Origin of the sequence: Pseudomonas sp. PvP100, from assembly GCF_017833055.1 — a bacterium.
Lineage (GTDB): Bacteria > Pseudomonadota > Gammaproteobacteria > Pseudomonadales > Pseudomonadaceae > Aquipseudomonas > Aquipseudomonas syringae.
Genome location: NZ_JAFIBO010000001.1, coordinates 5,960,433 through 6,008,248, shown reverse-complemented (window position 1 = coordinate 6,008,248; position 47,816 = coordinate 5,960,433). Strand labels below are relative to the sequence as shown.

Genomic DNA, 47,816 nt, shown 5'->3' with positions numbered 1-47,816 from the left:
TGACTGCCTCATCAGCCCGGCTTCCTGCAGTACATCGCGAATCTTCTTTTCAACGAGCGCCTCAAATCGTTTCATCGAGTTGACCTGATTGGCGAACGCTGTTCTCAGAAAAGGCTCGTTGGTCCAGCTTTGTACCAGGCCAGTACGAGCCTGAACCAAGGCTGCACGACGTCGGAACAGGCTCAGAAGCTGCCGATAAAGCGGGCTCGCAGGTATCCAGGGCCGCAACTCATCAAGTTCGTTTTTCAGGTATCGGGCCAACAAACGAGCATCTTGGGCATCGGTTTTGGCGCGTATGTTGACGCCTTTACGGTAATGACTGAGCTGATAGCCATCCACCATATAAACGTCACAGCCTGCTTCGTGGGCGGCATCCGCGAGCAGGACGTGATAGACGTTAGTGGCTTCGATGGCGATGGCGCAGCTGCTCGCCAAGGCCTTCAGCCATTGGGTGATGGCGACTTTGGTATTGGGGATTGCCTCAAGTCGATCATATTGATCGTGGTAGATCACCAGCTCATTCTTGGCGACATCTACACCGATGATCGGTTTTTCCAGAGTAACCCGCATTGCCATAACGCCTCCTCGGGGATAAGGTTTACAGACTTGAAGGGGCCACCCAGAGGCGCAGGCTTGTTTCTATCGTAGGTTGTGAGCCTTAAGCATTCTTTATCGGCGCTTGGGTGAAAGGAGGAGGGGTGAAATCTCCTACGGGTCTGTACTGCGCGAACAGTCAGAAGCGAACTAAGTCCCTCCTCCTCCCTTCAAGTCTTACCATACAAGCGAACTTGTTCGCGAAAGCGCTATTCCTGACGCAGGAAATGCATCGACTGCACCGCCCTCTTCGCGAACAAGTTCGCCTCTACAAAAGCTCGCGGATAACCTGCAGGAGCGAACTTGTTCGCGAAAGCGCTATTTCTGACGCAGGAAATGCATCGACTGCACCGCCCTCTTCGCGAACAAGTTCGCCTCTACAAAAGCTCGCGGATAACCTGTAGGAGCGAACTTGTTCGCGAAAGCGCTATTCCTGACGCAGGAAATGCATCGACTGCACCGCCCTCTTCGCGAACAAGTTCGCTCCTACAAAAGCTCGCGGATAACCTGTAGGAGCGAACTTGTTCGCGAAAGCGCTATTCCTGACGCAGGAAATGCATCGACTGCACCGCCCTTTTCGCGAACAAGTTCGCTCCTACAAAAGCTCGCGGATAACCTGCAGGAGAACTTGTTCGCGAAAGCGCTATTCCTGACGCAGGAAATGCATCGACTGCACCGCCCTCTTCGCGAACAAGTTCGCCTCTACAAAAGCTCACGGATAACCTGCAGGAGCGAACTTGTTCGCGAAAGCGCCATTCCTGACGCAGGAAATGCATCGACTGCACCGCCCTCTTCGCGAACAAGTTCGCTCCTACAAAAGCTCGCGGATAACCTGTAGGAGCGAACTTGTTCGCGAAAGCGCTATTCCTGACGCAGGAAATGCATCGACTGCACCGCCCTCTTCGCGAACAAGTTCGCTTCTACAAAAGCTCGCGGATAACCTGCAGGAGCGAACTTGTTCGCGAAAGCGCTATTCCTGACGCAGGAAATGCATCGACTGCACCACCCTCTTCGCGAACAAGTTCGCTCCTACAAAAGCTCGCGGATAATCTGCAGGAGCGAACTTGTTCGCGAAAGCGCCATTCCTGACGCAGGAAATGCATCGACTCCTTCGCGAACAAGTTCGCGGCTACAAGGCCATCGGAACATCAGCGTGCTTCGCCCACTGTCCACATCAGGCCGCTGGCTCGGGCGCGCTCGTCACAGAGGCCGAGCACCACACGGCGCTCGTCGTTGCTCATGCGGCTCCAGCGGGTGATTTCGGTGACGGTTCGCTGGCAACCGGTGCATATATCCTGCTCATCCAGTGCACAAATACTTACACATGGGGAACGGACCGGTTTTTCGATCGGGGTATCAGTGCTCATCACTCTTCCTGCACCGCCAGGTCACGGGCGTAACGCTGGGCAATGTGTACGTAATGGGCTGCGCTGGCTTCCAGCATCTTCTTCTGCACGTCGGTGAGTTCGCGCACCACTTTACCCGGTGTGCCCATGACCAGCGAGCCATCAGGAATGACCTTGTTTTCCCCGATCAGCGAATTGGCGCCGATGATGCAGTATTTGCCGATCTTCGCCCCGTTGAGGATGACCGCATTGATACCGATCAGGCTGTAATCATCAACGCTGCAGCCATGCAGCATGGCGTTGTGGCCGATGGTCACGCCTTTGCCGATACTCAGCGGCGACCCCATGTCGGTGTGCATGACTGTACCGTCCTGCACATTACTGTTTTCACCAATGTGAATCAGCTCGTTGTCGCCCCGCAATACCGCGTTGAACCACACACTTGCGCCGGCCTCGAGCCTGACATTGCCGATCAGCGTTGCATTGGGAGCCACCCAGCTCTGCGGATCGGTCTGGACACGGGATTCTCCCAGGCGAAATTTCATGCAGCCTCCTCGGGCGGGTCGTACTCATGGGGACGAACTATAAACAGTGACGGTTAAGGTGCCAGCGGCTCAGATCGTCGACCGTTCGGGCGGATGATGCAGGCTGATTCTGGTGTCGTACAGCACGTTGACCAGCTCGACGATCATGATCGCGGTAAGCCCCCAGATCTTGTATTCACCGTAACGGTAACTGGGCACGTACCAGCTGCGACCCTCGTAATCGATGCGGTGAGTATGCTCGCGCGTGTCCTGACGAAAGAATTCCAGCGGCACGCTGAATACTGCAGCGATCTCGCCGTCATTGGGCTGGTATTCGACGAAGTCAGGTATCACCCCCACGTAAGGCGTGACCTTGATACCGTGCTTGGAGATCAGTGGACTCAATGGCCCGATCACCTCGACCAGCCCGGGAGGCAGGCCGATTTCCTCCTCGGCTTCGCGCAACGCAGTGAAAATCAGATCGGGGTCGCCGGGGTCGCGCCGGCCACCCGGAAACGCCACCTCACCGCCATGCGTCGACAGGCCACTGGCGCGCAGGGTCAGAATCAGCTCGGGTTGCTCGCTGCGGGTAATCGGCACCAGAACAGCCGCCTCGGGGAATTGTCGATCCGAGTCGAGGGTTTCTGGCGTGTGCCTGACTACACGGCGAAGTAGCTCATCCAGCATGGGAAATCTCGATCTGTTGCCTGTCTGGCATCATGCACCAAAGCAACGCTGCGCCCAAGCCCTTGTAGGACAACTCCTGTCACACAGAGGGTTGCCGAGCCGCTGCACGACAGGCCAAGATAGCGACTGCGTTCACTATCGACTGATCCCATGAAATTTTGCAGCCAGTGCGGCAACCCTGTTATCCAGCGCATTCCCGAAGGCGACAGCCGTTTGCGCTATGTCTGCGAGCATTGCCACACCGTTCATTACCAGAACCCGAACATCGTTGCGGGCTGTCTGGTGACGCTGGGCGGCAAAGTGCTGCTGTGTCGCAGGGCCATCGAGCCGCGTCTGGGTTTCTGGACGCTGCCGGCGGGTTTCATGGAAAACGGCGAAACCATCGAACAGGCTGCACGGCGCGAAACCATGGAGGAAGCCTGCGCCACCCTGAGCGAACTGCATCTGTACACCTTGATCGACGTGCCGCATATCAATCAGGTGCATGTGTTCTATCGTGGAGAGATGGCGAATGAGGCATTCGCCGCAGGCATCGAGAGCCTGGAGGTGCAGTTATTCGACGAAGCAGACATTCCATGGTCGGACCTGGCTTTCATGACAGTCGGGCGTACCCTAGAATACTTCTTCGCGGATCGGCGTCGCCAGGCCTACCCGGTTCACACCAGCGCCCTTCCCCCGTCACGTCCGTTGCTGCACACCTGAACGCCAGGGTCGCACACAACATCGGCGCTTTTTGTCAAAGAAGTATCTTCAGGGAAATTGTAATGCGCTGGTTGCTCGCCCTCTTTTGCATGTCGTTCATGCCGCTTTCGCAGGCCGCGTTTACTCAAACCATCGTGCCCAAGGGCAGCGAACAGAAAATCATCAATAACAAGGTCATCAATACCGAGAGTATCGCCAGCAAGCCGATCGATAAGGTGCTGGTGCTCAAGTCAGCGCGCCAATTGCAGTTGATCAGCGGTGGTGAGGCCTTGAAGACCTACCGAATCTCGCTGGGCAAGAACCCCAAGGGCACCAAGCTGCAGGAAGGCGACCAGCGCACGCCGGAAGGTTTCTACTGGCTCGACTGGCGCAAACCCAGCAATAACTACAACCTGTCGATGCACATTTCCTACCCGAATGTCTCGGACTCGGCACGCGCACGCTCCGAGGGCGTGAAACCGGGCAGCATGATCATGCTTCATGGCACACCGGTGGATGAAGAGTATCCGGAATGGTATTTCCACACGCTGGACTGGACCAACGGCTGCATTGCGCTGAAGAACAACGACATGCGGGAAATATGGGATCTGGTGAAAGACGGGACGATGATCGAAATTCGACCTTGAATGTGCGGCGTTGCGCATTCGCGAGCAAGCTCGCTCCCACAAGATTTATGTACAAGTCTGAGTGCGTAGCATTGGCACGATAGTTACAGGATGATTATCGTCCCCACGCTCCAGCGTGGTGACGCATTTCCGGACGCTCTGCGTCCAGCTTCAGAACTCTGCCAGCCGCCAGACTTCATAAGCAGGCGTTTCGTAAGGATGGCTCTGCTTGAGCGCCACCACCACGTGCTGAATCAGCTCGTCAGCGACAACAAGCTCAACCTTCCACTCTTCCACCGACTCGACCACACCGCCCTGCCCGATAAATGGCTGACTGCCATCCAGCGGGCGGAACTGACCCTGGCCGAGCACTTGCCACGAGCAGTGATCGTAAGCGCCGATTCGCCCTGCACCAGCAGCGAATATGGCGTTCTTGACCTCGTCCACATGGCTCGGTGGAACGAAGAAGGCGAGCTTGTACACGCGCCTTAGTTAACCCAGGCCCGCGCGTTGCGGAACATGCGCATCCAGGCAGCGTCCTCGTTCCAGTCCTCGGGACGCCACGAGTTCTGCACGGCACGGAATACACGCTCCGGGTGCGGCATCATGATGGTCACACGACCGTCGAGGGTGGTCATGCCGCCGATACCGCGTGGCGAGCCATTCGGGTTGGCCGGGTAGGTTTCAGTGACCTTGCCGTGGTTATCGACAAAGCGCAGTGCCACGGTGCCGGACACGTCCGCCTCGAGCAGTGCGTCGTCATTGCGGAACTCCGCGTGCCCTTCGCCATGCGCGATGGCGATCGGCATGCGCGAACCGGCCATGCCCTGCAGGAAAATCGACGCCGACTCCTGAACCTGAACCATGGCCACGCGCGCTTCGAACTGCTCGGAGCGGTTACGCACGAAATGCGGCCAGAACTCGCTGCCCGGAATCAGCTCGTGCAGGTTGGACAGCATCTGGCAACCGTTGCACACGCCAAGCGTGAAGCTGTCGGAGCGCTCGAAGAAGCCCTGGAATGCATCACGCGCGCGGCTGTTGAACAATGCCGACTTGGCCCAGCCTTCGCCGGCGCCCAGTACGTCACCGTAAGAGAAGCCACCGCAGGCGACCATACCCTTGAAGTCGTTCAGGTCGACACGACCAGCAAGGATATCGCTCATGTGCACGTCGATTGCGTTGAAGCCGGCACGATCAAAGGCTGCCGCCATCTCGACCTGACCGTTGACACCCTGCTCGCGCAGAACGGCAACCTGAGGACGAACACCCGTCTTGATGTACGGCGCGGCGATATCTTCATTGACGTCGAAGCCCAGCTTGACGGTCAGGCCCGGGTTGTCTTCTTCCAGCAGCGCATCGAATTCCTGATCCGCGCATTCGGCGTTGTCACGCAGGCGCTGGATCTGATAGCTGGTCTCGGCCCACTGACGTTGCAACAGACGGCGCTGGCCACTGAATACCGGCTCGCCATGGAAGCTGATCGACACTTCATCGTTGTTGATCGGCTGACCGATCACTGCCACGCAGTCTTCCAGACCAGCCGCGCTGAATTGCGCCAGCACCAGTGGAGTAGCGTCCTGACGTACCTGGATGACCGCGCCCAGTTCTTCGTTGAAGAGGATCGCGCTCAGTTCGGAGACGTTGTCGGCAACACCGTCGAGGTGCAGGTTCAGACCGCAGTGACCGGCGAAAGCCATTTCCAGCGTGCTGACCAGCAGACCACCGTCGGAACGGTCGTGATAGGACAGGATATGACCGTCGGAATTGAGGCCCTGAATCACCGCGAAGAAGGCCTTGAGGTCTTCAGCGTCGTCGACGTCCGGAGCGACGCGGCCGAGCTTGCCGTGAGTCTGCGCAAGAATCGAGGCGCCCATGCGGTTCTGGCCACGCCCCAGATCTATCAGGATCAGGTCGGTGATGCCCTTGTCCATGCGCAGCTCGGGCGTCAGGGTCTGACGGATGTCGACCACTGGCGCAAAGCCCGTCACGATCAATGACAGCGGCGAGGTCACGCTCTTTTCGGTGCCCTCGTCGCTCCAGCGGGTCTTCATGGACATCGAGTCCTTGCCCACTGGAATGGTGATCCCCAGTTCCGGACACAGCTCCATGCCGACCGCTTTCACGGTGTCATAAAGACGCGCGTCTTCTCCAGGGTGACCAGCCGCCGACATCCAGTTGGCCGACAGTTTGATGTCAGAAAGCTTTTCAATACGCGAGGCCGCGATGTTGGTCAGCGTTTCGCCGATCGCCATACGGCCCGAAGCCGGAGCATCCAGCAACGCCAGCGGAGTCCGCTCGCCCATCGCCATGGCTTCGCCGGTGTTGACGTCGAAGCTGGTGGCGGTGACGGCGCAGTCAGCCACAGGCACCTGCCATGGACCGACCATCTGATCGCGAGCAACCAGGCCGGTAATGCTGCGGTCACCGATGGTGATCAGGAAGCTTTTGCTGGCGACGGCCGGGTGGCGCAATACGCGCTGCACACTTTCTTCGATGTCCAGCGTGCTCGGGTCGAAATCATCGCCGATCTCTTCTTCTCTGGCGACCGAGCGGTGCATGCGCGGCGCCTTGCCCAGCAGGACTTCCAGCGGCATGTCTACCGGACTGTTACCGAAATGACTGTCGGTGACGGTCAGTTGCGGCTCTGCAGTGGCTTCGCCGACAACCGCAAACGGGCAGCGCTCGCGCTCGCAGATAGCCTTGAAGCGCTCGAAGTCTTCGACGCCCACGGCCAGCACGTAACGTTCCTGGGATTCGTTGCTCCAGATTTCCAGCGGGGCCATGCCCGGCTCGTCATTCGGTACGTTACGCAGTTCGAAACGTCCGCCGCGGTCGCCATCGTTGACCAGTTCGGGGAAGGCGTTGGACAGACCACCGGCACCCACGTCGTGGATGAAGCTGATCGGGTTACGGTCGCCCAACTGCCAGCAGCGGTCGATGACTTCCTGGCAACGACGCTCCATCTCGGGGTTTTCACGCTGAACCGAAGCGAAATCCAGGTCTGCAGAACTGGTGCCGGTCGCCATTGAGGAAGCCGCCCCGCCACCCAGGCCGATCAGCATCGCCGGGCCACCCAACACGATCAGCTTGGAACCTACAGTGATCTCGCCCTTCTGGACGTGATCTTCGCGGATATTGCCCATACCGCCCGCCAGCATGATCGGCTTGTGGTAACCACGAACCTCGTCACCGTGCGGCGTAGTGATGGACTGCTCGAAGGTACGGAAATAGCCGGTCAGCGCCGGGCGACCGAATTCGTTGTTGAACGCCGCGCCACCCAGCGGGCCTTCAATCATGATGTCCAGCGCAGTCACGATGCGCTCGGGCTTGCCGTACGGCACTTCCCAAGGCTGTACGAAACCGGGGATCTGCAGGTTGGAGACGGTGAAACCGGTCAGCCCCGCCTTGGGCTTGGCACCGCGACCGGTCGCACCTTCGTCGCGAATCTCGCCGCCGGAGCCAGTCGCCGCGCCAGGAAACGGCGCAATGGCGGTCGGGTGGTTGTGGGTCTCGACCTTCATCAGAATATGCACCGGCTCCTGAACCGCGCCGTACTGACGGGTTTCAGGGTCCGGGAAGAAGCGACCGGCGACGTTGCCGACGATCACCGAAGCGTTGTCCTTGTAAGCGGACAGCACGCCTTCGCTGTGCATCTGGTAGGTGTTCTTGATCATGCCGAACAGGCTTTTTTCCTGGCTCTGGCCGTCGATGTCCCAACTGGCGTTGAAAATCTTGTGGCGGCAGTGCTCGGAGTTCGCCTGGGCAAACATCATCAGCTCGATGTCGTGCGGGTTGCGCCCCAGACCATTGAAGCTGGTGATCAGGTAATCGATTTCATCTTCGGCGAGAGCCAGGCCCAGCTCGACGTTGGCTTTTTCCAGCGCCGCGCGGCCGCCACCCAGAATGTCCACCGCGGTCAGCGGCTTGGGCTGGGCGTGGCTGAACAGGTTGGCAGCCTGCTCGAGGTCGCCCAATACCAGTTGCGTCATGCGGTCGTGCAGGCTGTCGGCGATTACCTGAGCCTCGGTCTCGTTGAACTGGCCTTCTACATAGAAGGCAATCCCGCGCTCGAGGCGCTGGATTTTGCTCAGGCCGCAATTGCGAGCGATGTCGCTGGCCTTGCTCGACCAGGGTGAAATGGTGCCAAAACGCGGCAACACCAGAAACAGACGGCCGCTCGGCTCTTGAACCGGCACGCTGGGGCCGTATTTCAGGAGACGGTCGAGAACCTGCTGTTCTTCGCTGGTCAGAACGTCGTTGACGTCAGCGAAGTGAGCGAATTCGGCGTACAAGCCACTGACAGCTGAAACTTTTTGTTTCAGTTGTTCTAGTAATTTGCTGTGGCGGAAAGCAGAAAGGGCAGGAGCACCGCGCAGGATCAACATCTTCGGGACAGCCTCGAGAAGGGGGTGTGCTTTGAGGCCGCATATTCTAGCCTAAACCGGGCATTTGATCACCCAAAACGGCGGCATCCGCTGCGCCCGAATGTCGCCCCAGGCAAAAAAACTCCGGAAATGCCGGTAAAAGCCCCTCGCCTATCAGACGCAAGCTTCACTGTCGAGATATGGCGCCCGGTGCGCTTTGCGTATACTGCACCGATGTTCTTCAAACCAGACTTCCGCCCACGTTGCGCCAAATGGCTCATCGCAACCGGACTCTTCCTGATGCTCGGCGCCTGTGTGGAAAAACCCACCACACTGGAGCGAGTCAAGGAGGACGGCGTACTGCGGGTGATCACTCGCAACAGCCCGGCGACTTATTTCCAGGATCGCAACGGTGAAACCGGCTTCGAATACGAGCTGGTCAAGCGTTTTGCCAAGGACCTGGGCGTCGAATTGAAGATAGAAACGGCTGACAATCTCGACGATCTTTTCGACCAGATGAACAAACCAGGCGGTCCGGTACTCGGTGCCGCCGGCCTGATCGAGACACCAAAGCGCAAATCGCAGGCGCGTTTCTCGCATTCTTATCTGGAAGTCACCCCTCAGGTGGTCTATCGCAACGGCCAGTCGCGGCCGACCGATCCCGGCGATCTGGTGGGCAAGCGCATCATGGTGCTCAAAGGCAGCGCGCATGCCGAGCAACTGGCGGCGCTGAAGGCGCAGAATCCCCGCATTGAATATGAAGAATCTGACGCGGTCGAGGTCGTTGATCTCCTGCGCATGGTCGACGAAGGCCAGCTCGACCTGACCCTGGTCGACTCCAATGAGCTGGCAATGAACCAGGTCTACTTCCAGAACGTGCGCGTCGCCTTCGACCTGGGCGAAGCGCGCGCGCAGCGCTGGGCCGTCGCGCCGGGTGAAGACAACAGCCTGCTCAACGAAATCAACGCCTACCTCGACAAGGTCGAAAAGAACGGCACGCTGCAACGCCTGAAAGACCGCTACTACGGTCACGTCGATGTACTCGGTTATGTGGGTGCCTACACCTTTGCCCAGCACCTTCAGGAACGCCTGCCCAAATACGAAAAACACTTCCAGACATCGGCCAAGAAAGAACAGGTCGACTGGAGACTGCTGGCCGCCATTGGCTATCAGGAATCGATGTGGCAGCCAACCGTGACCTCGAAAACCGGCGTGCGCGGCCTGATGATGCTCACCCAGAACACCGCGCAAGCCATGGGTGTATCCAACCGGCTGGACGCGCGCCAGAGCATTCAGGGCGGGGCAAAGTACTTTGCCTACATAAAGGATCAACTGGACGACTCAATTAAAGAGCCGGATCGCACTTGGCTAGCTCTCGCTTCCTACAACATTGGCAGCGGTCACCTGGAAGATGCGCGCAAATTGGCCCAGAACGAGGGGCTGAATCCTGATAAATGGCTCGACGTGAAAAAAATGCTGCCGCGTCTGGCACAGAAGAAGTGGTACAGCAAAACGCGTTACGGCTATGCCCGAGGCGGTGAGCCGGTGCATTTCGTGGCCAACATTCGCCGTTATTACGACATTCTGACCTGGGTGACGCAGCCCCAGCTTGAAGGCAGTCAGGTCGCCGACGGCAACCTGCATGTTCCTGGCGTCGACAAGACCCAACCGCCCGTCCCGCCAGCCTCTCCCGTCCCCTCGTCCAGCAATAGCACGGACGAATCTGCGCTCTAAACGTTGCCTTGGCCTTTGCCAGCGTCCTTAGCTGCCCGTCGCATCCTGAAAAACTCGCTCAACATCGTCCCGCACTCCTCGCCCAGCACTCCGCCTTCGAACAGCACGCGGTGATTGAGAAATGCCTGACTGAAAAACTGCCCTTGGCTCTGCACGATGCCCGCCTTGGGTTCGAGCGCTCCGTAGACCACACGCGCCACCCGTGAGTGCACGATCAGCCCCGCACACATGCTGCACGGCTCCAGCGTCACGTAGAGCGTGCTGCCTGGCAGGCGATAATTGTCCAGCGCCTTGGCGGCGTCACGAATCGCGACCATTTCGGCATGCGCGCTGGGGTCGCTGCCGCTGATCGGGCAGTTGTAACCACGACCGATGATCTCGCCGTTCTGCACCACCACTGCCCCGACTGGCACTTCACCCAACAGCGCGCCTTGCGAGGCGAGCGCCAGCGCCTCGCGCATGAAGTACTGATCATTGCTGCGGTCGATGATCTGCGGTTGCCGCATCATGCCACCTCGATGGCGGCCATCAAGCCGGTTTCCATGTGATCGATCACGTGGCAATGGAACATCCATACACCGGGGTTATCCGCCACCAGCGCCACTCGCGCCCGCTCGTTACGACCCAGCAAGAAGGTGTCGGTAAAGTACGGGATGATCTTGCGCCGATTGGAGGCGATCACCTTGAAACTCATGCCGTGCAAATGAATCGGGTGCTGATACTGAGTCATGTTCTTCAGTTCGAAGATATAGCTCTTGCCCAGCTTCAACCTGGCGATAGGCCGATCGGCGCAGGTCTTGTCGGTAATGTCCCACGCTTCGCCATTGATCTGCCACAGGCTCGGCGGCTTGCCATTGTCGGTGTTGACCGACATCGAGCCCACCCACTCGAAGTTGAAATTGATCTTCTCGGCGTTTTCCATATCAGGCTCGGCCACCGGATTGGCCGGCAGCTCGGGCGGCCACTGGCCAGGTGCGTCATTATTGGCGACCGAGCGGAACGTACCCAGGCGCACCGGGCCGTTACGCAGCGAGATCTCCTCGCCCGCCGGCGGAGCCTTGATTGCCAGACAGATGCGCATGCCCGGCCCCAGCCAGTATTCGTCGCCGAAGGGACGCGGTTTCACCGGGTTGCCATCCAGCGCATAGATCTGCGCCTCGGCGTCCGGCAGGTTGAGTCGATAGGTCACGGTATTGTCGAGATTGAGCAAGCGCACGCGAGTGATCTGCCCGGCAGGCAACTCAATCACCGCCTGCGCAATGCCGTTCAACGTTGAAAGCCGCCCCGCCGTGCCCTCACGCGCCGCTTCGCGCAGCACGCTGAACTCGGTGAACGCACCCACTTCGTCCACATGCCAGCTTTTCAGACTGACCGTGCGCTCATGGGCAAAACCGGTCGGCTCGCGTTCTTCGACAATCAGCGGCCCGACCAGACCGCGGCCCAGCTCTTCACTGCTGCTGACGTGCGGGTGATACCAGTAGCTACCGGCGTCCGGCACACGGAATTTGTAATCGAAGTATTCACCCGGCTTGACCGGCAACTGCGACACATACGGCACGCCATCCATTTCCAGCGGCAAGCGAATGCCATGCCAGTGAATGGTCGTCTCGACCGGCAACTGATTGATGAAACGCAGCCGCAGCCACTCACCCTGCCGCACGCGCAACTCCGTGCCCGGCGCAGAACCGCCGAAGGCCCAGGCAGGCGTCTTGTGGCCAGGCACCAACTCCACATCCAGCGGCGCGGCGATCAGCACAAAGTCCGTACCAGCTTCAGACTCGCGACGCCCCATCCAGTAACGCGAAGCACCACCCGCGCCTAGGCCGACTACGGCCAGACCGGCGATGCCTGTAAGGATTTGACGACGGGTAAAGGACATGAACGGCACAACCTCGAAAACGACGACTGAGCGCATCTGCGAGCAAATGCGAGGGGCGAATACGATACACCTGCATTTGCGTAAAGATAAGGGTGGATACCACAAGGCGTAAAAAAGCCGGGCAAGGCAGTGACGCCCGCTCCGGCTTTTTGCATCAATCAACCGCTATGCCTGGCTCACCCGCTCAAGCCATTCGATATAGGCCGGCTCTGTATCAGGCGGAAGATTGGCGCGGTAGTCCTCCAGCTCTGCCTGCATGCCGAACACTTTCCATACCAACGGTGCAAGGCGCCATGCCGGGCTGTTTGCCCGTTCCAGTTCGCTCAGCACTTGCAGGCATCGTTGCTGGTGCTCGGCCACTGTCTCCGACTTGTAACCGAGCGCCTTTCCCAGCCCTGAGATGTACATCAGTTTTGCGGTTTCCATCTCAGGCCACTGGAGCGCCATATTCAGGGGCCATTCGAGCATGGCCCGCTCACCCCACATTGACGACTTGGGCAAATGGTCGTTCGCAAGCAACGTCAGCATGAATGATTGGCCCAACTGGGTCAGATACACCGGCAAAACCTCGGCTGCAGGCTGCTGGTAAAACACATCCAGCGGCTGCTCACGCTTGAGTCCGATACCGGCCAGCAAGCGCTGTTGAAGATCAAGTACCAGCGCACCAAGTTCTGCCTTGCCTGCACTACCGTTTTCAACGGTTTGCCGGGTGCGGGTCGCACAATTCCATAGGCTCAGTGAAATCCGCCACTGGGCCTGATCGCCCTCACCCGAACAACCCACTTCGCCCGTCACGAAATACTTCGTCGTTGGCGGGACGATATCGAACAGTGTGTTGCCGTCGACCTCAACCCCCGAAACAACCGGCCCCGCACCCTCCGCGACCTGAACATAACAATTGGCTACATAGTCGTTCCAGTAGTGAACCGACTCCGCCATGTAAAGAGGAATGGCACGCGTATAGCGCCCGACATCATCCTCGCGCTGCGATTCGGCAGGCTCTGCTTTCTCCATGATTTTGGACAAGGCGAAGAAACCGATTTCTGGCGCACCTTCCGGTTTTTGCGCGAAGAGCCAGTCAGCATTGCGCAAACCGTAGTGCCAGACCGGCTTGTTCAGCGCCAAGGTACTGATCGTCACGCTGGCAGGATCAATCGGAATGCCTTTGTCTTCCGGCCTGCGCACGTCCTCGAAAGCACGCGCAAACTGGTCAAGGTGACTTTTGATTGGCGCAAAGCCGAGTGCATACAAGCGAGTAAGCAACGCCTCGCCTTCATCCACCCTGCCCAATTCCTGATAGGCACGCAGCAAGTTGAGACCTGCCGTCGAATCATGTTTGTGCTCATCATAAGCAGGCCCGACAAGCTCGATGATCAGCGGAATGTGGCCATTGTTGCCCAAGTCACCCGATATCATCTGCAAGGCACTGCGGTCGAAATGACCGCCCGCCAGTACCTCTTCATACAACACACGCGCCTGCGCGACGTTCTGCTGCTGCAGGTAATGCCGCGCCATCCACAACTGCGCACGCCAACTGCCCGGCAACGCCGCTACAGTGCGTAGAGCATCGAGATAGGCGGCCTCACCGCCCCGTTCCTGCTGGATGCTCAGCCACCACAACAGGCCGTTTTCCTGATTCGGATCGGCCTCAACCGCCTGCCAAAGCGTTGCCTCTGCAACTGATTGATCACCACGCTCGGCAAACACCTTGGCCAGATTGGTCAGAATGATTCCCGACACGCCGACTTTAGCCAGCCCTTCGCGCAGCGTGGCTTCTGCAGCATCGAGCCGGGCGTTATGCATCAGCACGATGCCGTTCACCACATAACTGCGCTCGGGATTAGCGTCGATCTCGACCAGTCGTTCGGCGGCAGGCATCAGGTCAGTCGCAAATCCATCGTTGAGCCCCGAAACAATGAGGTTGTAAAGCTCGTCAGCATCACCCCACTGCTGTTTCAGATTGGGCAGGAACACCTTCTCGCGCCACTCGCTCCGAGTGATCTTCATCTCGCGCCCGTAACTGTCGTAGACGGTGATCAACTCGCCATCGTTAACTTCTGGCGGCGTTGTATCAGCAGGCGAGTTATCTGTTGAAGCTTGAGATTTCTTGCCGCTGAGGGCGGACAGAATGCGTTTGAACATAAATGGAGTCGCCGCGGTTTGGGGTTAATGGGCAAGTGGCGTCAGGTGCTTCAGGTCATAACGTGTGCGGAGGGTCAGCCTTTGAATTCGCCACTGAAGATATTGTGGCGTTTGGACCCGGTCAGGCTGGCACCCAGGGAGCAGCCGTCATAGCCTAGTACAGTTACAGCGGTCGACCTGCTCGCGCGATGCGCAATGCCCAGAGTTGGCCATGACAAAACGCTGGATGACACACCAAAGGATTATTGGCCGAGATGAGCACTATTTACGATCCGGACGCACGAACGGTCAGGCAAGTATCGACAGCGATATTCTTGCTCACCGGGACCTTTGGCGTCATGGGTCCAGTGAGCTTTTCAGGTGGCAGGTGGATTTACGGCTGCATCTGGTTACAGCGCGGGTTTCTTTTCTAGTAGACCCTTCACAGCGCTATGCGAAGGGCCTGCCCGTGATCAGTCTCGCACGAGCTTCAGCAGTCCGCCGTCATACCAGGAAAGAGCTAACGACCCGTCCTGTGCCAGGAAAAATGCCGGCGTTTCTTTATCAAAAGGACCCCAGCTTCCAGATTTGCATTCAACGCTATAGCGCACAGCTTTTTCGATGCCAAGCTTGTGGAGTTGCGGCTCCAGTTCAGCTCCAGTCATCGCCGGAAGCTCATGAAAAACAGGCCCCTTGCACACATCCTCCGTAGAGTCTGTGGACGCTTTCCATGCCAGCTGGTCGTGACTGAAGCTGAGACGTCGCCCCATAAAGCTCGGATCATCATCCCCCAGTGCCTGCACGCCCGAGTCTGATACCGCTACACCTGCAACATGCCAACTGCCGTAAAGCGCACTTTCTCCAGGCTGATCGTGCTTTGGGGCATCCATATTCGCTGCGCACCCTGTCAGCGACAACAGGATCAGGAAAGATGAACTGAGAGAAAATCGGGATTTCATGAACGGGGGTCCTTGGTTTTTGGGGATGTGAATATCGAATCTTTTTGCTGGGCTGCCCCTGCGTCGATGTGGGGGCTTGGGGCTTGGGGTGCCTTTGAGCGGATTTTCCTCGAACTTCAAGCCAGTTTCAAATGAGATGCTTTGGGGGTGGTAAGGAGCTGAGACGTCCGTCACGACGGCAGCCTCTTACGCGAAAGTGCTCATTGGGACGTATCACCAGCGGCTGACTTAGCGCTGATTCCTTTGCGTTCTCGGGCCGTTTGATAGATCCCATAAGCCCCAACCCTGATTGATTTTTGCCCAGCATGTAGCGTGAAGTTCGAGGTGGTGATTGGCGGAAGTGCCTTTATAGCTCACCTGTTAGAAATTGAGCGCGCCCCAGACCGAAACTCCAGTCTTCGTCACTGTTGATCACTATCGAAACCATGACGTCCTCTGCTGCGATGCCACAGTTGCGCTCCAATCCTTCTGCTATCAGGGCATAAAACCGCTTTTTCATCTCTGCTGGACGCGGCCTGCTAATGGCGGTGATGACAACGACTTTGTCGGACCGCGTAAATCCAAGCCCCGTATCCTGAATGATCAGTCGATTTCTTTTGTGTTCATTCAACACCTGGTATCGGTCACGTTCAGGAACCTGGAATGCGTTCACCATCGCGTCGTGGATCGCATCCAGCAACGTCTCGATTTCCTGATCCGAACGGCCCTCTATTACATCAATTTTCAGCAATGGCATTGATTGTCTCTCTACAGGAAGGTTGTGGATTTAGACGCTGAACGCATCTCTTCCACCAGGGTTTTGATCAATTCTGCTGCAGGGAGTGCGCGTGCGAGCGGCGCCCCTTGCCCGGCCCATTGAGCGGCAAAATCATGACAGCCTTTTAGAACAGCGGCGGCGTGCAGTGCTTTGGTCACATCATAAGCCAAGGGATATTCGGCTGGGACAGGGATCTGCTGTCCAGTGCTTTCCAGGTACAAACGATTCGCCAAGCCACGGGCAGGACGGCCGGATACATAGCTGGTTACTCGAGTTTCATGGGCTCTTGCGGAGATAAGCGCTGCGCGATGCTCGGGCGTAGCTGAGGACTCCGGACACAGGATAAAGGCGGTTCCCATTTGTACCCCTGCGGCTCCTAGTGCCAATGCTGCATTAATGCTTGCGCCGTCCATGATCCCACCGGCTGCGATCACCGGTAAGCGTATGTGCGTTGTCAGCATGCGGGTCAATGGGAACAACCCAAGCTCGTGGTCCTGATTGGGCGCATCGTCGAATACGCCACGGTGCCCACCTGCCTCATAGCCTTGCGCGACAATGGCATCTACGCCGGCCTTCTGAAGCATTTGTGCTTCTTTAAGCGTGGTGGCACAACCCAGCGTAACAATGCCCGCCTCTCGTAGCTCAGCTACCCAGGCCGAGTCGGGTGTGCCGAAGTGGAAGCTGACTACGGCGGGCCGCTCGGCTAACAGCACTTCAAGCATCACCCGGTCACTCAGAAAACTTTTATAAGTTTCGCGTATTTCTTGAGGAGGCGCTGCATCGAATTCGGAGAACCATTTTGCGGTATAGGCCAGCCAGGCATCATTCTGCGTATGGCTAAAACAGGCAGGTCTATGACAGAACATGTTCACGTTGAACGGTTGGTCAGTCAGTTCGCGCGTCTGTTTTATAAGGGCTCGTGCCTGATCCGGGGTGCTGGCGCCAAGGCCGATCGATCCCAGGGCTCCTGCGTTACTAACCTCGGCAGCAAGTACTGGAGTTGAAACGCCAACCATCGGCGCCTGAATAATGGGTAGTCGAACCCCTATGCTGGACCAGAAATTAGTGGTGTTCATTTAACTACCTGTCTGTCTGGAGTGGGGAAGGAAGTCGAACGGTCAGCAGTGTTGAGAGCAGTAGGCCAACGCCTACGGCGATCAGCAAAGTCAAATAGGCCAAAACAGGTTCGAACTCTAACCGCTTACCTGGATCCATGTGCGCTTAAAGGTCAGCGCAGATAGAGCTTGAAGCGCCGCACATCAGCAGCATTGTTGCCTGGTTAGACGTTTGCCTTACAACCTCACGCCAAGGCTTCTGCGGGACCGAAAAACTCATACCGGGCCTGATTCTCTGGTACTCCCAGATCCTTTAAGGCTCGTTTCATGAATGCCATGAATGGTTTGGGTCCCAGGAAATAAACGTCGACATCGCGGTCGGCCGGCAGCCATTGTTCAAGGTGAGTGATTAAGGGAAAGCCAATGGCGTCTGGCGTGTAGACCTCATGATCGGCTCGCTCTGCATAAACGACATGAGCCCTGAACAGCGGATAGCGTTGTTGCCAGCTTCGCAGGAGGTCTGAGAACGCATGCACCTGACCATTACGTGCATAGTGAATGAAGGTTACTGGTCGCTCCCCGGACTCCAGCGCTTGCTCGGCCATTGCCAACGTTGGCGTGATCCCGACGCCGCCGCTGATAAGTATCAGTGGCTTGATATGGTCGTTAAGCGTGAAATCCCCGGAGGGAGGAAACACATCGAGGGTGCTTCCCTCTTCCACATAATCATGCAGATAAGTAGACGCGAGTCCCCCCAGCTCACGCTTGACGCTGATTCGATATCGAACACCGTTAGCCTGCTCACTCAAAGAGTAGTTACGCCGCACTTCCTTACCATCGATCATGAGCCGTAGGCCGATGTACTGTCCGGCTTTATGCCGGATAACGGGCTGATGATCAGTGGGCGCAAGATAAAATGACGTAATTTCAGCGCTTTCGGCCACCGTTCTCAAGACTGTGAATTGACGGGCACCCCGCCAGCCTCCCGGAGCTGCAGCAATGGCGTCATAGACACTCTGCTCACCGGCGATGAGGATGTCTGCGAGCTGTTGATAGGCTGCGGCCCAGGCTGCGATGACTTCATCTGTTGCGGTTTCTGCGCCCAGTACCTCGCGGATAGCCTGCAAAAGGCAGGAGCCGACAATAGGGTAATGCTCGGGAAGGATCTGCAGCGCCACATGCTTGTTGATTATCTGGCTCGCCAACCCGCCCAGGTTTTCGAGCCTGTCGATGTTCCTGGCATACATCAGCACGCCATTGGCAAGCGCGCGGGGCTGCGACCCGTTAACTTGATGCGCTTGATTGAACAACGGACGCACTTCAGGGTGCGTATCGAGCATGAGTTTATAAAAATAAGTGATCAACGCTTCCCCTCCGGTTTCAAGCAGAGGCACAGTTGCTTTGATGATGTCGCGCTGGGCTGAGGTCAGCATGGTGGGCTCCAGAGGATAGGAATCTATACCCTTGGTTAGAGCAACCGCCATGCCAAGCATAAAAGCCTTGTAAAACAACAAGCCAAAGGCGTATAGAGTCTTTATGACTGTGTTATTAGGACCTTATCCGTGAAAAAAGATGTCATTACGACTCATCAATTGAAGGCGTTGCATGCCCTCCTTCCGCTCTTGGGTGATTTAGCAGCAGAGCTGCCTGCAGAGCATCGTTACTACCGTGTTCTGGACGCATTGCGAGAGCTGGTCCCCTCGGATGCTGTGGCATTACTGCGCCTGGAGCAGGGCGAACTCATTCCGGTTGCCGCGCATGGCTTGGCCAGTGACGCAATGGCCCGACGCTACCGTGTCGCAAACCATCCTCGACTGAAGGCAATCATTGAAGCGCAGGGGGCCGTTCTATTCCCCACAAACTGTGATTTCCCGGATCCCTATGACGGCCTGATCGGTTCAAGCGCCTTGCCCGTGCACGACTGCATGGGCTGCTCGTTGCGGATCAATGACAAAACCTGGGGGGTTCTGACCCTGGACGCCCTGACCGTGGGGCAGTTCTCCGAGCAGGATCTTCAAACCGTCGAGACCTTTGCCATGTTCGCTGCGGCGACCGTCGTAGCGGCATCCCGATTTGATGATCTATTGCGCACCGTTGCCGGAGAACGGAAACGAGCAGAAGCCTATCGACTCTCTGCACGCAGGCCCAAGCCTGAAATGATTGGGAACAGCGATAGTTTCAGGCAACTCCTCTCTGAAATCGATCTGGTCGCTTCAAGCGACCTCACGGTTTTGATTACCGGCGAAACCGGAGTAGGTAAGGAACTGGTTGCCCAGCGGCTGCACGATCTCTCGGCGCGAGCGGACAAACCGTTCATAACGGTCAATTGCGCCGCCCTTCCTGAGCACCTGATTGAAAGCGAGCTTTTCGGACACGTCAAAGGCGCCTTTTCGGGAGCCATCGAAAATCGGCTGGGTAAATTTGAAGTGGCCAGCACTGGCACACTATTTCTGGATGAGATCGGCGAGCTGCCGTTGGCCGCACAAGCCACCCTGCTTAGAGTACTTCAGGGCGGCCAGCTTCAGCGGGTCGGTTCCGACAAGCTCCATGTCGTCGATATTCGTTTGATTGCCGCCACCAACCGAGACCTGATTGAGGAAGTGCGTGCGGGTCGCTTTCGAGCAGACTTGTATCACCGACTAAGCGTCTACCCATTACGCGTCCCCTCTTTGAAAGAACGTCGGGACGACATCATGTTGCTGGCCGGAGCTTTCGCGGAAGAAAACCGCTGGAGGGTCGGCGTACCTTCGTTGCGATTTTCCGACTCTGCCCGCCAAGCATTAGTCGGCTACTCGTGGCCAGGGAATATCCGGGAACTGGAACACCTGATGGCAAGGGCGGCGCTGAAGGCAAAAAAAAGAGCGGCGTCTTTGAAAAGGCAGAGTGTCTTGTCGCTGGAGTTGCAGGACCTTGACCTCCTGGAATCGCCCTCCGAGAGGGTTGCAAATGAATCAGGCCCTCTCCTTTCGCTGCAACCCTTGGCTAAAGACTTCAGATCATCTGTGGACGGATACAAGAAAGCGATATTGGAAGAGGCTCTCAGGCGCTCAGAAGGCAATGTTTCTGCTGCAGCTAGAAGTCTGAACCTGGATCGCGCGAATTTGACTCGGCTCGCAGGTAGGCTGGGGGTGAGCATATTGCGTTAAAAGTAGTCACTTCACTCTCAAAAAGAAAATCGGCCAGAACCAAAAAGCCCGCAATTAAGCGGGCTCCATGGCATTTTTTGCTAGATCGTGCCGGACAATGCCGGACGTCCCATCATTCCCACTCAATCGTAGCCGGCGGCTTGCTCGACACGTCGTAAGTCACCCGCGAGATCCCTTCGATCTCATTGATGATCCGGCCGCTCACTGTCTCCAGCAGCTCATAAGGCAGGTGTGCCCAACGAGCAGTCATGAAGTCGATGGTTTCGACAGCGCGCAGCGCGACGACCCAGGCGTAGCGGCGGCCGTCGCCGACGACGCCGACTGATTTGACCGGCTGGAACACGACGAACGCCTGGCTGACCTTGTGGTACCAGTCGGCCTTGCGCAGTTCTTCGATGAAGATGTGGTCGGCACGACGCAGGATGTCGGCGTATTCCTTCTTCACTTCGCCGAGGATGCGCACGCCCAGGCCTGGGCCTGGGAATGGGTGGCGGTAGACCATGTCGTAGGGCAGGCCGAGTTCGAGGCCCAGGCGGCGGACTTCGTCCTTGAACAGCTCGCGCAGTGGCTCGACCAGCTTGAGGTTCATTTCTTCCGGCAGGCCGCCCACGTTGTGGTGCGACTTGATGACGTGGGCCTTGCCGCTTTTCGCGCCAGCCGACTCGATGACGTCCGGGTAGATGGTGCCTTGCGCCAGGTACTTGATGTTGTCCAGCTTGCAGGACTCGGCATCGAACACGTCGATGAAGGTGCGGCCGATGATCTTGCGCTTCTTCTCTGGATCGCTCTCGCCTGCCAGATTGTTCAGGAACTGTTCTTCGGCGTTGGCGCGGATCACCTTGACGCCCATGTTCTCGGCGAACATGGCCATCACTTGCTCGCCTTCATGCAGACGCAGCAAGCCGTTGTCGACGAATACGCAGGTCAGTTGATCGCCGATGGCCTTGTGCAGCAGCGCAGCGACCACGGAGGAGTCAACGCCGCCGGACAGGCCCAGCAACACGTTGTCAGTACCGACCTGGGCGCGAACCTGAGCGATGGCGTCTTCAGCGATCTTCGAAGGGGTCCACAGTGCTTCACAGCCACAGATGTCGAGGATGAAGCGCGACAGGATGCGACCGCCCTGCTTGGTGTGGGTCACTTCCGGGTGGAACTGCACGCCGTAGTAACCGCGAGCGTCGTCAGCCATACCGGCAATCGGGCAGCTCGGGGTGCTGGCCAGAATGTGGAAGTCTTCCGGCAGTTTGGTGACCTTGTCACCGTGACTCATCCATACGTCGAGGCCAAACAGGCCGTCGGCGTCGATATGGTCTTCGATACCATCGAGCAGACGGCTTTTGCCGACTACGTCAACGCGAGCGTAGCCGAACTCGCGCAGCTCGGAACCGGCAACCTTGCCGCCCAACTGCTCGGCCATGGTCTGCATGCCGTAGCAGATACCGAAAACCGGCACACCCAGGTCAAATACCGCTTGCGGGCAGCGCGGGCTGTCGGCTTCGTGTACGGACTCGGGGCCGCCGGCGAGGATCACGCCTTTTGGAGCGAATTCGCGAATCGCTTCGTCATCCATGTCAAACGGATGCAGCTCGCAATACACGCCGATTTCGCGCACGCGGCGGGCGATCAGCTGGGTGTACTGGGAACCGAAGTCGAGGATCAGGATACGGTGGGCGTGAATGTCGAGGGCCATGGAAACTCTCTGAGCAGCTGCAAGCTATAAGCTGCAAGCGGCAAGTTGTCGGAATCAATGCGGTAGTTACATGTGCGTAACTACCGCTTGTAGCTGATTGCTCGGGGCTTGAAGCTGGAGGCTTTAGCCGACGCGATAGTTCGGCGCTTCCTTGGTGATCTGCACGTCATGGACGTGGGACTCAGCCATACCGGCACCGGTGATGCGAACGAACTCGGGCTTGGTACGCATCTGCTCGATGTCGGCACTGCCGGTGTAACCCATGGAGGAACGCAGGCCGCCCATCAACTGATGGATGATGGCCGACAACGGACCTTTATAGGCCACACGGCCTTCGATACCTTCCGGCACCAGCTTCTCGGCGCCTGCGGACGAATCCTGGAAGTAGCGATCGGACGAGCCTTGCGCCTGGGACATCGCACCCAGCGAACCCATGCCGCGATAAGCCTTGTAGGAACGGCCCTGGAACAGTTCGATCTCGCCTGGCGCTTCTTCAGTACCGGCGAACATCGAGCCCATCATCACGCAGGAGGCGCCAGCCACGATGGCCTTGGACAGGTCACCGGAGAAGCGGATACCGCCGTCGGCGATCATCGGCACGCCAGTGCCTTCAAGGGCAGCGGAGACGTTGGCGATGGCGCTGATCTGCGGCACGCCGACACCGGCAACGATACGCGTGGTGCAGATGGAGCCCGGGCCGATACCGACCTTGACTGCATCGGCGCCTGCGGCAACCAGTGCCCTGGCTGCTTCGCCAGTGGCGATGTTGCCGCCGATGACCTGCACCTGCGGGAAGTTTTCCTTGACCCAGCGGACGCGGTCGATCACGCCTTTGGAATGGCCGTGAGCGGTATCGACGACCACGACGTCAACGCCAGCCGCAACCAGTGCGGTGACGCGCTCGCCGGTGTCCTTGCCGGTACCGACTGCAGCGCCGACACGCAGGCGAGCCTGATCGTCCTTGCTGGCCAGCGGGTAAGCCTTGGCTTTCTCGATGTCCTTGACGGTCATCATGCCCTTGAGCGCGAAATTGGCATCCACGATCAGGACTTTTTCAAGGCGGTGCTTGTGCAGCAGTTCGCGCACTTCGTTCTTGTCGGCGCCTTCACGCACGGTGACCAGACGCTCTTTGGGCGTCATCACTTCGCGGACAGGGACATCAAGACGATTTTCGAAGCGTACGTCGCGGGACGTCACGATGCCGACCAGGTCGCCATTGTGCAGGACCGGTACGCCGGAAATGTTGTGCATGCGGGTGAGTTCGAACAGATCGCGGACAGTGGCGTCGGCTTCGATCGTGATCGGGTCCTTGACGACACCGGCCTCGAACTTCTTGACCTTGCGCACTTCGGCAGCTTGCTGCTCGATGGTCATGTTCTTGTGGATGATACCGATACCGCCTTCCTGGGCCATGGCAATTGCCAGACGGGCCTCGGTGACTGTATCCATTGCAGCAGAGACCAAAGGTATATTCAGCTCGATGCCACGGGTCAAACGGGTTTTCAGACTGACTTCGTTAGGGAGTACCTCGGAATAACCGGGCACAAGGAGAATGTCGTCGAATGTAAGGGCTTCTTGACTGATACGCAGCATCGCGGGGGCTCCCGGGCGGGAAATTGGAAGCGCGCCATTATACCCACAGACCCCGCCCGGCTCAATGTAAACCTCAGCCTATTATCAAAGCTGTTTATAGACGCACATTAACGCGGGAGACCGGGCGATCCAGACGTTCGGCGAAGTCATCCAGAAAGGTCTGCGTGAACGACGCATCCAGCCAGTTATTGAAGATGAAACCGAGGTTGGAAAACCCGCAGGCGTCGAGAAAAAGAAAGCCGTTGATGTCATCTTCATGGCGGCATTCGGGGCAGGTGAAATTATCGGTGTGACCGGGCATCCAGTCTTCCAGGCTGTCGAACAGCGCCTCCCCCACTTCGCGGCGACACTCCGGGCAACCGGCCTCTTCGGCAAAGTCGTTCAGCGGGGTATAGATGCAGCGCCTGGTGACGATTTCCAGGCCGTTGACGACCTGTCCGAACGGCAACGCATCGGGATTCTTCACCACCCGCTTCGCGCCCGGTGCCACCGAGTAGGCCATCTTGTTATAGGTGCGTCCGCACGTGGTCAGCTCTGGCTCGACCACATTGAGCTTGACCAACCAGCGCAGGATCAGCCGCGCCCTGGCCTCGTGCCCGGGAAAGGTGGAGATTTGCGGGACGATGATGCTTTGGGTGTTCATAACGGAGCGTCGCTTAAAGCTGTTCGAGGCCGCAGCTTAATGGGCTGGCCATTCAGGTCAAGAAGCAATCCTGCCTTTACCGACGAGACAGACCTGTGCGCCAGACCGGCATTGCCATTATGATGCCCGACATGATCAAAGACCCTTTCGCAAGACTCGGCCTCGACCGGGAAGTCCTTACTGTCAGCCAGCTCAACGGCCGCGCCCGCGTGCTGCTGGAAGACGTGTTCAGCAGCATCTGGGTCGAGGGCGAGATCTCCAACCTCTCGCGCCCGGCGTCGGGCCATGTGTACTTCACGCTGAAGGACTCTGGCGCGCAGGTCCGCTGCGCGTTGTTCCGGCAGAGCGCGGCGCGTGTGCGTCAGGCGCTCAAGGACGGCTTGCAGGTCAAGGTGCGCGGCAAGGTTTCGCTGTTTGAAGGCCGTGGCGACTATCAGCTGATTCTCGATACGGTGGAACCTGCCGGTGATGGTGCGTTACGCCTGGCGTTCGATGCGCTGAAAGCCAAGCTCAGCGACGAAGGCCTGTTCAGCGCCGAGCGCAAGGTCGCGCTGCCGCTGCACCCGCAACGTATCGGGATTATCAGTTCTCCGACCGGCGCGGTAATCCGCGACATCATCAGCGTGTTCCGCCGTCGCGCGCCGCGGGTCGAGCTGACCTTGATTCCCACAGCCGTTCAGGGTCGCGAGGCGATCAACCAGATTGTCCGCGCACTGAAGCTGGCCGACAGCAGAGGCTTCGATGCACTGATCCTGGCCCGTGGCGGCGGCTCGCTGGAGGACCTGTGGTGCTTCAACGAAGAAGCTGTCGCCCGCGCCATCGACGCCTGCGTGACGCCGATTGTCAGCGCTGTCGGGCATGAAACCGATGTGTCCATCAGCGACTTTGTCGCCGACGTGCGCGCACCGACGCCCTCAGCTGCGGCCGAACTGCTCGCCCCGGATTCCAGCGACCTGCATCGACGCGTCGACAACCTGCACCGGCGACTGGTCAGCCGCATGCAGGACCGCCTGATGCGCGAGCGGCTGCGTCTTGAGGGTATTTCCCGGCGTCTGCGTCACCCTGGCGAGCGCTTGCGTCAGCAGTCGCAACGGCTGGACGACCTGGACATGCGCCTGCGCCGCGCCTTTGAACAGAACATGCATCAACGTCAGCTGCGTCTGGCGCACATGCAAAGCCGCCTTGCTGCCCAGCATCCAGGCCGGACCCTGGCCTTTTTGCGCCAGCGTCTGGATGCCCTGGCCGAGCGTCTGCCGAGAGCCATTCGCGAACAGGTCAAGGCGCGCAAGCTGCAACTGCAAAGTCAGGTGCAGACCCTCAACGTGGTCAGCCCGCTTGCCACACTGGGACGCGGTTACAGCATTTTGCTCGACGAGCGCGGCCACGCAATCCGCAACGCTGCACAGACGCAAACGGGCCAACGGCTTACCGCCAGGCTCAGCGAAGGCGAACTGCACGTGCGCGTCGAAGACAATCACCTCACACCCGTGACCCTCTCCCTTCTGGACTGACTGCCTGATGCTACGTTTTATCGCCCCGCTGTTCGCCCTGCTGCTCTGTCTCCCGGCCCACGCCGACAGTTTCATCACTCGCGCACTCGACAAGCCGGTGCCCGGCGGTGTCGCGGTTATCGATCTGGGCGCGGGCGCTCAGGCACCGACCGCCACCTATCAAGGCAAACCGGTGCTGGTGGTCAAGGAACAGGGCACGCGCTGGCTGGCCATCGTCGGCATTCCGCTGAGCGTCAAACCCGGTACCCAGCAAGTGATGTCGGGCGGGCGCACGCTCAACTTTACCGTTGGCAGCAAGAAATACCCGGAGCAGCACATCACGCTCAAGAACAAACGTCAGGTCAATCCCAACCCTGAAGACAACAAACGCATCGAGGGCGAACTGGCCGAGCAACTGCGCGCCTACCGTAGTTTCAGCCCAGGCACGCCAAGCAATCTGATTCTGGACAAGCCGGTCAACGGCCCGTTGTCGAGCAAGTTCGGCGTGCGTCGCTTCTTCAACGGCGAAGAACGCAACCCGCATTCGGGCCTGGACTTCGCGGTTCCTGCAGGCACGCCGATCAAATCTCCGGCAGCGGGTAAGGTCATCCTGACCGGCAATTACTTCTTCAATGGCAACACGGTATTCGTTGATCATGGGCAAGGCTTCATCAGCATGTTTTGCCATATGTCGAAGATCGACGTGAAGGTCGGCGACCTCGTCCCGCGTGGCGGAGTGGTTGGCAAAGTCGGCGCAACCGGTCGCGCAACCGGGCCGCACATGCACTGGAACGTCAGCCTCAACGATGCGCGTGTGGACCCGGCTATCTTCATCGGCGCGTTTCAGCCGTGAGCCTGTTGGTGAGCGAGCGTTACCCCGCTCGCTCACCTGCCCCCTCATTGCGCACATCGCTTTCGTCCAACAATAACCCGAACATAAAGCTTCATATCCCGCTATAAAAAATCGCTAAAGACGCCTTTTCGAGAATTTATTCCAATCTTTTTCAAATGCTTGCCATCATCCATGCCAATGGTTACGGTTGGCCTCATGAAAACCTCTCAAACCCTTATTCTGTTGCGCCAACATCGGTGCCTCAGCCTGGTCAGCGCCCGACTGCCTGGCTAGCATGCTGTGCCTCGTCCCTGTGTTCGCAATTCCCTGTGCTATCTATCCAGAACGGCAGGCCGCCCAACCCCGGCCCCGTGAATACAAAAGGATTTCCTGATGACCATGCTCAAAGACCCCTCGAAGAAGTACCGTGCGTTCCCGACCATCGATCTGCCTGACCGCACCTGGCCTTCGAAGACCATCGACGCAGTGCCGATCTGGTGCAGTTCCGATCTGCGTGATGGCAACCAGTCGCTGATCGAGCCGATGGACGCGGCCAAGAAGCTGCGCTTCTGGAAAGCCCTGGTCAGCGTCGGCGTCAAGGAAATCGAGGCATCCTTTCCATCGGCTTCGCAGACTGACTTCGACTTCGTGCGTACCCTGATCGAAGACGGCCACATCCCGGATGACACCACCATCCAGGTACTGACCCAGGCTCGCGAAGACCTGATCGCCCGCACCTTCGAATCACTGCGCGGCGCCAAAAAAGCCATCGTTCACCTGTATAACGCGACCTGCCCGTCGTTCCGCCGCATTGTCTTCAATCAGGACAAGGCCGGGGTGAAAGAGATCGCGGTCAACGCGGCCAAGCTGTTCGTTAAATACGCAGCACAACAGCCGGAAACCCAGTGGACCTTCCAGTACTCGCCGGAAACCTTCAGTGCGACCGAACTGGAATTCGCCAAGGAAGTCTGCGATGCGGTAATCGAGGTGTGGAACCCGACGCCCGAGAACAAGGTGATCCTCAACCTCCCGGCGACCGTGGAAGTAGCGACACCCAACATTTACGCCGACCAGATCGAGTGGTTCGGCCGCAACATTACCCGCCGCGACAGCGTGCTGATCAGCCTGCATACCCACAACGACCGTGGCACGGGCGTTGCCGCCACCGAGCTGGGCCTGATGGCCGGTGCGGATCGCGTCGAGGGCTGCCTGTTCGGTAACGGCGAGCGGACCGGCAACGTCGATCTGGTCACCGTAGCGCTGAACCTCTACACCCAGGGCATCAATCCCGGGCTGGACTTCTCGGACATCGACGGCGTGCGCAAGGTCGTCGAAGAGTGCAACCAGATCCCGGTTCACCCACGTCACCCGTACGTTGGCGACCTGGTTCACACCGCGTTCTCCGGCTCGCACCAGGATGCGATCCGCAAGGGTTTCACCCAGCAGAAGGAAGGCGAGTTGTGGGAAGTGCCTTACCTGCCGATCGACCCGGCTGACATCGGTCGCAGCTACGAGGCGGTGATCCGCGTCAACAGCCAGTCGGGCAAAGGTGGCATCGCTTACCTGCTGGAACAGGAATATGGCATTTCCCTGCCACGCCGCATGCAGATCGAGTTCAGCCAGGTGGTTCAGGGTGAAACCGATCGTCTGGGTCTGGAGATGACGGCCGAGCAGATTCACTCGCTGTTGCGTCGTGAATACCTGCAAGCCAACGTTCCTTATGCGCTGATCAGCCATAAGTTGCAGGAAGAGAACGGCAACAGCTCGGTGGATGCCGAGGTGCACGTCGACGGTGAAACCCAGCACTGGCGCGGCAAGGGCAAGGGCGCCCTGGAAGCACTGGTTGCCGGCCTGCCATTGGCCGTGGAAATCATGGACTACAACGAGCATGCGATCGGCTCGGGTACCACCGCCAAGGCAGCTGCCTACATCGAGCTGCGCGTGAATGGCGAACGCGCCGTGCATGGTGTGGGCATCGATGAAAACATCACCACGGCGAGCTTCCGCGCCCTGTTCAGTGCTCTGAATCGTTCAATCAGTCAGACGCAAGCCAAGGCTGCCTGATTCGATAGCCGGATGGCGGACGCAGGTCCGTCATCCGCATCGCACTCTTCCCTCCCCGCCTCACGCTGCGCCAGCGTCTTGCATTCCGCGCATGACCCTGCCTGTTTCGGCATAATCTTTTTCATTTATGCTGTGGTAGCATGCTGCCCTTACTCCAGAGCGCGCCCAATCCAACAGCAATTCATATGCTGACGATGCCTGCTCGGACTTACCTGCCAGCTGCACCTTTCCTATAAAACCAAGACGACTATTGCATTGATTTCCGGACGAAAAGAATGCTCGGGCAGACCCGCCGTGCATTGAAATTACCATCGGCCTCGGTACGCTGAGCTGATCCAATCACATTTGGAGCGATTATGCCCAAGGCTTCCCATCAAGATTTGCGCCGCAGCTTCCGTGCGCTCACCTCGTCGAACGCTTGCTTTCACACAGCCTCGGTGTTCGACCCCATGTCAGCGCGAATCGCAGCGGACCTGGGCTTTGAAGTAGGCATCCTCGGCGGCTCCGTGGCGTCGCTGCAAGTTCTGGCAGCCCCTGACTTCGCCCTGATCACCCTGAGCGAATTCGTCGAACAGGCCACGCGTATCGGCCGCGTCGCACAGCTCCCGGTCATCGCGGACGCAGACCATGGTTACGGCAATGCCCTTAACGTCATGCGCACCGTTGTCGAACTGGAACGTGCCGGTATTTCTGCACTGACGATCGAAGATACCCTGCTGCCGGCGCAGTTCGGACGCAAATCCACTGACCTGATTTCCACTGCAGAAGGTGTTGGCAAGATCCGCGCAGCGCTGGAAGCGCGTGTCGATCCGGAGATGTCGATTTTCGCTCGCACCAACGCGGCAATCATTCCGGTTCAGGAAGCCATCAGCCGGGTTCAGCAGTACCAGGCTGCCGGGGCTGACGGTATTACCATCGTCGGCATTCGTGACTTCGATCACCTGGCGCAGATATCCGAAGGCGTGACCGTGCCGCTGATGCTGGTGACGTACGGCAACCCGGAACTGCACGACAACGCGCGTCTTGCCGAGATGGGCGTGAGGGTCTGCGTGCATGGTCACGCGGCGTACTTCGCTGCGATCAAGGCCACCTATGACTGCCTGCGCGAGCAGCGTCAGATCCTGGGCAGCGAATCGAACATGAGCGCGACCGAACTGACCCACACCTATACGCAGCCTGAAGACTACGTAGAGTGGGCCCGCAAGTTCATGAACGTCAACGAGTGACAGGCAACACTGGACGCTGCGCCACCTGATCAGGGGCGCAAGCAGCTGGATGCCCGCGCAACACTGTGCGCGGGCATGATGAGCGTCACTTCGGACGCAAAGCAGGCGATATCACGCGGTGGTGTTTACACCGCCACCGGTTTCCAGCTGCAGCAACGAGGCCTGCAACGTCTGCAGGTTGGCGCTGATGGTCGCGATCTGGCCCTGAATCGCCATGGATTTCTGAGCCTTTTCTTCCGCTGAGCCGTTACCGCTTTGAGCAGCAGCCAACTGCGCCTTCTGCTCGGCGAGTTGCTTCTGAGCGTCCTTGATCTGCTGCTTTATCTGTTCGATGGTCTGATTGAGCGACGATTCGCTGGAACCACCCACGCTGCCACCACCACCCGCCGCACCGGCCTTGCCACCTTCGGTGGACGCCTGATCAGAGCTTTTCTCTGTTTCAGTAGTCGTGGTAGCAGCAGTCGCGGCCTTGGCTGTTTCAGCGTCAGTAGGTTTGATCGCTAAGGTCAACGAGCTTGTGTAACTGTTCAGCGTGGAGGTGTTGATAATAGTCATAACGGTCTCCTGGAGGTCTGGAACAGCTATCGACCGACTTGAAACATTCTGAAGTACTTTTATTCAATATTAAACGAATCAGCATCCAGCCCCGCTGGAAACCGTGTGCGGTAGGCATGCAAGTCTGCCGCGCCAAGCGTCGCCTTGAACACCCCGTCCGCTTCGCCCACGCTCAACAGGCTCTCGCCCTGGAAATCCAGGACCTGACTGTCACCGGTGTACGCAAAGCCCTTGCCGTCCGACCCAACGCGATTGACTGCCGCCACATAGCACAGGTTTTCAATGGCTCTGGCAGGCAGCAGGCGGTTCCAGTGCAGGCGCCGAGCACCCGGCCAGTTGGCGGTGTACAGCAACAGGTCGGTGTCCTGAGCGTCACGGCTCCAGACCGGAAAGCGCAGGTCGTAGCAGATCAGCGGCCGTACGCGCCAGCCGTTGAGTTCAAACATCACCTGGCGATCGCCCGGCGTGTAGTGCTGGTGTTCACCGGCCATGCGAAACAGATGACGCTTGTCGTAATGCAGCAGCTCACCATCCGGTCGCGCCCACAGCAGGCGATTGCGATGACTACCATCGGCCGCGCGCATCATGACGCTGCCGGTCACCACGGCGTCGATACGCTTGGCCTGAGCCAATAGCCATACCGATGTAGGCCCGGCCTCCGGTTCTGACAGGGCCTCGGACTCCATCGAGAACCCGGTGGTGAACATCTCTGGCAGGATCACCAGGTCCGCGCCGCGCGCCTGATCCAGCAATGGCTCGAAATGCTCGAGATTGGCCTCGCGATCATGCCACGCCAGCGTGGTCTGGATCAGCGCGAGGTTGAGGTTTGGCAGCCCGCTTATATCGCGCATAGTTTCTCCGCCGCCAGACGCAGCGTCTCTTCCTGTTTGGCGAAGCACAGGCGGATCAGGCGCTGGCCTGCTGGAGGGCTCTGGTAGAACACAGAAATCGGAATGCTCGCCACGCCATGCTCGCGGGTCATCCACAAGGCCATGTCGACATCGTTGAGGTCGGGCCTGATCTGCGAGTAATCGACCAACTGGAAATAAGTCCCGCCCACCGGCCGGAAGCTGAAACGCGACTCAGCCAGATGACCACAGAAAAAGTCGCGCTTGGCCTGATAGAAGCCTGGCAGCTCGTCGACATGCTCCGGGTGTTCGGCCATGAAGTCGGCCAACGCGTACTGCAACGGCGTGACACCGCAGAAGCTCACGTATTGGTGCACCTTGCGCAGCTCGGAGGTCAGCGCAGGCGGCGCGACCACGTAACCGGTTTTCCAGCCTGTGACGTGATAGGTCTTGCCGAACGAGCTGACGACGAAGGCGCGCTGATACAACGCTTCGTGATCAAGCACGCTGACATGGCGCGCGCCGTCAAACACCAGGTGTTCGTAGACCTCATCGCTGAGCAGGTAGATATCACGATCCGCGATCAGCGCGGCCAGCCGATCGAGCTCTGCACGGCTGATCAACGCGCCGCTGGGGTTGTGCGGGCTGTTGATGACGATCATGCGGGTACGCGGGCTCAGTGCATCGCTCAGCTTTTGCCAGTCGATGGCGAAGTCATCCAGCCCCAGTTGCACATGGACGCAGCGCCCACCGGCCAGTTCGACGGCGGGCTCGTAGCTGTCATAGCAAGGGTCGAAAATGATCACTTCGTCGCCGGCGCGAATCACGCTGTGGATCGCGCAGAAAATCGCCTGCGTGGCACCCGGCGTGATGGTGATTTCGCTGTCCGGATTGACCGTACGCCCATAGCTGCGGGCGATCTTTGCCGCGACTTGCTGACGAAGCGCAGGCAGCCCGGTCATCGGGGAGTATTGGTTGTGGCCTTGGGTGACATGTCGGCAGACCGCATCACGCAGCGCCTGCGGCCCGTCAAAATCGGGAAACCCCTGGGACAGGTTGATAGCCCCGGTTTCGGCGGCCAGCTGTGACATGACGGTGAAGATAGTGGTGCCCACGTTGGGCAACTTGCTGTCGATCATGGAACCCTTTCCCTGCAATCTCCCGGCACCGGGCGGCACGGGTCAAGCAGGATAGCCCATTAAACGACCACAAAAAAAGGCGCCGAAGCGCCTTTTTCCCGATGCTGACTCAGCGCTTGTCGCGGCGCTTCTTGTCGGCCTTCTTGTGGTGCGACATCATTCGACGCTTCTTGTTGACCTGACGGTCGGTGAGCGTGTTCTTGTTGCCTTCATATGGGTTCTCGCCGCCCTTGAACTCGATACGGATCGGCGTACCGACCAGTTTGAGTACACGCCGATAGGTGTTTTCCAGGTAGCGGACGTAGGACTTGGGTACCTTCTCGACCTGGTTACCGTGGATCACGATCAGCGGCGGGTTGGCACCACCCAAGTGGGCGTAGCGCAGCTTGATGCGGCGGCTGCCGACCATCGGTGGTGCATGCTCGCTGACCGCATCTTCGAGAATCTGCGTCAGGCGGCTGGTTGGCCAGCGTGTGACCGCGGACTTGAACGAGTTCTGTACCGACTGATACAGGTTGCCCACGCCCGTGCCGTGCAGCGCGGAGATGAAGTGGATGTCGGCGAAGTCGACGAAGAACAAGCGGCGTTCCAGCTCGATCTTCACGAAATCGCGTTCGCCAGGCGTCATGCCGTCCCACTTGTTCAGCGCGATGACCAGCGCACGACCCGCTTCAAGGGCGAAGCCCAGCAGGTTCAGGTCATGGTCGACCACACCTTCGCGGGCGTCCATCACAAAGATCACCACGTTGGCGTCCTTGATGGCCTGCAGCGTCTTGACCACCGAGAACTTTTCGACTTCCTCGTGGATCTTGCCGCGCTTACGCACACCGGCGGTGTCGATCAGCGTGTACTTCTCTTCGTTACGCTCGAAGGGAATGTAGATACTGTCACGCGTGGTGCCTGGCTCGTCATAGACGATAACCCGGTCTTCACCCAGCATGCGGTTGACCAGCGTCGACTTGCCGACGTTGGGACGACCGATGATGGCGATCTTGATGCCGTCTTTCTCGCTCGGGCCGGGGATGCGCTTGGCTTCCTGACCTTCGGCGACTTCCTCGACCTCAGCGCCCTCTTCAGGCTCGTCCTCGTCCCTGGGGAATTCCCGCAGGGCGATTTCGAGCATCTGCGAGATGCCACGGCCATGGGCACCGGCCACCGGAATGGCGTCGCCCAGACCCATCGGGCTGAACTCGGCACGCGCCAGGTTCTCGTCGATGTTGTCGATCTTGTTGGCAACCACGTAGGAACGCTTGTTGCGCTTGCGCAGGTGCTCACCAATCATCTGATCAGCAGCGGTGTAGCCCGCACGGGCGTCCACCAGAAACAGCACCACATCGGCTTCTTCAATGGCCAGCAGCGACTGCTCGGCCATCTTTTCGTCCATGCCATGCTCGTCACCGGAGATACCGCCGGTGTCGATCAGAATATAGGAGCGCCCTTGCCACTTCGCCTCTCCGTATTGGCGATCACGGGTAAGACCGGACAGATCGCCGACAATGGCGTCGCGAGTCCTGGTCAGGCGGTTGAACATGGTGGACTTGCCGACGTTCGGTCGACCCACCAGGGCGATTACGGGAACCATGCGGCTCTCCACTTCGTTATTTCAGAAAATACAAAAGCCGCTGCAGGGCAGCGGCCGGAGTTCGGGGCGATGCCACAAAGGCACCGCAGCCTTGCCGAAGCAAGGGCACCCGAGGCCAATGGCCCCGGGCATGGACACTTATTGCTTGATGGTCAGGGCTTCCAGTTTGCCGCTGTTGCCATACACGTAAATCATGTCCCCAACCACCAGCGGACGCGCACGCAGGCCGTCGCTGTCGATACGTTCGCGACCGACAAAACGACCGTCCACCTGGCTCAACAGGTGCAGGTAGCCTTCCATGTCACCGACCGCTACGTAGCTGGAATACACTTCCGGCGCGCCGAGCTGGCGGCGAGCCAGTGATTCGTTGCTCCACAGTGCAGAGGACGAACGCTCGTCGATGCCTTCGACAGTGCCGGAGGCCAGAGTGGCATAGACGCTGCCAAAGCCCTGGGCGACACCCGAGTAGCTCGAAGCATCACGCTGCCAGAGCACACGACCGCTTTCCAGATCGAGACCGGCGACGCGACCCTGATAGGTAGCGACGTACAGCGTACCGCCGGACAGCAGCAGGCCGCCGTCGATATCGACGACACGATCCAGTTCCGAGCGACCTTGCGGGATGGCAACGCGCTGTTCCCAGACCGGCACGCCGTTGGTGATATCCAGCGCGACGACCTTGCCGGTCGACAGACCCGCTACGGCAAGACGGTTGGTTGCCAGCGGAGCACCAGTGCCGCGCAGGGTCAGCACCGCTGGAGTACTTTCGTAGATCCAGAGCTGCGAACCGGTCGAAGCGTCGAAACCGACGATGCGGTCATCCTGAGTCTGGACAACGACCACAGAACCGTTGGTGGCAGGCGGAGCCAGCACTTCGCTGGTGACACGAGCGCGCCACTTTTCCTCACCGGACGTGGCGTCCATGGCAATCACTTCACCCTTGAGGGTGCCGATCATTACCAGGCCATAACCCACGCCGACTGCGCCGGAAACGGGCAGGTCGAGATCTTTCTTCCAGATCACGTCGCCGGTCAGACGGTCCAGCGACACGACTTCGCCCGTGACGTCAGCCGCATAGATGCGGTCGCCATCAATGGCCGGCACGAGCATGTTGTAAGTCTTGCCCTGACCGTCGCCAACGGAACGGCTCCACTGCTTTTGCAAAACCACTTCTTCTTTGAAGTCAGTCAGCTCGGCCGGAGGCAATTCCTTTTTGCTGTTGCTGCTGCAACCCGCGGCCAGAATGGCCAGAGCCAGCAATGCTGCATGTTTCCAACGAATCACGTCACGCATCCCCTTTCGCCAGATCGTCGAGCTTCATTTGCAGGCCACCCACTGCTGCGTCTTCGGACAGAGCAGATTTGGCCTTTTGGTATGCAGCATACGCCTCGTCGGTACGACCCAGCTGTACCAGCAGGTCACCCTTGAGTTCTTCACGACTGGCGAGGAAAGCCTTGTCGGCATCGCCGTCGAGCAGCTTCAGCGCGTCATCGGTCTTGTTCTGCGCAGCCAGCACGCGTGCCAGACGCTGACGGGCAATCTCGCCCAGCGTGTCGTTGGCAGGTTTGTCGGCCACGGGTTTCAGCTCGGCTGCAGCATCATCCAGCTTGCCGGCGTCGACCGCCACCTTGGCGACGAACAGGCTACCGAACTGTGCGTACGTAGTGCCACCGAATTCGCTTTTCAGTTTGCCGGAGATCTCGGCGACACGTGCGGTGTCTGCCTGGCCACTGGGCGTCAGTGCGGTTTCCAGCAATTGCTGATAAAGCATCGAGGCGCCTTGCGACTGGCTGGCCTGATACCTGTGCCAGAACTGCCAACCCAGAACCACGACCAGCGCCAGCAGACCGCCGGTCAACAGAGGTTTGCCGTTGCGCTGCCACCAGTCCTTCATTACCGCCAGCTCTTCATCTTCGGTACCCGACACCCCAATACTCCTATTCGCTAAACGGCTGTTAAATCAGCTTCAACCCTGCACGACGCAGGAGGCCAGGTGCTCTGACAGAGCATCCCAGGCAATATTTTGTTGTTCACCCTGGCCACGCAGGGGTTTGACGCCAATGACCTTCGCCGCCAGTTCTTCTTCGCCGAGGATCAGCGCGTACAGCGCACCGCTCTTGTCGGCTTTCTTGAACTGGCTCTTGAAGCTGCCGGCACCGGCGTTGACCTGCAAGCGCAGGGTCGGCAACTGATCACGGACCTTTTCGGTAAGTGCCAGTGCGGCCAGCTCAGCCGCTTCGCCGAATGCGCACAGGTAGACATCGACCTGACGGGCAATTTCTTCCGGCACCTGCTCAAGGGTTTCGAGCAGCAGAACCAGTCGCTCGATGCCCATCGCGAAACCGACGCCTGCAGTAGGCTTGCCGCCCATCTGCTCGACCAGACCGTCGTAACGACCGCCCGCACAGACCGTACCCTGGGCACCGAGTTGATCGGTGACCCACTCGAAAACGGTCTTGCTGTAGTAATCCAGGCCACGCACCAGCTTGGGATTGATCACATAAGGAATACCGGCGGCGTCCAGACGGGCCTTCAGGCCTTCGAAGTGAACGCGGGATTCGTCATCCAGGTAGTCCGCCAGCTTCGGCGCATCGACCAGCACAGCCTGGGTTTCAGGGTGCTTGGTGTCCAGCACGCGCAGCGGGTTGGTTTTCAGGCGGCGCTGGCTGTCTTCGTCCAGTTGGTCGAGACGTGCCGAGAGGTATTCGACCAGCGCATCGCGATAACGAGCACGCGCCTCGCTGGTGCCCAGGCTGTTCAGCTCGAGCTTGACGGCGTTGCGAATGCCCAGCAGGCCCCACAGGCGCCAGGTCATGACGATCAGTTCGGCATCGATATCCGGACCGTCCAGGTTGAAGACCTCGACACCGATCTGGTGAAACTGACGATAACGGCCTTTCTGCGGACGCTCGTGACGGAACATCGGACCGATGTACCACAGTTTCTGAACCTGGCCGCCGCCAGTGATGCCGTGCTCGAGGACTGCACGCACGCACGCGGCAGTGCCTTCAGGGCGCAGGGTCAGAGAGTCGCCGTTGCGGTCGGCGAAGGTGTACATCTCTTTCTCGACGATATCAGTCACTTCACCGATGGAGCGCTTGAACAGCTCGGTGAATTCGACGATAGGCATACGAATCTGCCGGTAACCGTAGTTATCCAGCAAACGGGCAACAGTGCCTTCGAAGTGACGCCACAGCGGCGTCTGCTCGGGCAGAATGTCGTTCATGCCACGAATGGCTTGTAGAGACTTACTCACAGAAAATCCTTAGCAATCCGGGTTAGCCGCGCACGATGACCGAGGCGTCGGCTTCGGCTTTTTCAGCCGCTTTCTCGCGAATCAAGCGTTCCAGCTCATTCACGAGATTGTCATTGGTCAGTTTCTGCGCGGGTTTGCCGTCGATGTAGATCAGGTTCGGCGTGCCACCGGTCAGGCCGATATGCGCCTCTTTGGCTTCGCCCGGACCGTTGACCACACAACCGATGACCGCGACATCGAGCGGAACCAGCAAATCCTCGAGTCGACCTTCAAGCTCGTTCATGGTCTTGACCACATCGAAGTTCTGCCGCGAGCAGCTCGGGCAGGCGATGAAGTTGATTCCACGCGAACGAAGGCGCAACGATTTGAGAATGTCGTACCCGACCTTCACTTCCTCGACCGGGTCAGCCGCCAGCGAGATGCGGATAGTATCGCCAATTCCTTCGGCAAGCAGCATACCGAGACCGACAGCCGATTTCACCGTACCCGAACGCAAGCCACCGGCTTCGGTGATGCCCAGGTGCAGCGGCTGAACAATTTCCTTGGCCAGCAGTCGATAGGCAGCGACCGCCATGAACACATCGGAAGCCTTGACGCTGACCTTGAAGTCCTGAAAGTTCAGGCGTTCCAGATGCTCGACATGGCGCAGCGCAGACTCTACCAGGGCCTCTGGCGTGGGCTCGCCGTACTTCTTCTGCAGGTCTTTTTCCAGCGAACCGGCATTGACGCCGATGCGGATCGGGATGCCGCGATCACGCGCAGCATCGACCACGGCCCGCACACGGTCTTCACGACCGATATTGCCCGGGTTGATACGCAGACAATCGACGCCCAGCTCCGCCACACGCAAGGCGATGCGGTGATCGAAGTGAATGTCGGCGACCAGCGGCACCTTGACCAGTTGCTTGATGCGGCCGAATGCTTCGGCAGCGTCCATGTCCGGCACCGAAACACGCACGATGTCGACACCTGCCGCTTCGAGACGATTGATCTGTGCCACGGTAGCGGCGACATCGTTGGTATCACTGTTGGTCATGCTCTGCACCGCGATCGGCGCATCACCGCCGACCGGTACGGAACCGACCCATATTTTCCGGGATTCGCGACGCTTGATTGGAGATTCGCCGTGCATGACTTATTGCCCTAGCTTCAGGCGAGCAGTTTCGCCGCTGGTAAAAGGTGCCACATCCACAGGCTGACCGTTGTAGCTGACCTGCGCACCGCGCGCGTAACCCAGACGCAGGGTCAACGGCGGCTTGCCGTTGACATCCAGACTCTCGCCCTTGCGCTTGAGGCCGCTGACCAGCACCTTGCCGTTCCCGTCAGTGACCTGGGTCCAGCAGTCGGCAACGAACTGTACGGTCACCTGACCGGCACCCGCCACGACAGGCGCTGGTTGCTCGGCAGGTGCAGTCGGCATCGACGGCACGTTCGGCGCAGCAACGGGGGCTTGAGGCGCGCTCGCCGGTGGCGTAGCGGCAGCAGGTGTCTGTGGTTGGGCGGTTGCGTGACCTGTAACGCTGGAAGCCGGTGCCGCAGGCGCAGCAGCTGGCGCCTCACTGGCAGGCGCACCGGTATTCAACGGCAAGGAAGTTTGCCCGGAGGCAGGCGTTTCAGCCACAGCAGGCTCGTCCGGTTCGTCAAGCGGGTGAATCTGCGTGGTGCCGTCAGCGCTTTCGACTTCGACGTGCTCCATGTTCAGCCCGGACTGATCCTTGCCGCGCAAGGTCGCCTGATCCTGCCACCAGAAGAAACCACCGCCGACCAGAATCACCAGCAACAGCAGGCTGACGATACGCAGAATGTTGTGCGACAGCCTGACCGGCTCTTCGATACGGCCCAGCGCATGAACCGAACTGCCTTTACCGTCAGTGCCGGTGAACTGGTCGAACTGTTCGACCAGCGCCGCCTGATCAAGCTCAAGCAGTTTGGCGTAGGCACGCACGTAGCCCCGGGCAAACGTATGCCCAGGCAGCTTTTCAAACTGGCCGTTCTCCAGATTGGTCAGGGAGGTCACGGTGAGATTGAGTCTCAAGGCCACATCTGGCAGCGACCAGCTCCTGCTCTCGCGGGCCTGGCGCAGGGTTTCTCCAGGATTCACGCGATTGGTTGCTACAACTTCGGGATGCGCCGCTTTCATCATTGCTCCGACAGGTATTGCTGATATTCCGGCGTACCGGGATAGAGTCTTTTCAACAGCAGGCCAAAGCTGGCCGCCTTGTTACGATCATCATATATCTTCGCCAGCCGAGTACCGAGCAATAGACTACGTGCATTTTGCTCGCTGAGCTGGCTAAAACGGTCGTAATAGTCACGCGCCGGCACATATTGCTTGTCTTCGTAGGACAACTGAGCCATCTCCAGCAAGGATAACGGCAACTGACGGTCCAGGCGCAATGCCTTGGTAAAATGCTCGCGAGCCTGCTCGCGGTTGCCCAGTTTCAGCGAGGTCATGCCCAGGCTTTCAAAAACCCGTGACCGCTCAGGATACAGGTTGTCGGCAGCCGCCTGTTCAAAACGCTCGTAGGCTTCCTTGTAACGCTTTTGTTCGAACAGAAAACTGCCGTAATTGTTGACGATACGTGTTTCGTTATTGCTGGCGGCCAACGCCTTGCGAAAGTACTGCTCGGCCAGCTCTGGCTCCATCTCTGTCTGGAACACCAGGGCCAGCGCGGCGTTGGCCTGCGCATCCGAGTTGTCGAGTTCCAGCGCCTTTTTCAGCGGAACCTTGGCTCGCTCGGTCTGGCCCTGCTGAAAATAACCCAGCCCCAGTTGCACGTAAGCCTTGCGCGCTTCCTCGCGCCCCTGGGCCGTCGTCAGCGGGTTGACATTGCCGGTGGATACGCACGCTGTCAGCAAAACGACAACACAGAGCAGCAGCGAGGCACGCACAGGCATGGAGTCTCTCTCGATCAGGTTCGCAGTCAGGTTCGAGTCACCGCGACAGGGGCCGCATCGGCCTCGGCGCTCAACTCACGCACGGCTATATAGCGTTCGCTACGACGTGTGCGGTCCATCACCTGCCCGACCAATTGGCCGCATGCAGCATCGATGTCCTCACCACGTGTGGTACGCACAGTGACGTTATAACCGGCCTGATGCAACAGGTCCTGAAAACGACGTATCGCGTTATTGCTGGGACGCTCGTAACCGGAATGCGGAAACGGGTTGAACGGGATCAGGTTGATCTTGCATGGCGTGTCCTTGAGCAGTTCGATCATCTCGACCGCGTGCTCTACCTTGTCGTTGATGTCCTTGAGCATGGTGTACTCGATGGTGAGCACACGTTTTTCGCCCAGACTGGACATGTAGCGACGGCAGGACTCGAGAAGCACTTTCAACGGGTATTTCTTGTTGAGCGGCACCAACTGGTTGCGCAGCGCATCGTTAGGTGCGTGCAGCGACAAGGCCAGGGATACGTCGATGTGCTTGGAAAGCTCATCGATCATCGGTACCACACCGGAAGTGGACAAGGTCACCCGGCGTTTGGAAATGCCATACCCCAGGTCATCCATCATCAGATGCATGGCGGCAATGACATTGTCGAAGTTCAGCAGCGGCTCACCCATGCCCATCATCACCACGTTGGTGATGGCACGGTCGACGGTCGCCGGGACGCTGCCAAAGGATTTGTTGGCAATCCACACCTGACCGATGACTTCGGCGGCGGTGAGGTTGCTGTTGAAGCCTTGCTTGCCCGTGGAGCAGAAACTGCAATCCAGAGCACAGCCCGCCTGGGACGAAACACACAAGGTGCCGCGCTTGCCCTGCGGAATATAGACGGTCTCGACACAGCTGCCGGACTCTACGCGCACCACCCATTTACGGGTGCCGTCGCTGGAGATGTCCTCGCTGACCACTTCAGGACCGCGAACTTCAGCACAGGCCTTGAGCTTTTCGCGCAAGGCCTTGCTGACGTTCGTCATCGCGTCGAAATCGTCGACGCCGAAGTGGTGAATCCACTTCATGACCTGACCGGCACGGAAGCGCTTCTCCCCGATAGAGTCGAAGAATTTCTCCATTTCCTGTTGAGTCAGCCCCAGCAGGTTGGTTTTACCAGTCGATGCAATCATGAATTCACCCTTCACTCGTCAGTCAAAAATGACTTAGCGAGCGGTTACTTCGGTAGCTGCGAAGAAGTACGAGATTTCGCGAGCGGCGGCTGCTTCGGAATCGGAGCCGTGAACAGCGTTGGCGTCGATGGAATCAGCGAAATCAGCACGGATGGTGCCGGCAGCAGCTTCTTTAGGGTTGGTAGCGCCCATCAGCTCACGGTTCAGAGCGATAGCGTTTTCGCCTTCCAGAACCTGAACGACAACCGGACCGGAGATCATGAAAGCAACCAGGTCGCCGAAGAAACCGCGAGCGCTGTGCTCAGCGTAGAAACCTTCAGCTTCGGCCTTGGACAGTTGCTTCAGCTTGGAAGCGACAACGCGCAGACCGGCTTTTTCGAAACGAGTGGTGATCTCGCCGATTACGTTCTTGGCAACGGCGTCAGGCTTGATGATGGAGAAAGTACGTTGAACAGCCATGGTGAAACTCCAGAAGCAGTGATTGAAGCGAAAAATTAAACCCGCGAATTATACGCGGGTTCTGGTGTATTGCCTAACTGCGCGCGTTACTGAACGTCAATCCAGCTCTTCGATCCACAATGTCTGGATCGCTTCCAGGACCTTTTCCCCGCTGCGGTCCGGGTGGTCATCGAATTCAGGCAAGGCCATGACCAGACCACGTAACCTGGGGAAGCTCACGGTGAGCGGATTTACTTCCGGGTGGCTTTCAGCCAGCTGGATGGCGATTTCCTGCACATCAACCCATTTGAGACTCATGAGCAATCCTTGAATCAGTGCGGCGCTTCAGCGGCGTGGTTGAGCGAATACTTGGGTATTTCGACCGTGAGGTCTTCGTTGCCGACAATGGCCTGGCAGGACAGACGCGACTGCGGCTCCAGCCCCCACGCCTTGTCGAGCATGTCTTCTTCCAGCTCATCGGCTTCATTCAGCGAATTGAACCCTTCGCGAATGACGCAATGGCAGGTGGTGCAGGCACATACGCCACCACAGGCGCTTTCAATCTCGATGTGGTGCTCGTGGGCAATGTCGAGAATAGACGTGCCAGGCTCCACTTCTACAACCAGCCCGTCCGGGCAATGCTCGGCGTGGGGCAGAAAAATCACCTGCGGCATCAGTTATTCCTCAATCTCATTCAAGTTGCGCCCGGCCAGTGCGGCTTTTACCGTCGAATCGAGGCGTCGGGCAGCAAATGCATCGGTCACCTGCGACAGACGCTTGGTCTGCTGCTCGATGGCATAACCATCGGTGCCTTGCATCAGTTCACGGAGTTCGTCCATCTGCAGGTTGATAACCAGGCGCTCTTCTTCGTCGAGAAGACGCTCGCCATCGGCGTCCAGGGCACCCTGAACAGCTTCGAGCAGGCGCTCGGCATCAACCTGATGCTCACGCAGCACACGAGCGACCTTGTCGTCGCCGGCATACTCGAAGGAATCCTTGAGCATGCGAGTGACCTCGTCATCGGTCAGCCCGTAGGACGGCTTGACCTGAATGCTCGACTCAATACCCGAGCCCATTTCACGCGCCGAAACGCTGAGCAAACCGTCTGCATCGACCTGGAAGGTGACACGAATCTTTGCCGCACCCGCGACCATCGGCGGGATGCCACGCAGTTCGAAGCGCGCCAGCGAACGACAGTCGCTGATCAATTCACGCTCGCCCTGCAGGACATGAATCTTCATGGCCGTCTGGCCATCCTTGTACGTGGTGAATTCCTGACCACGTGCCACAGGAATGGTGGTGTTGCGCGGAATGACCTTCTCCATCAGCCCGCCCATGGTTTCCAGCCCCAGCGAGAGCGGAATCACATCGAGGAGCAGCAGTTCGCCACCGTCACGCTTGTTGCCGGCCAGAGTATCGGCCTGGATCGCAGCCCCGATGGCCACCACTTGATCCGGGTCGATCTCGGTCAACGGCTGACGACCGAACAGCTCGGCCACCGCTTCGCGCACTCGTGGAACACGGGTCGAACCGCCGACCATGACCACCGCCTCGACTTCTTCAAGCTCGATACCGGTATCACGTACTGCTCGGCGACAGGCCTTGAGACTGCGCGCAACCATAGGTTCGATCAGCGCATTGAGTGCTTCGCGAGTCAGTGTGCCACGCCACTCACCGTAGGCGACCTCGACAGACTCGGCGTCAGTCAGCGCTTCCTTGGCCGAGCAGGCAGCCTGCAGCAGGCTGCGTTGCGCAGAAGGGTCGATATCGGCAGACAGACCGGCATCAGCGACAATCCAGCTGGCTATCGCATGATCGAAGTCATCGCCACCCAGAGCGGTATCGCCGCCAGTGGCCAGTACTTCAAACACACCACCGGTCAGGCGCAGGATAGAGATGTCGAAGGTCCCGCCGCCCAGGTCGTAGATGGCAACCACGCCTTCGGCCTTTTGATCCAGGCCGTAGGCGACCGCCGCAGCCGTAGGCTCATTGAGCAGCCGCAGTACATTGAGGCCCGCCAGTCTGGCAGCGTCCTTGGTCGCCTGACGCTGAGCATCATCGAAGTAGGCAGGAACGGTGATCACCGCGCCTACCAGCTCGCCACCCAGCGAGGCTTCTGCGCGCTGGCGCAGGACCTTGAGGATGTCGGCAGACACTTCGACCGGGCTTTTCGGCCCCTGCACGGTGTCGATGAACGGCATGTGCGACTCACCGCCGACGAACCGGTACGGCAGCTGCTCGCCCAGTTGCTTGACGTCGGTCAGACCACGACCCATGAGACGCTTGACCGAAAGAACGGTATTGAACGGGTCCTGGGAGGCGGCGATCTTCGCTGACTGCCCTACTTCGACACGATCAGCGTGATAGCGCACGGCAGAAGGCAGAATGACCTGCCCCTCTGCATCGGCCAGCGGTTCGGACAGGCCGCTGCGTACTGCAGCGACCAGAGAATTGGTAGTGCCCAGGTCGATACCCACAGCCAGACGACGCTGGTGCGGTTGAGGACTCAGGCCGGGTTCGGCGATCTGCAGTAAAGCCATGCTGTTCAGAATAATCACTGGCGCGCGGCAGAAGCCGCGCGGGGTTAATCGTCGAGGCGCTCTTCTAACTGGCGCACTTCGTGAGAGAGCTTGTCGAGAAACTGCATACGCCGCATCAGCTTTTCAGCGTGCTCGCGTTGTGCAGCATCATTCCAACAGGCTGCGAAGCTCTGGTTCAGTTCGTCCTGAGCGATCTTGAGCTGACGCTTGAAGGTCGCAACGCCGGCCAGATCGGCCTCGTCCTGCAAGTCCTCGAGATCTTCGCGCAATTGCATCTGCTGCAGAAGAAACTCGGGATCATGCACCGTGACTTCGAGCGGCACTTCGTTGCCGTTCATTGCCAGCAGATAACGCGCCCTTTTCGGCGGGCTTTTCAGGGTCTGATAGGCCTCGTTGAGACTGGCCGAGCGCTCCAGCGCCACACGCTGTTCACGCTCGGGGGCATCCGCAAAACGATCCGGATGCACGTTGCGCGCAAGCTCACGGTAACGCGTGGCCAACTGGTCAAGATCAAGCTGAAACTCGGGCTTGAGGTCGAACAGGGCGAAGTGACAGGGAGTACCCACAATAAAAGCCTCAGACGTTGAAGCTTTCGCCACAGCCGCACTCACCGCGCGAGTTGGGATTGTTGAACTTGAAGCCTTCGTTCAACCCTTCGCGCACGAAATCGAGCTCAGTGCCATCCAGATAGACCAGACTTTTCGGGTCAATGATCACCTTGACGCCGTGCAGTTCAAACACGGTGTCTTCGCTGGCCGCCTCATCGACGAACTCGAGCACATAGGCAAGACCTGAACAGCCTGTGGTGCGAACACCCAGACGAACGCCGTCACCCTTGCCGCGCCCCTCGAGGGAACGTCGTACGTGGTTAGCGGCAGCTTCTGTCATGCTGATAGCCATCGGAACTCCTTAGCCTGTTGCATTAGCCTGTTGCAGTTAACTCTGTCGCAAGCTTCTGTTGAAAAGCCTGCTTACAGCAGACCTTTCTTCTGCTTGTAGTCGCGAACGGCCGCCTTGATGGCGTCTTCAGCGAGTACCGAGCAGTGAATCTTCACTGGCGGCAGTGCCAGCTCTTCAGCCAGTTGAGTGTTCTTGATGGTCTCTGCTTCGTCCAGAGTCTTGCCTTTCATCCACTCGGTCGCCAGGGAGCTGGACGCAATGGCCGAACCACAGCCGTAGGTCTTGAACTTGGCGTCTTCGATAACGCCCTGCTCGTTGACCTTGATCTGCAGGCGCATCACGTCGCCGCACGCAGGAGCGCCGACCATGCCGGTGCCCACATCAGGATCTTCCGCGTTCATCTTGCCGACGTTACGTGGATTTTCGTAGTGGTCGATGACCTTTTCGCTGTAAGCCATGATTCTATTCCTCTCACATCAGGAAGCCGCTCTGCAGGTCACGCGCAATTGCCCATGACCTGTATTGGAGGCGACTTTAAATTAGTGCGCCGCCCACTCGATCTTGGAGATGTCGACGCCGTCTTTGAACATGTCCCACAGCGGCGACAGTGTGCGCAGCCGGGTAACCGCCTCGCAAACCTTCTGCGCGGCGTAATCGATTTCTTCTTCGGTGCTGAAGCGGCCGAAGGTGAAACGAATCGAGCTGTGTGCCAGCTCATCGTTGCGACCCAGGGCACGCAGCACGTACGAAGGCTCAAGCGACGCCGAGGTACAGGCCGAACCGGACGATACCGCCAGATCCTTGAGCGCCATGATCAGCGACTCGCCTTCGACGTAGTTGAAGCTCAGGTTCAGGTTGTGCGGTACGCGGGCAGTCAGGCTGCCGTTGACGTACAGCTCTTCCAGATTTTCGACCTGCTTGAAGAAACGATCGCTGAGTGCCTTGATGCGCACGTTTTCAGCAGCCATTTCTTCTTTGGCGATACGGAATGCTTCGCCCATGCCGACGATCTGGTGAGTCGCCAGGGTGCCGGAACGCATGCCCCGCTCATGACCACCGCCGTGCATGGTCGCTTCAAGGCGAACACGAGGCTTGCGGCTGACGTAGAGTGCGCCGATGCCTTTAGGGCCGTAGGTCTTGTGTGCAGAGAACGACATCAGGTCAACCTTGAGGCTGGCCAGATCGATTTCAACCTTGCCGGTCGACTGCGCGCCATCGACGTGGAACAGCACACCGCGCGAGCGGGTCAGTTCACCGATCGCGGCGATATCGTTGATGGTGCCGATCTCGTTGTTCACATGCATGATCGAAACCAGAATGGTGTCGTCGCGCAGTGCCGCCTCAATCATGGAAGGCGTGATCAGACCGTCTTCACCCGGCTCGATATAGGTCACTTCGAAACCTTCGCGTTCCAGCTGGCGAGTGGTATCGAGGACAGCCTTGTGTTCAACCTTGGAGGTGATCAGGTGCTTGCCTTTGCTGGCGTAGAAATGCGCAACACCCTTGATAGCCAGGTTGTTGGATTCGGTAGCACCCGAGGTCCAGACGATTTCGCGCGGATCGGCGCTGACCAGATCAGCGACCTGACGACGTGCATTCTCGACCGCTTCTTCGGCTTTCCAGCCAAAGACGTGGGAGCGCGAGGCCGGGTTGCCGAAGTTTCCTTCGACGGTCAGGCAATCGATCATTTTCTGCGCGACACGCGGATCGACCGGGGTCGTCGCGGAGTAGTCGAGGTAAATTGGCAATTTCATTGAAGCTCTCCTATCAGGCAGGCGCACCGCTCATTCATCTGCGTTCATTCGACGGCGGACGTTTCGATCTTACCCAGTTGCGACATGTGGTTATGACCACGGCGCATATCCTGGCGCTGAGCGACTTCTTGTACCTCACGGCGAGTGACAAGATCCGCCAAGCTGATACCGCTTAGAAATTCGTGAATCTGCTGGCTCAGGTCGCACCACAAGTGATGGGTCAGGCAGGTATCGCCAGCGTGGCAATCGCCCAGACCCTGACACCGCGTAGCATCGACCGATTCATTGACTGCATCGACAACCTGAGCAACCTGGATGCCTTTCATGTCGCGCGACAGCTGGTAACCACCACCCGGACCACGAACACTGGAAACCAGATTGCCGCGACGCAGCTTGGCGAACAGCTGCTCGAGGTAGGACAGGGAAATACCCTGCCGCTCGGAGATGTCGGCCAGAGACACTGGCCCGTTCTGCGCATGCAACGCCAGGTCAAGCATGGCTGTTACAGCGTATCGGCCTTTAGTAGTCAGTCGCATGGCGTATACCGCAGAGGTTCGGAATGAGAGCGAGTATGCTATTCCCGAGTAAAAGAGTCAACTATTAGACCAAGTAAAACAGTCGGGATTAGCGAAAAGTGCGGGCTGCATCATAGCAAAGGTGCGGCGTAATGGCACGCGCTCGCCCGCTGCAATACCTAGCCGACCCTGTCGTCCTGACGGT

The 47,816-nt window shown here is 58.7% G+C and carries 45 protein-coding genes (1 of these 45 only partly in view); 8 read left to right on the top strand and 37 right to left on the bottom strand.

Annotated features, from left to right (window positions below):
• The 4 genes from JOE39_RS26235 to JOE39_RS26220 all read right to left on the bottom strand — a co-directional run.
• Nucleotides 1–576, bottom strand: a 576-nt coding sequence (locus JOE39_RS26235) for a transposase (protein ID WP_210080218.1), incomplete at its 3' end; no start/stop codon positions are given.
• Between the two features lie 1,166 nt (nt 577–1,742).
• Nucleotides 1,743–1,961 (bottom strand): DUF1289 domain-containing protein, encoded by a 219-nt coding sequence (locus JOE39_RS26230; protein ID WP_003415455.1) that lies wholly within the window; start codon nt 1,959–1,961, stop codon nt 1,743–1,745.
• On the bottom strand, nt 1,961–2,485 hold the full coding sequence (locus JOE39_RS26225; protein WP_210078073.1) for a gamma carbonic anhydrase family protein: 525 nt from the start codon (nt 2,483–2,485) through the stop codon (nt 1,961–1,963). The genes JOE39_RS26230 and JOE39_RS26225 overlap by 1 nt, the downstream gene beginning before the upstream one ends.
• Before the next feature lie 69 nt (nt 2,486–2,554).
• Nucleotides 2,555–3,151 (bottom strand): CoA pyrophosphatase, encoded by a 597-nt coding sequence (locus JOE39_RS26220; protein ID WP_003339685.1) that lies wholly within the window; start codon nt 3,149–3,151, stop codon nt 2,555–2,557.
• A gap of 150 nt (nt 3,152–3,301) precedes the next feature.
• Between JOE39_RS26220 and JOE39_RS26215 the strand changes: the two genes are divergently transcribed.
• Both JOE39_RS26215 and JOE39_RS26210 read left to right on the top strand, forming a co-directional pair.
• Nucleotides 3,302–3,853 (top strand): NUDIX hydrolase, encoded by a 552-nt coding sequence (locus JOE39_RS26215; protein WP_024662088.1) that lies wholly within the window; start codon nt 3,302–3,304, stop codon nt 3,851–3,853.
• A gap of 62 nt (nt 3,854–3,915) precedes the next feature.
• The gene (locus JOE39_RS26210) at nt 3,916–4,479 is read left to right on the top strand and encodes a L,D-transpeptidase family protein (RefSeq protein ID WP_003314209.1); all 564 of its coding nucleotides are present in this window, start codon (nt 3,916–3,918) and stop codon (nt 4,477–4,479) included.
• Nucleotides 4,480–4,629: 150 nt separating this feature from the next.
• Here the strand turns inward: JOE39_RS26210 and JOE39_RS26205 are convergent, their stop codons facing one another.
• A complete protein-coding gene (locus JOE39_RS26205) occupies nt 4,630–4,941 on the bottom strand; it encodes a YqfO family protein (protein WP_004403161.1) in 312 nt (103 codons plus the stop codon).
• A 5-nt stretch (nt 4,942–4,946) separates the two neighbouring features.
• Nucleotides 4,947–8,843, bottom strand: coding sequence for a phosphoribosylformylglycinamidine synthase (gene purL, locus JOE39_RS26200; RefSeq protein ID WP_004403160.1), 3,897 nt, complete (start codon nt 8,841–8,843; stop codon nt 4,947–4,949).
• Nucleotides 8,844–9,056: 213 nt separating this feature from the next.
• Here purL and mltF point away from each other — a divergent pair, with 213 nt between their 5' ends.
• A complete protein-coding gene (gene mltF / locus JOE39_RS26195; protein WP_080053099.1) occupies nt 9,057–10,556 on the top strand; it encodes a membrane-bound lytic murein transglycosylase MltF in 1,500 nt (499 codons plus the stop codon).
• Here mltF and tadA read toward each other — a convergent pair.
• The 7 genes from tadA to hmpA all read right to left on the bottom strand — a co-directional run bounded on the left by tadA (nt 10,553) and on the right by hmpA (nt 18,760).
• Nucleotides 10,553–11,062, bottom strand: a complete 510-nt coding sequence (tadA, locus tag JOE39_RS26190; protein WP_024649591.1) for a tRNA adenosine(34) deaminase TadA — start codon at nt 11,060–11,062, stop codon at nt 10,553–10,555. The genes mltF and tadA overlap by 4 nt on opposite strands.
• Complete coding sequence (locus tag JOE39_RS26185) at nt 11,062–12,435, bottom strand: multicopper oxidase family protein (RefSeq protein ID WP_004403157.1); 1,374 nt, start codon at nt 12,433–12,435, stop codon at nt 11,062–11,064. The genes tadA and JOE39_RS26185 overlap by 1 nt, the downstream gene beginning before the upstream one ends.
• A 165-nt stretch (nt 12,436–12,600) precedes the next feature.
• On the bottom strand, nt 12,601–14,577 hold the full coding sequence (locus JOE39_RS26180) for a tetratricopeptide repeat protein (RefSeq protein ID WP_210078075.1): 1,977 nt from the start codon (nt 14,575–14,577) through the stop codon (nt 12,601–12,603).
• Between the two features lie 452 nt (nt 14,578–15,029).
• Nucleotides 15,030–15,515 (bottom strand): hypothetical protein, encoded by a 486-nt coding sequence (locus JOE39_RS26175; RefSeq protein ID WP_063313516.1) that lies wholly within the window; start codon nt 15,513–15,515, stop codon nt 15,030–15,032.
• Between the two features lie 346 nt (nt 15,516–15,861).
• The gene (locus JOE39_RS26170; protein ID WP_003409144.1) at nt 15,862–16,251 is read right to left on the bottom strand and encodes a tautomerase family protein; all 390 of its coding nucleotides are present in this window, start codon (nt 16,249–16,251) and stop codon (nt 15,862–15,864) included.
• Between the two features lie 11 nt (nt 16,252–16,262).
• The gene (locus JOE39_RS26165) at nt 16,263–17,348 is read right to left on the bottom strand and encodes a nitronate monooxygenase (RefSeq protein ID WP_210078077.1); all 1,086 of its coding nucleotides are present in this window, start codon (nt 17,346–17,348) and stop codon (nt 16,263–16,265) included.
• A gap of 224 nt (nt 17,349–17,572) precedes the next feature.
• Entirely contained in the window at nt 17,573–18,760 is a 1,188-nt protein-coding gene (hmpA, locus tag JOE39_RS26160; protein WP_096133408.1) for an NO-inducible flavohemoprotein, read from the bottom strand.
• A gap of 129 nt (nt 18,761–18,889) precedes the next feature.
• Between hmpA and norR the strand changes: the two genes are divergently transcribed.
• On the top strand, nt 18,890–20,473 hold the full coding sequence (norR, locus tag JOE39_RS26155) for a nitric oxide reductase transcriptional regulator NorR (protein WP_210078079.1): 1,584 nt from the start codon (nt 18,890–18,892) through the stop codon (nt 20,471–20,473).
• A 112-nt stretch (nt 20,474–20,585) separates the two neighbouring features.
• On the opposite strand, the gene guaA is transcribed toward norR, so the two are convergent.
• The 3 genes from guaA to JOE39_RS26140 form a co-directional block, all read right to left on the bottom strand.
• Nucleotides 20,586–22,163, bottom strand: coding sequence for a glutamine-hydrolyzing GMP synthase (guaA, locus tag JOE39_RS26150; protein WP_003409133.1), 1,578 nt, complete (start codon nt 22,161–22,163; stop codon nt 20,586–20,588).
• Between the two features lie 123 nt (nt 22,164–22,286).
• A complete protein-coding gene (gene guaB / locus JOE39_RS26145) occupies nt 22,287–23,756 on the bottom strand; it encodes an IMP dehydrogenase (protein ID WP_003314194.1) in 1,470 nt (489 codons plus the stop codon).
• Between the two features lie 94 nt (nt 23,757–23,850).
• Nucleotides 23,851–24,399: a sugar ABC transporter ATPase gene (locus JOE39_RS26140; RefSeq protein WP_096133406.1), complete on the bottom strand. Its 549-nt coding sequence runs from the start codon at nt 24,397–24,399 to the stop codon at nt 23,851–23,853.
• Nucleotides 24,400–24,530: 131 nt separating this feature from the next.
• Here JOE39_RS26140 and xseA point away from each other — a divergent pair, with 131 nt between their 5' ends.
• The 4 genes from xseA (at nt 24,531) to JOE39_RS26120 (ending at nt 30,011) form a co-directional block, all read left to right on the top strand.
• Entirely contained in the window at nt 24,531–25,910 is a 1,380-nt protein-coding gene (gene xseA / locus JOE39_RS26135; RefSeq protein ID WP_162884893.1) for an exodeoxyribonuclease VII large subunit, read from the top strand.
• 7 nt (nt 25,911–25,917) lie between these two features.
• Entirely contained in the window at nt 25,918–26,742 is an 825-nt protein-coding gene (locus JOE39_RS26130) for a M23 family metallopeptidase (protein WP_096137751.1), read from the top strand.
• Between the two features lie 372 nt (nt 26,743–27,114).
• The gene (gene leuA, locus JOE39_RS26125; protein WP_003421933.1) at nt 27,115–28,785 is read left to right on the top strand and encodes a 2-isopropylmalate synthase; all 1,671 of its coding nucleotides are present in this window, start codon (nt 27,115–27,117) and stop codon (nt 28,783–28,785) included.
• 356 nt (nt 28,786–29,141) lie between these two features.
• Nucleotides 29,142–30,011: an oxaloacetate decarboxylase gene (locus tag JOE39_RS26120; RefSeq protein ID WP_003314188.1), complete on the top strand. Its 870-nt coding sequence runs from the start codon at nt 29,142–29,144 to the stop codon at nt 30,009–30,011.
• Between the two features lie 111 nt (nt 30,012–30,122).
• Here the strand turns inward: JOE39_RS26120 and JOE39_RS26115 are convergent, their stop codons facing one another.
• The 21 genes from JOE39_RS26115 to cysE all read right to left on the bottom strand — a co-directional run.
• A complete protein-coding gene (locus JOE39_RS26115) occupies nt 30,123–30,566 on the bottom strand; it encodes a FlxA-like family protein (protein WP_024664415.1) in 444 nt (147 codons plus the stop codon).
• A 59-nt stretch (nt 30,567–30,625) separates the two neighbouring features.
• Nucleotides 30,626–31,417: an amidohydrolase gene (locus JOE39_RS26110; RefSeq protein ID WP_004403140.1), complete on the bottom strand. Its 792-nt coding sequence runs from the start codon at nt 31,415–31,417 to the stop codon at nt 30,626–30,628.
• On the bottom strand, nt 31,405–32,553 hold the full coding sequence (locus tag JOE39_RS26105) for a pyridoxal phosphate-dependent aminotransferase (protein ID WP_004403139.1): 1,149 nt from the start codon (nt 32,551–32,553) through the stop codon (nt 31,405–31,407). Before JOE39_RS26105 ends, JOE39_RS26110 begins: the two co-directional genes overlap by 13 nt.
• Before the next feature lie 109 nt (nt 32,554–32,662).
• Complete coding sequence (gene der, locus JOE39_RS26100; protein ID WP_024664416.1) at nt 32,663–34,135, bottom strand: ribosome biogenesis GTPase Der; 1,473 nt, start codon at nt 34,133–34,135, stop codon at nt 32,663–32,665.
• Between the two features lie 138 nt (nt 34,136–34,273).
• On the bottom strand, nt 34,274–35,428 hold the full coding sequence (bamB, locus tag JOE39_RS26095) for an outer membrane protein assembly factor BamB (protein ID WP_024664417.1): 1,155 nt from the start codon (nt 35,426–35,428) through the stop codon (nt 34,274–34,276).
• On the bottom strand, nt 35,421–36,062 hold the full coding sequence (locus tag JOE39_RS26090) for a tetratricopeptide repeat protein (RefSeq protein ID WP_003409121.1): 642 nt from the start codon (nt 36,060–36,062) through the stop codon (nt 35,421–35,423). Before JOE39_RS26090 ends, bamB begins: the two co-directional genes overlap by 8 nt.
• Nucleotides 36,063–36,101: 39 nt before the next feature.
• Nucleotides 36,102–37,391: a histidine--tRNA ligase gene (gene hisS, locus JOE39_RS26085; protein ID WP_003421924.1), complete on the bottom strand. Its 1,290-nt coding sequence runs from the start codon at nt 37,389–37,391 to the stop codon at nt 36,102–36,104.
• A 22-nt stretch (nt 37,392–37,413) separates the two neighbouring features.
• Nucleotides 37,414–38,523, bottom strand: a complete 1,110-nt coding sequence (gene ispG / locus JOE39_RS26080; protein ID WP_003339743.1) for a flavodoxin-dependent (E)-4-hydroxy-3-methylbut-2-enyl-diphosphate synthase — start codon at nt 38,521–38,523, stop codon at nt 37,414–37,416.
• Nucleotides 38,524–38,526: 3 nt separating this feature from the next.
• Nucleotides 38,527–39,531: a RodZ family helix-turn-helix domain-containing protein gene (locus JOE39_RS26075; RefSeq protein WP_024664418.1), complete on the bottom strand. Its 1,005-nt coding sequence runs from the start codon at nt 39,529–39,531 to the stop codon at nt 38,527–38,529.
• Complete coding sequence (gene pilW / locus JOE39_RS26070) at nt 39,531–40,289, bottom strand: type IV pilus biogenesis/stability protein PilW (RefSeq protein WP_004403131.1); 759 nt, start codon at nt 40,287–40,289, stop codon at nt 39,531–39,533. Before pilW ends, JOE39_RS26075 begins: the two co-directional genes overlap by 1 nt.
• A gap of 26 nt (nt 40,290–40,315) precedes the next feature.
• Nucleotides 40,316–41,464, bottom strand: a complete 1,149-nt coding sequence (gene rlmN, locus JOE39_RS26065) for a 23S rRNA (adenine(2503)-C(2))-methyltransferase RlmN (protein WP_003314177.1) — start codon at nt 41,462–41,464, stop codon at nt 40,316–40,318.
• Between the two features lie 33 nt (nt 41,465–41,497).
• Nucleotides 41,498–41,923 carry a nucleoside-diphosphate kinase gene (ndk, locus tag JOE39_RS26060; protein ID WP_002552482.1) on the bottom strand — a complete coding sequence of 142 codons (426 nt, stop codon included), beginning with the start codon at nt 41,921–41,923 and terminating at the stop codon, nt 41,498–41,500.
• A 96-nt stretch (nt 41,924–42,019) separates the two neighbouring features.
• Nucleotides 42,020–42,220 carry a Fe-S cluster assembly protein IscX gene (iscX, locus tag JOE39_RS26055; RefSeq protein ID WP_003415412.1) on the bottom strand — a complete coding sequence of 67 codons (201 nt, stop codon included), beginning with the start codon at nt 42,218–42,220 and terminating at the stop codon, nt 42,020–42,022.
• 14 nt (nt 42,221–42,234) lie between these two features.
• Nucleotides 42,235–42,576, bottom strand: coding sequence for an ISC system 2Fe-2S type ferredoxin (gene fdx / locus JOE39_RS26050; RefSeq protein ID WP_003314175.1), 342 nt, complete (start codon nt 42,574–42,576; stop codon nt 42,235–42,237).
• A gap of 3 nt (nt 42,577–42,579) precedes the next feature.
• Entirely contained in the window at nt 42,580–44,442 is a 1,863-nt protein-coding gene (gene hscA / locus JOE39_RS26045; protein WP_004418787.1) for a Fe-S protein assembly chaperone HscA, read from the bottom strand.
• A 44-nt stretch (nt 44,443–44,486) separates the two neighbouring features.
• Nucleotides 44,487–45,008 (bottom strand): co-chaperone HscB, encoded by a 522-nt coding sequence (hscB, locus tag JOE39_RS26040; RefSeq protein ID WP_003339753.1) that lies wholly within the window; start codon nt 45,006–45,008, stop codon nt 44,487–44,489.
• Nucleotides 45,009–45,018: 10 nt separating this feature from the next.
• Entirely contained in the window at nt 45,019–45,342 is a 324-nt protein-coding gene (gene iscA / locus JOE39_RS26035) for an iron-sulfur cluster assembly protein IscA (RefSeq protein WP_003314173.1), read from the bottom strand.
• Nucleotides 45,343–45,413: 71 nt separating this feature from the next.
• Nucleotides 45,414–45,800: a Fe-S cluster assembly scaffold IscU gene (gene iscU / locus JOE39_RS26030; RefSeq protein ID WP_002552476.1), complete on the bottom strand. Its 387-nt coding sequence runs from the start codon at nt 45,798–45,800 to the stop codon at nt 45,414–45,416.
• Between the two features lie 81 nt (nt 45,801–45,881).
• Entirely contained in the window at nt 45,882–47,096 is a 1,215-nt protein-coding gene (locus JOE39_RS26025) for an IscS subfamily cysteine desulfurase (RefSeq protein ID WP_003409112.1), read from the bottom strand.
• Between the two features lie 44 nt (nt 47,097–47,140).
• Nucleotides 47,141–47,632, bottom strand: coding sequence for a Fe-S cluster assembly transcriptional regulator IscR (iscR, locus tag JOE39_RS26020; protein ID WP_002552474.1), 492 nt, complete (start codon nt 47,630–47,632; stop codon nt 47,141–47,143).
• A gap of 158 nt (nt 47,633–47,790) precedes the next feature.
• Nucleotides 47,791–47,816 carry the 3' end of a serine O-acetyltransferase gene (gene cysE, locus JOE39_RS26015; RefSeq protein WP_016567376.1) on the bottom strand. It continues 751 nt past the right edge of the window, so 26 of the gene's 777 nt are visible here — the last part of the coding sequence; its start codon lies beyond the right edge, outside the window; it ends in the stop codon at nt 47,791–47,793.

Bases quoted from the DNA above. Each gene is read 5' to 3' on its own strand.
- JOE39_RS26185 (WP_004403157.1), bottom strand. From the start codon at position 12,435: ATGTCCTTTACCCGTCGTCAAATCCTTACAGGCATCGCCGGTCTGGCC.
- iscX (WP_003415412.1), bottom strand. From the start codon at position 42,220: ATGAGTCTCAAATGGGTTGATGTGCAGGAAATCGCCATCCAGCTGGCT.
- pilW (WP_004403131.1), bottom strand. From the start codon at position 40,289: ATGCCTGTGCGTGCCTCGCTGCTGCTCTGTGTTGTCGTTTTGCTGACA.
- ndk (WP_002552482.1), bottom strand. From the start codon at position 41,923: ATGGCTGTTCAACGTACTTTCTCCATCATCAAGCCTGACGCCGTTGCC.
- JOE39_RS26170 (WP_003409144.1), bottom strand. From the start codon at position 16,251: ATGCCATTGCTGAAAATTGATGTAATAGAGGGCCGTTCGGATCAGGAA.
- iscU (WP_002552476.1), bottom strand. From the start codon at position 45,800: ATGGCTTACAGCGAAAAGGTCATCGACCACTACGAAAATCCACGTAAC.
- JOE39_RS26140 (WP_096133406.1), bottom strand. From the start codon at position 24,399: ATGAACACCCAAAGCATCATCGTCCCGCAAATCTCCACCTTTCCCGGG.
- JOE39_RS26025 (WP_003409112.1), bottom strand. From the start codon at position 47,096: ATGAAATTGCCAATTTACCTCGACTACTCCGCGACGACCCCGGTCGAT.
- JOE39_RS26220 (WP_003339685.1), bottom strand. From the start codon at position 3,151: ATGCTGGATGAGCTACTTCGCCGTGTAGTCAGGCACACGCCAGAAACC.
- bamB (WP_024664417.1), bottom strand. From the start codon at position 35,428: ATGCGTGACGTGATTCGTTGGAAACATGCAGCATTGCTGGCTCTGGCC.
- tadA (WP_024649591.1), bottom strand. From the start codon at position 11,062: ATGCGGCAACCGCAGATCATCGACCGCAGCAATGATCAGTACTTCATG.
- purL (WP_004403160.1), bottom strand. From the start codon at position 8,843: ATGTTGATCCTGCGCGGTGCTCCTGCCCTTTCTGCTTTCCGCCACAGC.
- JOE39_RS26110 (WP_004403140.1), bottom strand. From the start codon at position 31,417: ATGCGCGATATAAGCGGGCTGCCAAACCTCAACCTCGCGCTGATCCAG.
- JOE39_RS26215 (WP_024662088.1), top strand. From the start codon at position 3,302: ATGAAATTTTGCAGCCAGTGCGGCAACCCTGTTATCCAGCGCATTCCC.
- JOE39_RS26075 (WP_024664418.1), bottom strand. From the start codon at position 39,531: ATGAAAGCGGCGCATCCCGAAGTTGTAGCAACCAATCGCGTGAATCCT.
- JOE39_RS26130 (WP_096137751.1), top strand. From the start codon at position 25,918: ATGCTACGTTTTATCGCCCCGCTGTTCGCCCTGCTGCTCTGTCTCCCG.
- leuA (WP_003421933.1), top strand. From the start codon at position 27,115: ATGACCATGCTCAAAGACCCCTCGAAGAAGTACCGTGCGTTCCCGACC.
- der (WP_024664416.1), bottom strand. From the start codon at position 34,135: ATGGTTCCCGTAATCGCCCTGGTGGGTCGACCGAACGTCGGCAAGTCC.
- JOE39_RS26120 (WP_003314188.1), top strand. From the start codon at position 29,142: ATGCCCAAGGCTTCCCATCAAGATTTGCGCCGCAGCTTCCGTGCGCTC.
- JOE39_RS26180 (WP_210078075.1), bottom strand. From the start codon at position 14,577: ATGTTCAAACGCATTCTGTCCGCCCTCAGCGGCAAGAAATCTCAAGCT.
- mltF (WP_080053099.1), top strand. From the start codon at position 9,057: ATGTTCTTCAAACCAGACTTCCGCCCACGTTGCGCCAAATGGCTCATC.
- JOE39_RS26105 (WP_004403139.1), bottom strand. From the start codon at position 32,553: ATGATCGACAGCAAGTTGCCCAACGTGGGCACCACTATCTTCACCGTC.
- JOE39_RS26175 (WP_063313516.1), bottom strand. From the start codon at position 15,515: ATGAAATCCCGATTTTCTCTCAGTTCATCTTTCCTGATCCTGTTGTCG.
- hscA (WP_004418787.1), bottom strand. From the start codon at position 44,442: ATGGCTTTACTGCAGATCGCCGAACCCGGCCTGAGTCCTCAACCGCAC.
- JOE39_RS26115 (WP_024664415.1), bottom strand. From the start codon at position 30,566: ATGACTATTATCAACACCTCCACGCTGAACAGTTACACAAGCTCGTTG.
- xseA (WP_162884893.1), top strand. From the start codon at position 24,531: ATGATCAAAGACCCTTTCGCAAGACTCGGCCTCGACCGGGAAGTCCTT.
- fdx (WP_003314175.1), bottom strand. From the start codon at position 42,576: ATGCCGCAGGTGATTTTTCTGCCCCACGCCGAGCATTGCCCGGACGGG.
- iscR (WP_002552474.1), bottom strand. From the start codon at position 47,632: ATGCGACTGACTACTAAAGGCCGATACGCTGTAACAGCCATGCTTGAC.
- JOE39_RS26210 (WP_003314209.1), top strand. From the start codon at position 3,916: ATGCGCTGGTTGCTCGCCCTCTTTTGCATGTCGTTCATGCCGCTTTCG.
- guaA (WP_003409133.1), bottom strand. From the start codon at position 22,163: ATGGCCCTCGACATTCACGCCCACCGTATCCTGATCCTCGACTTCGGT.
- ispG (WP_003339743.1), bottom strand. From the start codon at position 38,523: ATGCACGGCGAATCTCCAATCAAGCGTCGCGAATCCCGGAAAATATGG.
- JOE39_RS26165 (WP_210078077.1), bottom strand. From the start codon at position 17,348: ATGAACACCACTAATTTCTGGTCCAGCATAGGGGTTCGACTACCCATT.
- rlmN (WP_003314177.1), bottom strand. From the start codon at position 41,464: ATGATTGCATCGACTGGTAAAACCAACCTGCTGGGGCTGACTCAACAG.
- JOE39_RS26230 (WP_003415455.1), bottom strand. From the start codon at position 1,961: ATGAGCACTGATACCCCGATCGAAAAACCGGTCCGTTCCCCATGTGTA.
- iscA (WP_003314173.1), bottom strand. From the start codon at position 45,342: ATGGCTATCAGCATGACAGAAGCTGCCGCTAACCACGTACGACGTTCC.
- hmpA (WP_096133408.1), bottom strand. From the start codon at position 18,760: ATGCTGACCTCAGCCCAGCGCGACATCATCAAAGCAACTGTGCCTCTG.
- guaB (WP_003314194.1), bottom strand. From the start codon at position 23,756: ATGCTGCGTATCAGTCAAGAAGCCCTTACATTCGACGACATTCTCCTT.
- JOE39_RS26225 (WP_210078073.1), bottom strand. From the start codon at position 2,485: ATGAAATTTCGCCTGGGAGAATCCCGTGTCCAGACCGATCCGCAGAGC.